General features: G+C 43.2%; 53 protein-coding genes, 1 tRNA gene and 2 pseudogenes (1 of these 56 only partly in view). 16 read left to right on the forward strand and 40 right to left on the reverse strand.

The annotated features are described in order from the left end of the window. Nucleotides 1-216 (reverse strand): recombinase family protein (locus OCV70_RS03850; RefSeq protein ID WP_262579250.1); only part of this gene is annotated, 216 nt, incomplete at its 3' end. Nucleotides 217-503: 287 nt separating this feature from the next. On the opposite strand from OCV70_RS03850, the gene cptIN reads away from it, so the two are divergent. Next, nucleotides 504-992, forward strand: a complete 489-nt coding sequence (cptIN, locus tag OCV70_RS03855; RefSeq protein ID WP_117852658.1) for a type III toxin-antitoxin system CptIN family toxin — start codon at nucleotides 504-506, stop codon at nucleotides 990-992. A 39-nt stretch (nucleotides 993-1,031) separates the two neighbouring features. Here cptIN and OCV70_RS03860 read toward each other — a convergent pair whose 3' ends face one another. Then, nucleotides 1,032-1,166: a hypothetical protein gene (locus OCV70_RS03860; protein ID WP_262579252.1), complete on the reverse strand. Its 135-nt coding sequence runs from the start codon at nucleotides 1,164-1,166 to the stop codon at nucleotides 1,032-1,034. 206 nt (nucleotides 1,167-1,372) lie between these two features. Between OCV70_RS03860 and OCV70_RS20070 the strand changes: the two genes are divergently transcribed. Both OCV70_RS20070 and OCV70_RS20075 read left to right on the forward strand, forming a co-directional pair. After that, the gene (locus OCV70_RS20070) at nucleotides 1,373-1,714 is read left to right on the forward strand and encodes a hypothetical protein (RefSeq protein ID WP_243000226.1); all 342 of its coding nucleotides are present in this window, start codon (nucleotides 1,373-1,375) and stop codon (nucleotides 1,712-1,714) included. Between the two features lie 164 nt (nucleotides 1,715-1,878). Beyond that, nucleotides 1,879-2,523 carry a hypothetical protein gene (locus OCV70_RS20075; protein WP_262579255.1) on the forward strand — a complete coding sequence of 215 codons (645 nt, stop codon included), beginning with the start codon at nucleotides 1,879-1,881 and terminating at the stop codon, nucleotides 2,521-2,523. On the opposite strand, the pseudogene OCV70_RS03875 reads toward OCV70_RS20075, so the two are convergent. The 6 genes and pseudogenes from OCV70_RS03875 to OCV70_RS03905 all read right to left on the reverse strand — a co-directional run. Then, nucleotides 2,485-2,721 (reverse strand): annotated as a pseudogene (locus tag OCV70_RS03875) (PfkB family carbohydrate kinase); the annotation flags it as partial. The gene OCV70_RS20075 and the pseudogene OCV70_RS03875 sit on opposite strands and share 39 nt — an antisense overlap. Then, nucleotides 2,705-4,069, reverse strand: a complete 1,365-nt coding sequence (locus OCV70_RS03880) for an MFS transporter (RefSeq protein WP_262579257.1) — start codon at nucleotides 4,067-4,069, stop codon at nucleotides 2,705-2,707. The pseudogene OCV70_RS03875 and the gene OCV70_RS03880, both read right to left, overlap by 17 nt. A 149-nt stretch (nucleotides 4,070-4,218) precedes the next feature. After that, complete coding sequence (locus OCV70_RS03890; protein WP_173766816.1) at nucleotides 4,219-5,247, reverse strand: zinc-dependent alcohol dehydrogenase; 1,029 nt, start codon at nucleotides 5,245-5,247, stop codon at nucleotides 4,219-4,221. Nucleotides 5,248-5,632: 385 nt separating this feature from the next. Beyond that, nucleotides 5,633-6,766 (reverse strand): ROK family transcriptional regulator, encoded by a 1,134-nt coding sequence (locus tag OCV70_RS03895; protein WP_330385679.1) that lies wholly within the window; start codon nucleotides 6,764-6,766, stop codon nucleotides 5,633-5,635. 513 nt (nucleotides 6,767-7,279) lie between these two features. Then, nucleotides 7,280-8,989, reverse strand: coding sequence for a recombinase family protein (locus tag OCV70_RS03900; protein ID WP_262579258.1), 1,710 nt, complete (start codon nucleotides 8,987-8,989; stop codon nucleotides 7,280-7,282). Then, nucleotides 8,982-11,954 (reverse strand): TOTE conflict system archaeo-eukaryotic primase domain-containing protein, encoded by a 2,973-nt coding sequence (locus OCV70_RS03905; protein ID WP_173766818.1) that lies wholly within the window; start codon nucleotides 11,952-11,954, stop codon nucleotides 8,982-8,984. The genes OCV70_RS03900 and OCV70_RS03905 overlap by 8 nt, the downstream gene beginning before the upstream one ends. A gap of 173 nt (nucleotides 11,955-12,127) precedes the next feature. Here OCV70_RS03905 and OCV70_RS03910 point away from each other — a divergent pair, with 173 nt between their 5' ends. Further along, entirely contained in the window at nucleotides 12,128-12,256 is a 129-nt protein-coding gene (locus tag OCV70_RS03910) for a hypothetical protein (RefSeq protein WP_262579260.1), read from the forward strand. Between the two features lie 126 nt (nucleotides 12,257-12,382). On the opposite strand, the gene OCV70_RS03915 is transcribed toward OCV70_RS03910, so the two are convergent. The 3 genes from OCV70_RS03915 to OCV70_RS03925 form a co-directional block, all read right to left on the reverse strand. After that, on the reverse strand, nucleotides 12,383-13,285 hold the full coding sequence (locus tag OCV70_RS03915; protein WP_244096238.1) for a nucleotidyl transferase AbiEii/AbiGii toxin family protein: 903 nt from the start codon (nucleotides 13,283-13,285) through the stop codon (nucleotides 12,383-12,385). Then, nucleotides 13,282-13,875, reverse strand: coding sequence for a type IV toxin-antitoxin system AbiEi family antitoxin domain-containing protein (locus OCV70_RS03920; RefSeq protein ID WP_117852288.1), 594 nt, complete (start codon nucleotides 13,873-13,875; stop codon nucleotides 13,282-13,284). The genes OCV70_RS03915 and OCV70_RS03920 overlap by 4 nt, the downstream gene beginning before the upstream one ends. A 156-nt stretch (nucleotides 13,876-14,031) precedes the next feature. After that, the gene (locus OCV70_RS03925; RefSeq protein WP_262579263.1) at nucleotides 14,032-14,166 is read right to left on the reverse strand and encodes a hypothetical protein; all 135 of its coding nucleotides are present in this window, start codon (nucleotides 14,164-14,166) and stop codon (nucleotides 14,032-14,034) included. Between the two features lie 249 nt (nucleotides 14,167-14,415). Here OCV70_RS03925 and OCV70_RS03930 point away from each other — a divergent pair, with 249 nt between their 5' ends. Beyond that, complete coding sequence (locus OCV70_RS03930; protein ID WP_173766820.1) at nucleotides 14,416-16,662, forward strand: tetratricopeptide repeat protein; 2,247 nt, start codon at nucleotides 14,416-14,418, stop codon at nucleotides 16,660-16,662. 37 nt (nucleotides 16,663-16,699) lie between these two features. On the opposite strand, the gene OCV70_RS03935 is transcribed toward OCV70_RS03930, so the two are convergent. The 12 genes and pseudogenes from OCV70_RS03935 to OCV70_RS03990 all read right to left on the reverse strand — a co-directional run bounded on the left by OCV70_RS03935 (nucleotide 16,700) and on the right by OCV70_RS03990 (nucleotide 28,525). Next, a complete protein-coding gene (locus tag OCV70_RS03935; RefSeq protein WP_009265788.1) occupies nucleotides 16,700-17,572 on the reverse strand; it encodes an ATP-binding cassette domain-containing protein in 873 nt (290 codons plus the stop codon). 3 nt (nucleotides 17,573-17,575) lie between these two features. Continuing rightward, complete coding sequence (locus tag OCV70_RS03940) at nucleotides 17,576-18,232, reverse strand: hypothetical protein (RefSeq protein ID WP_009265789.1); 657 nt, start codon at nucleotides 18,230-18,232, stop codon at nucleotides 17,576-17,578. Next, nucleotides 18,229-19,299, reverse strand: coding sequence for an ABC transporter permease subunit (locus OCV70_RS03945; RefSeq protein ID WP_173766822.1), 1,071 nt, complete (start codon nucleotides 19,297-19,299; stop codon nucleotides 18,229-18,231). Before OCV70_RS03945 ends, OCV70_RS03940 begins: the two co-directional genes overlap by 4 nt. A gap of 116 nt (nucleotides 19,300-19,415) precedes the next feature. Further along, nucleotides 19,416-20,594: a sensor histidine kinase gene (locus OCV70_RS03950; RefSeq protein WP_173766824.1), complete on the reverse strand. Its 1,179-nt coding sequence runs from the start codon at nucleotides 20,592-20,594 to the stop codon at nucleotides 19,416-19,418. Continuing rightward, nucleotides 20,582-21,256, reverse strand: a complete 675-nt coding sequence (locus OCV70_RS03955; RefSeq protein ID WP_009265792.1) for a response regulator transcription factor — start codon at nucleotides 21,254-21,256, stop codon at nucleotides 20,582-20,584. Before OCV70_RS03955 ends, OCV70_RS03950 begins: the two co-directional genes overlap by 13 nt. A gap of 145 nt (nucleotides 21,257-21,401) precedes the next feature. Further along, the gene (gene ltrA / locus OCV70_RS03960; protein WP_117854890.1) at nucleotides 21,402-22,667 is read right to left on the reverse strand and encodes a group II intron reverse transcriptase/maturase; all 1,266 of its coding nucleotides are present in this window, start codon (nucleotides 22,665-22,667) and stop codon (nucleotides 21,402-21,404) included. Nucleotides 22,668-23,193: 526 nt separating this feature from the next. Continuing rightward, nucleotides 23,194-24,375, reverse strand: a pseudogene (locus OCV70_RS03965) (recombinase family protein); the annotation flags it as partial. Continuing rightward, on the reverse strand, nucleotides 24,356-24,586 hold the full coding sequence (locus OCV70_RS03970; RefSeq protein WP_015540908.1) for a helix-turn-helix domain-containing protein: 231 nt from the start codon (nucleotides 24,584-24,586) through the stop codon (nucleotides 24,356-24,358). The pseudogene OCV70_RS03965 and the gene OCV70_RS03970, both read right to left, overlap by 20 nt. Before the next feature lie 89 nt (nucleotides 24,587-24,675). After that, on the reverse strand, nucleotides 24,676-24,861 hold the full coding sequence (locus OCV70_RS03975; RefSeq protein WP_117526568.1) for a hypothetical protein: 186 nt from the start codon (nucleotides 24,859-24,861) through the stop codon (nucleotides 24,676-24,678). A 15-nt stretch (nucleotides 24,862-24,876) separates the two neighbouring features. Then, complete coding sequence (locus OCV70_RS03980; protein WP_173765327.1) at nucleotides 24,877-26,166, reverse strand: plasmid recombination protein; 1,290 nt, start codon at nucleotides 26,164-26,166, stop codon at nucleotides 24,877-24,879. A 372-nt stretch (nucleotides 26,167-26,538) separates the two neighbouring features. Further along, nucleotides 26,539-27,930, reverse strand: a complete 1,392-nt coding sequence (locus OCV70_RS03985; RefSeq protein WP_173765325.1) for a DNA primase family protein — start codon at nucleotides 27,928-27,930, stop codon at nucleotides 26,539-26,541. After that, entirely contained in the window at nucleotides 27,905-28,525 is a 621-nt protein-coding gene (locus tag OCV70_RS03990) for a CHC2 zinc finger domain-containing protein (RefSeq protein WP_039996408.1), read from the reverse strand. Before OCV70_RS03990 ends, OCV70_RS03985 begins: the two co-directional genes overlap by 26 nt. 222 nt (nucleotides 28,526-28,747) lie before the next feature. On the opposite strand from OCV70_RS03990, the gene OCV70_RS03995 reads away from it, so the two are divergent. The 7 genes from OCV70_RS03995 (at nucleotide 28,748) to OCV70_RS04025 (ending at nucleotide 36,750) form a co-directional block, all read left to right on the forward strand. Continuing rightward, a complete protein-coding gene (locus OCV70_RS03995; protein WP_117489485.1) occupies nucleotides 28,748-29,851 on the forward strand; it encodes a DUF6076 domain-containing protein in 1,104 nt (367 codons plus the stop codon). A 12-nt stretch (nucleotides 29,852-29,863) separates the two neighbouring features. After that, nucleotides 29,864-30,490, forward strand: a complete 627-nt coding sequence (locus tag OCV70_RS04000; protein WP_055058962.1) for an alpha/beta fold hydrolase — start codon at nucleotides 29,864-29,866, stop codon at nucleotides 30,488-30,490. Between the two features lie 34 nt (nucleotides 30,491-30,524). Next, nucleotides 30,525-31,604 carry a sigma-70 family RNA polymerase sigma factor gene (locus OCV70_RS04005; protein ID WP_330385669.1) on the forward strand — a complete coding sequence of 360 codons (1,080 nt, stop codon included), beginning with the start codon at nucleotides 30,525-30,527 and terminating at the stop codon, nucleotides 31,602-31,604. Nucleotides 31,605-31,712: 108 nt separating this feature from the next. Continuing rightward, a complete protein-coding gene (locus OCV70_RS04010; RefSeq protein WP_117526584.1) occupies nucleotides 31,713-32,390 on the forward strand; it encodes a response regulator transcription factor in 678 nt (225 codons plus the stop codon). A gap of 82 nt (nucleotides 32,391-32,472) precedes the next feature. Further along, nucleotides 32,473-33,282, forward strand: a complete 810-nt coding sequence (locus OCV70_RS04015; RefSeq protein ID WP_330382787.1) for a sensor histidine kinase — start codon at nucleotides 32,473-32,475, stop codon at nucleotides 33,280-33,282. A gap of 135 nt (nucleotides 33,283-33,417) precedes the next feature. Beyond that, nucleotides 33,418-34,089 (forward strand): ABC transporter ATP-binding protein, encoded by a 672-nt coding sequence (locus OCV70_RS04020; protein WP_117760539.1) that lies wholly within the window; start codon nucleotides 33,418-33,420, stop codon nucleotides 34,087-34,089. A 15-nt stretch (nucleotides 34,090-34,104) separates the two neighbouring features. After that, nucleotides 34,105-36,750 carry an ABC transporter permease gene (locus OCV70_RS04025; protein ID WP_173765323.1) on the forward strand — a complete coding sequence of 882 codons (2,646 nt, stop codon included), beginning with the start codon at nucleotides 34,105-34,107 and terminating at the stop codon, nucleotides 36,748-36,750. 51 nt (nucleotides 36,751-36,801) lie between these two features. On the opposite strand, the gene OCV70_RS04030 is transcribed toward OCV70_RS04025, so the two are convergent. The 3 genes from OCV70_RS04030 to OCV70_RS04040 are packed head-to-tail and all read right to left on the reverse strand — an operon-like array spanning nucleotide 36,802 to nucleotide 39,665. After that, a complete protein-coding gene (locus tag OCV70_RS04030; RefSeq protein WP_173765321.1) occupies nucleotides 36,802-37,047 on the reverse strand; it encodes a DUF6061 family protein in 246 nt (81 codons plus the stop codon). 24 nt (nucleotides 37,048-37,071) lie between these two features. Continuing rightward, entirely contained in the window at nucleotides 37,072-38,712 is a 1,641-nt protein-coding gene (gene rlmD, locus OCV70_RS04035; protein WP_173765319.1) for a 23S rRNA (uracil(1939)-C(5))-methyltransferase RlmD, read from the reverse strand. A gap of 5 nt (nucleotides 38,713-38,717) precedes the next feature. Beyond that, nucleotides 38,718-39,665: a 3'-5' exoribonuclease YhaM family protein gene (locus tag OCV70_RS04040; protein ID WP_021925191.1), complete on the reverse strand. Its 948-nt coding sequence runs from the start codon at nucleotides 39,663-39,665 to the stop codon at nucleotides 38,718-38,720. Nucleotides 39,666-39,959: 294 nt separating this feature from the next. Here OCV70_RS04040 and OCV70_RS04045 point away from each other — a divergent pair, with 294 nt between their 5' ends. Genes OCV70_RS04045 through OCV70_RS04055 form a run of 3 tightly spaced genes read left to right on the forward strand, consistent with a single transcriptional unit; the run spans nucleotide 39,960 to nucleotide 44,523 of the window. Then, nucleotides 39,960-42,341 (forward strand): endonuclease MutS2, encoded by a 2,382-nt coding sequence (locus tag OCV70_RS04045; protein ID WP_021925192.1) that lies wholly within the window; start codon nucleotides 39,960-39,962, stop codon nucleotides 42,339-42,341. Nucleotides 42,342-42,352: 11 nt separating this feature from the next. Next, a complete protein-coding gene (locus tag OCV70_RS04050; RefSeq protein WP_021925193.1) occupies nucleotides 42,353-43,054 on the forward strand; it encodes a response regulator transcription factor in 702 nt (233 codons plus the stop codon). Continuing rightward, nucleotides 43,051-44,523, forward strand: coding sequence for a sensor histidine kinase (locus OCV70_RS04055; protein ID WP_173765317.1), 1,473 nt, complete (start codon nucleotides 43,051-43,053; stop codon nucleotides 44,521-44,523). The genes OCV70_RS04050 and OCV70_RS04055 overlap by 4 nt, the downstream gene beginning before the upstream one ends. Nucleotides 44,524-44,599: 76 nt before the next feature. Here OCV70_RS04055 and OCV70_RS04060 read toward each other — a convergent pair whose 3' ends face one another. From OCV70_RS04060 to OCV70_RS04080, 5 genes are all read right to left on the reverse strand, one after another. After that, the gene (locus OCV70_RS04060; RefSeq protein WP_021925195.1) at nucleotides 44,600-45,100 is read right to left on the reverse strand and encodes a tRNA (cytidine(34)-2'-O)-methyltransferase; all 501 of its coding nucleotides are present in this window, start codon (nucleotides 45,098-45,100) and stop codon (nucleotides 44,600-44,602) included. Nucleotide 45,101: 1 nt separating this feature from the next. Then, nucleotides 45,102-45,731 carry an AIR synthase-related protein gene (locus OCV70_RS04065; protein WP_021925196.1) on the reverse strand — a complete coding sequence of 210 codons (630 nt, stop codon included), beginning with the start codon at nucleotides 45,729-45,731 and terminating at the stop codon, nucleotides 45,102-45,104. 132 nt (nucleotides 45,732-45,863) lie between these two features. Continuing rightward, nucleotides 45,864-47,528 (reverse strand): B12-binding domain-containing radical SAM protein, encoded by a 1,665-nt coding sequence (locus OCV70_RS04070; protein WP_173765315.1) that lies wholly within the window; start codon nucleotides 47,526-47,528, stop codon nucleotides 45,864-45,866. 6 nt (nucleotides 47,529-47,534) lie between these two features. Beyond that, the gene (gene trxA, locus OCV70_RS04075; protein WP_330608623.1) at nucleotides 47,535-47,864 is read right to left on the reverse strand and encodes a thioredoxin; all 330 of its coding nucleotides are present in this window, start codon (nucleotides 47,862-47,864) and stop codon (nucleotides 47,535-47,537) included. Next, complete coding sequence (locus OCV70_RS04080; protein ID WP_021925200.1) at nucleotides 47,864-48,796, reverse strand: NAD(P)/FAD-dependent oxidoreductase; 933 nt, start codon at nucleotides 48,794-48,796, stop codon at nucleotides 47,864-47,866. The genes trxA and OCV70_RS04080 overlap by 1 nt, the downstream gene beginning before the upstream one ends. A 264-nt stretch (nucleotides 48,797-49,060) precedes the next feature. On the opposite strand from OCV70_RS04080, the gene OCV70_RS04085 reads away from it, so the two are divergent. After that, a tRNA-Phe gene (locus OCV70_RS04085) sits at nucleotides 49,061-49,133 on the forward strand. A gap of 194 nt (nucleotides 49,134-49,327) precedes the next feature. On the opposite strand, the gene OCV70_RS04090 is transcribed toward OCV70_RS04085, so the two are convergent. The 9 genes from OCV70_RS04090 to OCV70_RS04130 form a co-directional block, all read right to left on the reverse strand. Beyond that, nucleotides 49,328-49,954 carry an HAD family hydrolase gene (locus OCV70_RS04090; RefSeq protein WP_243176772.1) on the reverse strand — a complete coding sequence of 209 codons (627 nt, stop codon included), beginning with the start codon at nucleotides 49,952-49,954 and terminating at the stop codon, nucleotides 49,328-49,330. Continuing rightward, a complete protein-coding gene (galE, locus tag OCV70_RS04095; RefSeq protein ID WP_021925202.1) occupies nucleotides 49,938-50,954 on the reverse strand; it encodes a UDP-glucose 4-epimerase GalE in 1,017 nt (338 codons plus the stop codon). The genes OCV70_RS04090 and galE overlap by 17 nt, the downstream gene beginning before the upstream one ends. Before the next feature lie 86 nt (nucleotides 50,955-51,040). Then, nucleotides 51,041-52,159, reverse strand: a complete 1,119-nt coding sequence (locus OCV70_RS04100; RefSeq protein ID WP_021925203.1) for a phosphotransferase enzyme family protein — start codon at nucleotides 52,157-52,159, stop codon at nucleotides 51,041-51,043. A gap of 3 nt (nucleotides 52,160-52,162) precedes the next feature. Next, entirely contained in the window at nucleotides 52,163-53,089 is a 927-nt protein-coding gene (locus OCV70_RS04105) for a nucleotidyltransferase family protein (RefSeq protein ID WP_021925204.1), read from the reverse strand. 93 nt (nucleotides 53,090-53,182) lie between these two features. Further along, on the reverse strand, nucleotides 53,183-54,001 hold the full coding sequence (locus OCV70_RS04110; RefSeq protein WP_021925205.1) for an acyltransferase domain-containing protein: 819 nt from the start codon (nucleotides 53,999-54,001) through the stop codon (nucleotides 53,183-53,185). Further along, entirely contained in the window at nucleotides 53,992-55,248 is a 1,257-nt protein-coding gene (locus OCV70_RS04115; RefSeq protein WP_021925206.1) for a Gfo/Idh/MocA family protein, read from the reverse strand. The genes OCV70_RS04110 and OCV70_RS04115 overlap by 10 nt, the downstream gene beginning before the upstream one ends. Before the next feature lie 7 nt (nucleotides 55,249-55,255). Then, nucleotides 55,256-56,566, reverse strand: coding sequence for an alpha-L-fucosidase (locus OCV70_RS04120; protein ID WP_021925207.1), 1,311 nt, complete (start codon nucleotides 56,564-56,566; stop codon nucleotides 55,256-55,258). Between the two features lie 47 nt (nucleotides 56,567-56,613). Beyond that, nucleotides 56,614-57,468 carry a carbohydrate ABC transporter permease gene (locus tag OCV70_RS04125; RefSeq protein ID WP_021925208.1) on the reverse strand — a complete coding sequence of 285 codons (855 nt, stop codon included), beginning with the start codon at nucleotides 57,466-57,468 and terminating at the stop codon, nucleotides 56,614-56,616. A gap of 15 nt (nucleotides 57,469-57,483) precedes the next feature. Beyond that, a protein-coding gene (locus OCV70_RS04130) for a carbohydrate ABC transporter permease (protein WP_173765353.1) crosses the window boundary here: on the reverse strand, nucleotides 57,484-57,671 show its 3' portion. Its footprint extends 703 nt past the window's final position; the window shows 188 of its 891 coding nt (coding positions 704-891); its start codon lies off the right edge, out of view; its stop codon occupies nucleotides 57,484-57,486.

Below are 57,671 nucleotides of genomic sequence, written 5' to 3' on the forward strand. Positions count from 1 at the left end.
ATTCTCAATATTATCCAACATTCTCTGAAATTCCGGTCTGCCCTCTACACTTTTTCCAGATTTGCCTTCGTCTGAATACTCATTTACGATTTCCATGTTCTGAAACTCCGCATATCTCTTGAGTTTTTCTTTCTGAGCGTCCAAACTGTATCCATCTACCTGCATGGTTGTAGATACTCTGGTATATATATCGCATTTAATCTTCTTATTCTTCATAATCTTCCTCGCAATATAGCTCCGTTTTTTGTCCCAACTTTATTTTAGTACTTGTTCCAACTATTTTCAATACTTCTTTTTATTTTTTATTGACATATTTTCGTTACAACCATATAATAATGATAGAGACAGGATTTCTGTCATCGAAAATATTGTTCGCCCACCGTTGGCGGCTTATAAGTGATCGGCTCGAAAATATTGTTCGCTCACCGGAAGCGTCTAATAAATGTCCGGCTCGAAAATTTCGGTCCTGCCGCATGGCAGGGCTTATTTTATAGGTGATGAACATGATATACCAAGAAGGATACGTTTACCATATTAAAGATGAATACTTTGAAAAAGTACGTGATTCCAACTTAATGCAGAACAAAGAAGGTGGTACATACCGTCCTACTTTTTACTGTCTGCGTGACAATAAAACTTCTCTGTTATGGATGGTTCCACTCAGTTCTCGTGTAGAAAAGTTTAAAGCAATACACGATAAACAGGTGACTAAATACGGAAAGTGCCTAACGATTGTTTTAGGTGAATTTGATGGAAAAGAAGCTGCTTTTCTTCTCCAGAATATGTTTCCAATCAGAGATTATTATCTTGACCATATACATACTCGAAATAATAATCCGGTTCCTGTTAAGCATTCCATTCACAAGGAAGTAACAACACGTATGAAAAAAATTCGTCAACTTCATTCCAGAGGAAAAAAAGTGGTATTTCCAGATATTGACCGACTTGAGCAGATTATGCTTGCAGAAGTAAAAGATAACGCAGCCGAATAATTTCACAAAAAAGCGACAGTCTGATTTACATTTTGTATTTCAGGAAACTGCCGCTTCTTTTTCTTCTTTATCCTGTTTTTCTTCCTCCAACTCACGGAGGACTTCATCGCCGTACTTATCGATCATCCGTACCAGAAAATCAATGCACCGCTCAAATTTAATATTCTGTTGCATAAGCTCCTCCCGTCATTGTTTTGACCTGAGCTTATTTTACAGAACATACCCTCAAACAGCATTGAATCGAAATTGACTCCAAATTGAGAAAAACACTAATAAAACATATTTCATTTTCTTGAATCGAATGTATGTTCATGGTATGATATCTTTATTCAAGAAAACTTATTCACCAGTTATATTTTACGGAAAGGAGGAAATGCCCATTGGATCGATGTGATTTTAGTTCTATTATGACAATTTTACGAAGCTACGTGCGGGAAAACAATCAGTTGAATCAGTCTGAATTTTTATATGAAGTATTTGATGACTTTCTTTCCAGTCCGGAAGGTGCAGATTTTTCTTTTGATAATGGACTTGTATGCCGTTGGATGAGCGGACAGGCAAAAGTCAGTCCCAAACTTATCAACTACTATTCTGCCAAAAGTTCTCAGCTAAAACTTTCAGATACTCTGGAACATATGATTCTACCTATGATGTTTGACCCGGATAAGGCTTTATCTGATGTATATCTGCTTTGGAATGGAACGTACCTTTATCAAGCGTGATACAAAGAATCAAAAGCTTCTTGCCGGAGACTCCTTGTCTCCTGTTGTTCTTGGCTATATTGCTGACAGTGAAGTCCCAAAACCCTGCCGGCATTTTGTTGGCAGAAAATCCGAAATAGAAAATCTTCATGAATGTCTGGAAAACAATTCCAAAGTATTTCTTTATGGCATACCAGGCATTGGAAAAAGTGAATTGGCTAAAGCATATGCCAGAAAGCATAAAAAATATTATACCAACATCCTTTATATTGAATACACCGGAGATCTGCACCAGTCTATCACCAGCTCAATTATTAAGAAAATTACAGGAAGAAAAAACAGCGTTAGAAAATGAAGACGACATTCGGATTATTAAAGACGGTCAAAGTAGTAAAGCAAGAATTTTTGCAAAATGGATGCATCTATCAAATTTGAATGAAATCAATAATCTGATAGAAACTGGCTTTATCCAGACTAATACTCGCCACACTATTTCCCTGCATCCGATGATTCAGGAAATTGCCCTTTCAGAGACAAAGCCATCTGTAAGTAGCTGCCACACATTACTGGATTCTTTACAGCAAATATGTTTAATGCATGGAATTGAGGTTGATTATTACAAGAAGCAGTTTCAGATAATAGGAAATATCATAGAATTGATTCAAAAGGATGACATGCCAAAATATCTGCTTTTTCTGGAAAATTCTTTTCCATATATGCAAAAATATGATTATCAGAAAGGCATGAAAGCACTACTTCAGGAATTGAAATGTCTTTTAAAATCAAAAGATATTGGCACTGATTCCTTCCTTTTGCAATGTCTTCTTTAAAAATTTACCATGCATATCGTTTCCAACTTTTTCAATAAAAGATGTATGATACCCAAAGTGGCTTGCAACGGTTAGAAGATTTGCCGGAGCACCGCCGGGATTCTGTTCGAACAATTTTCTTCCATCCTGACTGTGTCCTGCTTCCGTAAAATCGATCAGCAATTCTCCCAATGCCGCGATATCAACTTTTTCTTCCATTTTTCAGTTCCTCCACAATCTCGTTGTAACGTTTTTTATTTAACCGGTAGAAAAACAATACAACCGCAGTCACAATCCAAAGTGCACCTGGAATCGTCGTAAACGCATGTTTCATAATTGAAAGTACAGTTGTATTTTGTGTCTGATTTGCAATATAACCATATTTTCCAAGTAATCCTGCTAAAAGTGCTGTTCCAACTGCCATTCCGATTTTATTTCCAAGTGAAATAAATGCATACTGAAAACCGTCATTTCTAAGTCCGGTTTTCCACTCCCCATATTCCACGCAGTCTGGAATAATTGCATAGATTGCTGTATTAAATCCAGAGAAGAAAAACTGTGTCAGACCAGATAAAGCATAAAAAATGGCTGGTGATTCTTTGGCATTAAAGAAAAACATAGTCAGCATGGAAATTCCTGTAAATAAAGCAAAGAGAGAGGCTGTTCTTCCTTTGTTATTCAGCTTGCGGAATACTGGTTGAAAACAGGCTGCCCCTATGATAGAAGGAATAATGATGCACATCGAATAAGTTGTGTAGTAGGAGGCATTCCCTTCCACATATGTAAAATAATACAGAATATCTGCGTTTCTACCATATAATGTAAATCCAAATAATATCTGTCCTACCAATGCAAGAAGATATGGTCTGTTCTGCATGACTGCTTTCAACTGAACCTTTACAGAAATTTTTTCTTTTTCCGGAGTAATCACTGCCTCTTTCGTCTTCGCAAAGCAGAAGAAATGACAGGCTGTAAAAATACATCCATATATGACCGCAACCGTCAAATATCCTGTCTTTGCACTGTGACTGCCGAATTTGCTGATCAGCGGAACTGTGATAATATTTAACACACCAATTGCAATCATCGCTGCAACCGAACGGGATGTATTTATTTTTGCACGTTCATCAATATCCTGTGTCATAGCACCACACAAGGTTCCATATGGAATATTCACACAGGTATACCCCAAAACCAGCAGACAGTATGTAATTACCATATAAATAATCTTTCCATTCTGCGGCCAGTCAGGTCTTGCCCAGAATGTCATGACAAGAAGAATCGCTGTAATTGGTGCCGATACTAACAGCCATGGACGGTACCGTCCCCATCTCGATTTTGTTTTATCCGTAAGTCCCCCGACGATTGGATCATTGATTGCATCCCAGAATCTTGAAAAAAGCATAAGTGCTGACACCGCCGCCATACTGATTCCGAACACGTCTGTATAAAATATCATCAGAAAATTACTGACGAACATCCAGCTGAAATTACATCCAACATCACCAAACCCATATGCGATCTTACTGATCAGCGGTACTTTTCCATTTTTGTTTTCGCTTCCCATATGTCTCTCCTGTTTTTATCAGAGTTTCTGACAGAACTCTATTTTTTCCTCATTTGGTCCCTTAATCATAAAAAACTTCACACCATTTTCCCCAAATGGCAATTCTTCGATTCCGTCTGTAATAACTGTATATTTTTCATGTGAACTCCTTACTTTTCACTGACATTGATAATTACTTTCATCGTTGTCTCACGGTTATCATCAATATACTGGTATGCCTTCAGATAATCTTTAAAAGCAAATGTCTTTGAGATAAGCGGTTTCAAATGAACTTTGCCCTCATTTACCAGTCTGATTCCATCTATATAATCATCATGGCGATACATCATCGTGCTCTTAATGTCAAGTTCGTGGTCATTTGCCACCGCAAGATCTATCTCTGCCATTCCAGCAAAAACAGCCACCAATACGATTGTACTTCCTTTTCTTGCATACTTGATTGCCTGCCCCATTGTGATATTGTTTCCAGCACAGTCGTATATTACATCCGCCTTATCCGGTCCAAATGCTTCGATCATTGCCTCACCGAAGTCTTTATTTTTGGTATTCACACACACATCAATTCCACATTCTTTTGCCTTTGCCAGTCTAAGATCACTGATATCTGTGATCATCACTTTCGCTGCCCCCATTCCTTTTGCTGCCTGTGCTACGAGATTTCCGATCGGTCCTGCGCCAAGGACTGCAATATTCATGCCAGCCACATCGCCCATCTGTTTTACACCATGAACTGCCACAGCAAGAGGTTCGATCATAGCTCCTTCTTCATAGGACATATCTTCTGGAATAGGTGTTACTTTAGATGCATCCACTGCAAAATACTCAGATGCTGTTCCTGTCGTCTGAAATCCCATTACTTTTAATTCCTCACAGAGATTATACTTTCCATGACGGCATGGATAGCAATGTCCACAATATACCTGCGGCTCTATCGTCACCTTCTGTCCAACATGAAACTCTGTGACATTTTTTCCAAGTTCTGTAATCTCACCGGAAACCTCATGTCCCTGTGTTACCGGATATTTTGTAAACGGATGTTTTCCATGATAAACATGAATATCTGATCCACAAACACCAATATTCATAATCTTTACCAACACCTGATTTTCTTTTACCTCCGGAACCGGAACCTCTCTAAAAATAATTTCTCCTGGATTTGTCATTACCTGCTGTAACATAATTGTTTCCTCCTTTTTTATATTGTTTTATTTTATGTTTTATAAAATGTTTTATTAAAGTAATTACATTATTACCCTGTAAACACGATTTGTCAATATGTTTTTCATAATTTTATATATTTCATAATTTCAAAATACATTTTTTGTGTGTTTTTCACAATCAACACGCAAAAACGGAAAGGAAACCGTAGTTACTGTTTTCTTTCCGTTTTTTACTATAATATCTTTTTCTAATTTTAGACAACTTCTCGTTTTTCACGCATATAAAGCGGACATCTGCATTCGCTTTGCAACCTGTCAGTGGGAGTTTTTAACTCCAACAGACTAAACATCCCCTTGCCCTACGCATCAGATGCGGTGGACTGCTTATCTGCGTTCAAAAAATTTACAATTCTACCATATGTTTTGTAAAAAAGTATTTCGCGGCTCCAACAGCCGACGCTTCTTTCTTATACGAACAATTTTTCAAGTATGAAACATCATGCTCAAAGCCATTATATGCCATCACTTTTTCTCCCAGTGGTATCATATAATCTGACAATACCCCTCCCACATCACCTCCTAGTATGATATCCATATCATATGCCATCCGCAGATTTGATATCAAAACAGCAAGATGATCCAGATACTCATTCCATGTCTGAAAAGTTTTTTCATCACCACTTTCAATTTTTTCCATAAATGCATCCAGTGACTGCCTGTTATCTTGTGTCAGTACACTTGCAGCACAATATGCATCCGCACATCCTGATTTACCACAATAACACTTTCTTCCACCGGGAACGAGTATCATGTGACCAAACTCCCCTGCTTTCTGGTTCTGCCCTCGAAACAGCTTTCCATCTATGCAGAATGCGCCTCCTAAGGTATGGTTCAAAGACAGATATATCGCATTTGGATACTTTTGCTTTTTTTCTGCAAGCATTGCAGCATTAGCATCATTTTCAAAATATACTGGAATTTCCAGAGCCTGCTCTAAAAAGCGCAGACTATAATTCTCTATGCCTAAAGCATGAGATTTTAAAACGATCCGTTCTTTCTGATCAATGATTCCTGGAATCGCCACTCCAATCCCAAGTAGCGTATCCTTCGCTAATTCGCCTTCAAGAAAAGTTTTGACCTTTTGTGCCACCTCTGTACAATAGGATAATTCTGCCGTAAATTTTAAACGGATGCGATCTTTTTTTATAATCTCATCTCCAAGATTTACTAATACCATTTCTATATGATTCGCTGTAATCAAAATTCCCATTGCATGACAGTATGACTTATTAATTCCTATACTTTTTGCCTTCCGGCCACCAGTCGAAGCATATTCCCCAGTTTCTTCCAACACCATTTTTTCTAACAAGTCATTCACATTTGCTAACACAGTCGGCATACTCAAGTTTAACTCTTTTGCAATTTCCGCCTTGGATGTAACATGATTGTTCAGCACATAATTAATTATTTTTTTTCTTGTTATATTTCTTTTATCTTTATTTTCCGTTTTCTCATCCTCTTTTATTAAATATTTTATTAAAGAATTATATACTTTTTTATTCTTCTTGTAAAGTAATGTTTTATAATAAAAATTTGCTGCATTTAGAAATGCTACTTTTAAGAATCAAATTTGCCGGATACCCAATCACTATATTTTTCATTCACGTTATCTCATCACAATTACTGTGGTAATTCTTTGCCAAAATGGAAATTCAATTTTACAACTTTCCAAACATTCACTCAATTCCAGCTCAATTTCCCCTCAATGCCTTTTTCCTCCGATTTTCGTATGCTTACCCCACAGCAAAGCAGTACCACACCGGTACGACCTGCTGAATCAATCAATACGAAAACGGAGGTATTTTTTATGTAATCGCCGGAACTGTCTCATATTTATAACCGCTCTGTCCACAAACCTTCATGTTTCTTACATTTTTCTTTGCCATAGAATTGACTCCTTTCAGACTTGACTAATAGATTTTTAGATAAAAAGAAAAAGCCGCTGACACGTTATCTTCTAACGCATCAACAGCTTCTGTCTTGCTTTGTTTCAGTGTATTATGAGTTTTACCGTGGTATCTGGTTTTCGGTTGCTCAAGAGGCACACAGTTTCAACGGTACTTTCTTTGTCCCAACAAAGTTCCTGTGTCTCCCCGCCTCCAAAATACACAGGGAAACGGAACTTTATGTGCTTCAGGAATCTGCCATCCGGCTGCTCCTGCTCGTAAATGTCCACCTGTTCTACAAAACTGTTAAGAAATTCTTTCTTCTCCAGGTCGGTGAACTTATCATATAGTTTATCAAAATATAAAAGAAATTGATAGACGTTTTCTTCTGATATTTTCTGTTGCCGGATATTCAGCAGGCGATTCTTGACTTCTTCTATACTGTTCTCCACGCCTTCAATTTCATCATACAGACGGTATAACCTTGTCTCCATATCCTGATATTTCTTCTCATAAAATTTATCCATGATGTCCAGGCTATCCATCTGCTGTCCAAGTCTTCCTTTTGCTCCGGTCAGCTGCCTGTGCTGTTTTTCCAGTCCTTCAATCTCTTTTTCTATTTCTTCTGTATCTATTCTTGAACCGATTTTATTCAGAATTGCTTCTTCGAATTTAGGATTCTTCACCAGCTTCCGAATAACCTCTTCCACTGCATTGTTAATCTTCTCCTCGCTCCATTGTTTACGATATCCACATTTATGACCATCTACCAGGCGACGATGTTTGCAGGCATAATAGAAATAATCCTTATATAAGGTTCCGTCTTTCTTTTTCTTTCGATTCACGTTTCCATACATACCGCTTCCACATAACGGGCATCTCAATATTCCGGATAAGATATGCTCATGATCGAGACTATGTGTCTTTTCATATTTCACACCTGTTTTTTCCCGTTTTTGATGAGCCAGCTCCCAGTCTGTTTCCGAAATAATCCCTTCATGGATACCATCGTGCAGCATATAATTTTCCTGCTTTACAATGCGATATTCATTTCTTGTACCAGAAACTTTCTCGTTTTTCCTTCGTCCATAAGCCAGCTTTCCACAGTATACCGGATTATCCAGAACGCCTTTTATAAATGATGCGGCAAATGCGTCCAGTGTATTATTCTGTCGTTTTTTCTTTTTATATCCATGCTGGTTCAGCCATGCAGCAATCGCAGAGATTCCCATATTGGTATGAATAAATTTATCATAGATCAGACGAATAATCTCTGCTTCGTCCTCTGCGATCTGCAATTCTCCATTTACCAATTCATAGCCATATGGAGCAAATCCACCGTTCCATTTTCCTTCCCTGGCTTTCTGCTTACGTCCCTCCATTGTCTGAACAAGGATATTCTCTCGTTCAATCTCTGCCACCGCAGACAGAACAGAAATCATCAGCTTTCCACTATCTTTTGAGCTGTCAATTCCATCTTCAACACAGATCAGATTCACTCCAAAATCCTGCATCCGCTGCAAAGAATTTAAAACATCTGCCGCATTACGACCAAATCTGGAAAGCTTGAACACCAGTACAAACTGCACCTCATCTGTGCCATTCTCAATATTATCCAACATTCTCTGAAATTCCGGTCTGCCCTCTACGCTCTTTCCAGATTTACCTTCATCGGAATACTCATTTACGATTTCCATGTTCTGAAATTCCGCATATCTCTTGAGTTTTTCTTTCTGAGCATCCAGACTGTAGCCATCTACCTGCATGGTTGTGGATACTCTGGTATAGGTATCACATTTTATCTTTTTATTCACTTTTCCTCCTCTCCTCAGAATATCCCAAAGCAATTTCCAACAATTCCGTTGCAACTTGTGAATTTCTGATACGCATTAAGTTATCCCAGACATCAGCTTTTCCAAGTAGATTCATCCCGCCATGCCATACTATTTCATCATCAATAACGGCAAAACATTCTTCTACTTCTGTTCTTGTTATCACATTTATTCCTACCAATTGCATTGCTCTGATTAATTCATAACATACATCTGACTTTCCGTAAGTAATATCTTCCGGATCTGTTGTAATAACAGTGACCTTTACCCCTACTTCCTGTCTCTTCTTGATTAGTAATAAAAATCTGTCAATTTTATCCTGTCTGATATCTGGACTGGAAATTACCACCATTTTTTCTGACTCTACAATATCTTGCTCGAATTTTTCGGTATAATTTACAGAATCAAATATTGCATTTATTATTTGTTTAGGTTGCAACTCTTGTGTCCAGATTGAAAATCCTGTCTTCCTGTACGTTCTCAATCTTTTTGCATACATTTTATCAAAATAACGCACATGCGAATCAATATAATCATACACATAAACAGCTTCTTTTCCGACATAATCTCTGTTTAATCTACCTACATACTGTTCCAGGCGTCCTTCAAAAGATACAGGTGCTGCAAGCATTAATACATCCAGTCTTGGGAAATCAAACCCTTCTCCTATTTTCTGACCAGTTGCCACCAAAATAAGCGATTCATTTTCAGGTATCTGCTTTAATTTTACTCTTATTTCAGCATTTTCCTTATCCGAATTATCCCCATATAAAAGGAATACATGATCTGCTTTTTCCTTTAAGGCATCATGTAAAAATTTTGCATGTTCCTTAAATCTTGTTAAAATTACAGGAGTTTGTTTTCTTGCAACACAAGTTATAACATCATCTATAATCATTTCATTGCGCACCTTACTGGTACTAATCAAATTATATGCTTTATTAATATTTTCCTTGCTTTCTGCAGTATCAACTACTCTTGTGTATCTTGGGACAAAATAATTTCCAATCCCTTGCTCCTTAGCCCTCTCCAACGCAGTAAATCTATGTCTCAAAGGTCCCAGCAGCATATAGATAATCCGATCAAGACTGTCACCACGTTTAGGTGTAGCAGAAACACCATATACATATTTTGCATTTATTTTCTGCAATAATTCCATAGATGTGTTAGAAGCTGCGTGATGACATTCATCCATAATTACCATTCCGTAAGAATTAATCCGTTCATTAAATTTTCCTCTGCTGTACATTGAACCAACCATTGCAACATCTATAATCCCTGTCAATGTATTTTTATTTCCGTGCAAAACGCCTATCACACTATTTCTTTTTTTCTTTCTTCCTGTTTTTGTTTCATATTCCGGTGGTTCTTCTCTTATCTCTAAGAAATGATTCAATTCATCAACCCACTGATTAAGCAAATCTTTACTTTGCAGCAAAATGAGCGTATTTACTTTTCGCTCTGCAATAAGGTAACTACATACTACAGTCTTTCCAAATGCAGTTGCCGCACTCAGAACCCCATCTGAATGTGATAATAATTTTTCTGCCGCTAATTCCTGTTGCATTCGCAAATCACCTTTAAAAGATACTCTGATAGGTTGTCCTGTTTCTCTTTGATCTGAAACATCAACTGAAATGCCTGCTTTTTCACATTCCTGTATAATATTTTCCCGCAGTCCTCTCGGAATCTGTATATATCCATCTATATCCTTACCTAAATATACAGCACTGAAATTATAATAATTAGAATATCCCAGCCTTTTATTTTTGTAAAATTCCGGATTATCAAATGCCGCCAAACTACGAATCTGATTTTGTATTCTTGGCATAAGATTCAGAGTATCAACATAAACTCCATTGCCCAATACCATGTGAAGCTTGCCCACAACATCTAACTTACAAAACTCACATTTCTTCTTCCATGGTTTCGGTCTGACATTCTTCTCAATATTAGTAAGCGTTCCTCGGACTTCTGCTAATTCTCCCTGCCATTTTGCCATGCATTGTTCAACATCTTCTATTCCCAGCTTTCTTGTTTTATTGAAAAGAGCATCCCATTGATCAGGATAAGCATTCCAATTTTCATCTACAAAAGCACTATTTCCATTTTTAAGAGCCTGCCCCTGTAATGGCAATGCAATCAAATTACCTATGCTGCTTGCCACATCCTGCGAAGGATACATTCTATCATAATAATGAAACGATTTCAGATTGATGGAAGTTGAACCCTTGTCTAATAGGAGAAATCCAAAATTCCTTGCTGTTGCCGCAGGTATTGCCTTTTTAAAGAAAATCCATACATGGGCACCTTTTCCAGATCGAGACCTCTCAACTAAAGGTCTGATACCATTAAGCTCACACATTTTTCTAAGCGCATCCACTTCTTTATGCCACTCATTATCCGTATTTGCAAAGTCCGTAACCTCTGCTCCTTTTTCGTGATTATCAAAATCAAATACTATAAATCTGCATGTACCATTTGGCAGTAAAGGATATACACCTATTACATCTGATCCATCTTCTTTTGTGCCTAACAAATGAGCAATTATTTTTTTAACATCCAAACTAATCCATTGGGTATTTTCACATTCATCACAAAATATCTTCTCTTTACGTTGTTTAGGACAAAGCCGGTCATTCCAACGATTTGCACATTGTGGAAAATACCCCCCGTTCTTTCCCCGTCTAGCATATACATCTTCTCTTCCCCAAAACATCGAAAAGAAACGTATTGCCATTTTCTCTGTAATATATGGCGGATTTACAATACGACTCCCTTGATCCAGGTCATATTCTTCTGCACTTTCTATTTTTTCTTCAAAAGGATTCACCTCTTCATATGAAATGCCTGCTTTCTTCAATTTATCTTTTAATATCTTGTTCTCATATTCAAGCAACCTAACCATTTTTCTCAATGAATCAGCATCATATGCTTCTATGTTCAAACCTTCCACCTACAATTCTTATTATCTCGTAACATAACTTCCATTCAATGTCCCAACTTAATTTTAGTACTTGTTCCAACTATTTTCAATACTTATTTTTCATATTGACGCATTTCTCTGCCAATCGTATAATTAATACACAAAAAAAGCCACAAAAACTGGGAGGTGTCCGTATGGCTACTTCAAGTATTACTCATAATTTTCTCATATCCAATCCAAATAGCGTAAAACGTTTTGTCACAGCAATTGACGAAGCCGACCGTGACCGCACACCAAAGCAGACACTTCCCGGACGTCAGTAAACGAACCCACAGGAAATCTTAGCTTTAATGTCAAAAAGAAAAAAACAAACTCTTAAATATTAAAATTCTTCAATAAAAAATCCTCTAAGACAATAGGTATTTCACTATCTCTTAGAGGATTTTTCTTCAAAACTTGTTCCTGTCTTTTATTCCCTTTTCATCACTGATCCAGGAAACCTGATCGCTAAAAAAAGAAATTTTTTCAATATTATCTACTATTGTTTCCGATATTTCTCCCCACGGAAGATCATCAACAAAATAGTTTACACGCTTAAAACGATTCCACATTTCTTCGAGTCCAGAATCATCTTTAATCTTGTCTAAGGTTTCTCTCACTTCCTCCTCACCAAAAGAAGTTTCACGCTTCATGCAAGTAGCCGCAAATGCCTTTTTCAAAACATCAAAGCTTATCTGATCAGCCTTTGAATTCATAATCTCATATACATCATAAAAATCCCTCATTCTGGTATTCGCAAGTCCTCTTGCCAAAATCGTCTGCATCTTTTCCGCAAGAAGAGTTTCAAGATTATACGACAAAACTGAAATTGATCTGTCTTCAAACATAAGCTTGTATTTATACTCTACTGCACCTGGCGTGATTGCATCATCCGTAGAAATATCGATCTTAAAAGGTTGCCTCATTCGTTCCAGATTAGCTTCTATCACCATCCTAACGCCAGGATAATCAAATTCTTCCATGATTTCTTTTACTGACGTAATCTTAAAGGTTACCCCATCTTCAAGCTGAAGCTCACCGATTCTCTCAATGATTGCTCTAGCATCCTTCTCATTAAGAGGTAATGCTTTCACAGTTGTATCGATATCCATTGTAGCTCTCATGTCTACACCAACAATAGAAGCAACAAGCATTCCGCCTTTCAAAATAAAATTATTCCTGTATTCAGAAACAGAAACTCTTTCTAAGAACCTTTCCATAAAATATGTTCTAATTAATGCTTGCGCAACTTCACCATTCCCGCCTGACATGTTTTTTACTTTGTCTTTAAGTTGTTTCGCTGTATGAATCATACCATTACCTCCACATACATCATCACTTCATCCCTTACTCCAAGTTTAACCGCATACTCAATCAATCTTGAAAGATTCTTTTCCTTCGAAGACATATATTCCTTAATTGCTGTCTGATATAACTGAATTTCATATTTCTTTCGATCTTTAATCAAATCACAAATACATCTTTCCTTGTCATATACTTTAACCAAGTTACCGCTACTTGACGGGATCTCACAAGTCCCCATATCAAGAATCTCTGGGTTTGCATAACGAACTTCTTTGTTTTTCTTTTTGATATGTGTTGCATTATACCCGATAGGAACAGTGAAACAAATATGACTGTATTCTCTGTCGGTAAGACCATGCAAATAAAGGGCGGTCTCGCCCGAATAAATAATATTCTTATTTCGTTGCTGGAGGACAAACAACTCATCTGGCCACACATTATCTAAGATATAAATGCCATGTGCCACTTTTTCCATATCATGCTCTCTGACGTATTTTGAGACAGATGGCTTTGATACACCTGATTCAACGGCCTTCGATGTAATCAAATATCCATTATCTTTTTCAATTAGCGATTCCAAAATATCTGATGTTGACATAGTTGTCCTCCTTATCCTTGATATTTGCTTTTGTGCTTAAATTATATTATATTTAAGCGTAAAAGTAAATATAATTCTTATATGCTTGCAGAAGTAAAAGATAACGCAACCGAATAATTTCACAAAAAAGCGACAGTCTGATTTACATTTTGTATTTCAGGAAACTGCCGCTTTTTTTTCTTCCTTATTCTGTTTTTCTTCCTCCAACTCCCGGAGGACTTCAGCGCCGTACTTATCAATCATCCGTACCAGAAAATCAATGCACCGCTCAAATTCAATATTCTGTTGCATAAGCTCCTCCCGTTATTGTTTGATCTGAGCTTATTTTACAGAACCTGCCGGAAAACCACATTGAATAGAAATTGATTGTAAATTGACACAATCAATTTAAAAATATCCGCATTTTCTTGAATCGAATATATGTTCGTGTTATGATAGATATACTTAATCTTAACTACGAAAGGGGAATTTCTATTGAATCGATGCGATTTTTCTTCTATTAGCACTTGCTTAAAAAATCATATCAGCGAAAGTAATCAAATGAGTCAGCCTGATTTTTTATACGAATTATTTGAAGATTTTATGGATGATCCGGCAAATCAGGATTTTTCTATGGATAATGGTCTGGTTTGTCGTTGGCTGACCGGTCAAGCAAAGATCAGTCCCAAAATATCTGCCTACTATTCCAAACCCAGTAATCAGAAAAAGCTGGCAGAAACCATTCACCAGAATCTGCTTCCATTGATGTCTGACTGCAATATGGCTATGCAGGATATATACACATTATTTATACAAGATGACACCATCTCCGATGCCAAAAAGAAAGATCTGGCTTCTCTGTACAAACCAGCCAGCTCACGTCTGCTTTTTCTTGCAAAGCTGATTTCTTTTGGCATGGAGCGACAATTTATCAAACGTGATACTAAAAATCAAAAATTAATTGCCGGAGGTGCCCTGTCACCCATTGTGCTGGATTATATTATGGACAGTGAGGTTCCGAAACCATGCCGTCATTTTATCGGAAGAGATAAAGAACTGGAAGAATTATATACCATGCTTGAGGAAAACCGGCATGTTTTTCTTTGCGGAATCGCCGGTATTGGTAAAAGCGAACTTGCCAAAGCCTACGCAAAACATTACAAAAAGCATTACACTAACATTCTATATGTAGAATATACAGGTGATCTTCATCAGGATATTACTGACATGGATTTTATTGACGATCTTCCGGAAAGCACTGAACAGGAACGGTTTCAAAGACATAACCGTTTTCTGCGTTCCCTGAAATCCGATACTCTGCTTATCATAGATAATTTTAATGTCACTGCCACACAGGACAGCTTTCTGTCAGTAGTATTAAAATATCGCTGCCAGATTTTGTTTACAACCAGAAGCAAACTGGATGAATACTGTACTCTACCATTAAAAGAAATAGAGGATATGAACGCTCTCTTCCAGCTGACATCGGTATTCTATTCAGAGGCAGACACGTACCGGGCAACAGTTGAAAAGATCATCGAAACTGTTCACTCTCATACTTTTGCCGTGGAACTGGCAGCAAAACTTCTGGAAAATGGAATCTCGACTCCAGACCAGTTATTAACAAGACTTCAGGTGGAAAAAGCATCTTTCCATAACGAAGATAAAATTAAAATAATCAAAGATGGACAAAGCAGCAAAGCCACCTATTATAGTCATATCCATACGCTGTTTTCTTTATACACTTTATCTCTTAAACAGCAGGATATCATGTGTAATATGTGCTTTCTTCCTTCCACCGGTATTTCTGCCCGTATATTTGCCAAATGGCTGGAACTGTCCACACTAAATGAAATCAACGATTTAATTGAGACTGGTTTCGTTCAGACAACAACACGTCGCACTATCTCTCTGCATCCGATGATTCAGGAAATCACCCTTTCAGAGACAAAACCATCTGTAAGTAGTTGTCACACGTTGCTGGATTCTTTACAGCACATATGTTTAATGCATGGAATGGAAGTAGATTATTATAAAAAGCTATTTCAAACAATCGGAAATATCATAGAATTGATTGAAAAAGATGATATGCCAAAGTATCTGCTTTTTCTGGAAAATGCATTTCCATACATGGATAACTATAACTATCACAAAGGTATGAAGGGAATCATTCAGGAACTGAAGGTGCTGTTAAAGACAAAAAGCATTGGCACCAACTCTGACCGGGCGTTATTACTGGATTTTCAAGCAACCCTTGAAACCAAACCTGAAAAAGCAATAAAACTGGAAAAGGATGCACTTGCCCAGATAGAAAATATCACTGCTGACAATGCTCGCCTTGTTTCCAACCTTCATGCCAATCTCGGTGGACTTTACCGCATGAACGGTCATCCCGATCTTGCAAGAGAACACATGGAAAAAAGTATCTCACTGCTTGACCAATTTAACCTGCTTCATATAAATGACAGCATACCTCAGATTGCCAATTATGCAATGTTCCTGACAGAACAGCAGGAACCCGAAAGAGGAATCTCTGAATTGCAAAAATTATCCGGCATCATCAAGGAATACCATTCCGATGACTGTCTGGATTATGCCAAAGTTCAGGAAACCCTTGGAACCATTTATCTGATGACTGCCAATCTTCCGCAAGCCAAAACACATTTTAAAAGAGCTTTCAAAATATATGAAAAGATCTGGGCTGATGAACCAGAAATGATTGAAGCAAAATATCAGGAAATTCAGGAGTTATATCCACAGATTGGATTTTTCATTGGAAAAAATCCATCCGGTCTTTTAACAAAATAAGTACAATTTACGGCGGGCAACTTGCCCGCCGTTATATTCAACTATTCGTCAAATAAATATATGCATCTTCCAAAGTGATATCATTATCCAGGACACAATTCTCATTTGGCTTTCCTTTGCTTAATACTTTCATATGAATTCCATTTTCTACATACTGCTTAGATGATATAGAATAATTGGCTTCTAACAAACGGGCTTCTTCTGCATTTTGTACCGTACAATTCCAAACACAGCCCTTTGCATTTTCCAGCAACCCACTCACGCTTCCAGAATATAAAAAACTTCCCTTTTTCATAATGGCAAGCTGTGTACAGGTTGCTGCTAAATCTTCTACTACATGAGTGGAAAACAGCACAGTTCTATCCTTTGAAAAATCAACCAAAAGATTGCGGATCCTGATTCTTTCTTCCGGATCTAACCCGGTGGTAGGTTCATCAATAATCAAAAAATCCGGATTATTAAGAAGTGCCTGTATGAGTCCGACACGTCTCTTCATACCACCAGATAATTGCCGCATTTTTTTATTCTGATGCTCTGTAAGAGAAGTCTTTTCCAAATAATAGGTAATTCTTTGTTTGAGGTCATTTGTGGATACTCCTGATAGTCCACCCATATATACAAGGCATTCTTTCACCGTAAGATTCGGATATAAGTCGATTTCCTGTGGAAGATAACCAATCTTTTTCTGTATTTTTTCATAATTTCCCTCGTTATACAGAATTCCATCAAGGGAAACCATTCCTTCCGTTTGTTTTAAAACAGTTGTAAGAACCCTCATCAAAGTGGTTTTTCCAGCACCATTCTCTCCCAAAAGTCCGTAAATTCCCTTAGGTATTTCAAGAGATGCCTTATTTACTGCAACTACACCATTTTTAAATCTAACTGTTAAATCATTTATTCTAATACTCATAATCTATCCCCTTTTCTTTAAAGCCATTGGTAATACTGCAAATAAAAGCAGACCCACTATAAAAGACACAAGCGTTCCATAAATCCAACTCTCGGACATTAATTGAGTAGGTTCACAAAAGCTGAAAGAAAACAATCCCAGATTTCCGAAAAATGAACTTCCCGCTTTTGATATAAGTCCAATGACAATTCCAAATAAACATCCTATACCTGCCCACATATTTCCAAGCAATGTACACAAAATCACAGAGCATATACTCCAAAGCCAGATGGTTCCGAACATTGCAATGGAAAATAAAAGGAATATCTGAGTGCCCGAAACGCCTTCGTTTACACTGCCCGGTTTTTGCCAGAAAAACAAAACATATCCAACACAGGAAAGTATTAATAAATATAATATTTGAACGCACACTCTCTGTGATATTACTTTTAACTGCTTTTTTTGATCATACAAATGAAATACATCGGCACGCTTACTTTTTACTTCCATCAAATATGTGTCACTACAAAAAATAATTGTTAAAAATGCTATTGGAGACTGAATCGCTGAACCGATTTCTTCATAGTATATAATCGGATGAATAGCACACAATATCAGTATAAATGCACATGAATAAAAAATCTTATATAACGACAGGCAGTTTTTTAGTTCCGTTTTCAATGAACCCTCCTCCTTTTCCAGATTGTAACAGAAATACATACTAATATAACTGATGAAATTACAAGAATAATCTGATTTATGTTTGACATTTTGGCTACATGTGTTTCAAAAAATCTGCCAGGGAATCGCACCATAATAGAGAACGGTCTCATATAATAAATATCATTCTTCATGGTCAGCATATTTGAATATATAATGTGTAAAAACAAGATTGGTGCTGCCGGAAGCGGATTTTTAAATATTAATGCTGTAATTGTATAGACACAACATATCATCAAAAGATTCGGAACAATATAGATCAGAGAATTCACGCAAAAATCAATTGGTGTTACTGGAAAGCCCGATTCTAAAGACGTTTTCAAACACAGCATAAAGAATATAACATTCAAAATCACTAATACTCCCAGCATACTAATGAATCCGCTTATTACTTTCCCACATATATATTGGACTGCCGTAACAGGCTTTGTATGTAATAATTCATAGGTACTTTTTCGTGTATCCTGAATAAATAAAAATGATAGCAAGACTGTTGCAAAAAAGGCCATATGCAATCCTGCAAAATCCGTAAATTTTTTGGCAAAGTACCAGGAAAAAGAATGTTCGGATAATTTCCGCTCGATATAATGATTGATTTCTTCTGCTGTCCCCTTATGAATTTCAAGGTCCTCATAAGCATATATTGCATTATAATAGCCATATTGGGATTCCAAAAACTCAGAAGCAGTCTTTACATCCATATTCTGAATTTCTTTCATTACATGATCTGCTTCCTGCCTGCTAAATCCAAAACCATTTTGGGAGGTGTCCATTAACGTCTCTTTGATCGTATCTTCCCACTCCCTTCTTCTTTCTTTATCATCAGATGTGGGAATGTACCCATCCATGACATCAGCATCTTCCAATGCTACGTCATTTTGTGTGATCTGTTCATTCTGTTTGATATAATGAATTTGCAAATACGATGACAGACATTGATACATACTGGCAACTATAATAATCAAGCCAATCCACAAAACAGGGTTCTTTAAATAATCAAGTATACTTCTTTTTATGATTGTTTTCATTGTATCTCTTCCTTTCTTTATTTCTTTAACAACATCATACAAATCAATTCTCAATAAATTCACAATAAAAAAGACTAAAACCACTTTATTTGTGATTTCAGCCTTATAAAGTATTTTTATTCAGCTTTGAAAAGAGCTTCTACATGAGCACCGCCTTGTCTGGCATTATATATTTTCAAATTTCCTCCATGCTTTTCACAGAAAATACGAGAAATATACATACCAAGGCCAAAATGCTTTAAATCATCTTGTGGATTCTTATGATAAAATGGTTCTGTTACTTTTTCCTCAGTATCCACAAATCCTATTCCATCATCTTCAACAGAAATTATAAGAAAACCATCCTTTTTCTTTATCTGCAAAACAATACTTTTTTGTGCATATCGAACCGCATTTTCCAGTAAGTTGTCTGCCACTTCCATGACAAGTTCCTCATCCACTTTCACAATGTTTTGTTCCTGCACTCTTTCTACCTTACATAATTTACTTTCCTTCTTGGACAGCATGGCAGCTTCTGCCTCAATCTTTTTTGCCAGTTCCGATAATTCTATCTCTGAGCATTGCAGTTCCCTCTGTTCTAAAAGGGACATTTTTCTCATGTTTTCCGTGAAATGCTCTATACGGTCAATCTGATACATGCCTGTTTGTAAGATATCAATAACATCCTCTGTTTTTATACTCTCAGCAGAAACAAACTCTAAGAGCATTTCCTGATACCCTCGCAATATGGAAAGTGGAGAACGTATGTCATGTGCAATTGCATTCCGCAAGACCTTCTCGTCATCAATCATTCGCCACATCTTTCTGTTGTTATCTGCTAAAGCACTTCGCATCATTTCAAATTCTTTACACAACGTTCCCATCTCATCTTTATTTTCATAGGACACATGAAAATCCAGTTCATTATCTGCAATCATTTGTGAGGCATCTTTTAATTCCTGTAGAGGCGTCTTTAACTTATTTTTATAAAAAAAGAATACCGCAGCAACACTCCCAACAATCGAAAAAATCAGTACCGAATATGTTTCCATAAAGTCACACATTTCCGAAAGATGATGGTCCAAACGATTCATCTGCGATTGATTAGGTCTTGATATCTCAATCTCGTATTTCTTTCCATATTGCTGAAACACGTCCGTATAATCTGCATAATCAATATATTTTTCCCATATTTTATTCTGCATATTTCTTGCAAAATGAACTGTAAATCCAGATAACAGAAATGCTGCCGTTAAGCTGATCACAAAATAAAGCAGAATTGTTTTTTTCAGTGACAAGTTTCTTATTTTTTCCATCGGTATCCAATCCCCCATACAGTTTCTATGTATTCTTTTTCTGAATAATCCGCTATTTTTTTCCTTATACGCCGTACTAATTCCGTTATCGTTCTACTGTCCCCTTCCGCATCATATCCACAGACTTGTGCATATATACGTTCTTTATCAAACACCTGCCCTGGATGCATGGATAAGAATTCAATAATCTGATATTCAATTTTTGTGAACTCCATCCTGTGTCCAGCTATAGCTACTATTTTTTCAGAATAATCAATCAGCATTTCATCCATGAAGCGGTATTCTGTTTTTTGTTGATGCCTTTCTTCTCTCTTTATGTTTGTGACAATCCTTGCTTCCAACTCCCGAAGACTAAATGGTTTCGTAATATAATCATCCCCACCCGAAAGCAACCCATTAATTTTATCATCTTCGTCAACTCTTGCTGTTAGAAATAAAATTGGACATAACACTTTACTGCGTATCAGACGACATACTTCAATCCCATCCATGCGTGGCATATTGATATCCAACAAAATAATATCCGGTTTCATTTCTATTTTATTTAATGCTTCCATTCCATCTGTAGCCGTAATGGTTTCATATTGTTTCATATTAAAATAACTACAAAGCATTTTCACCAATTCTTTATCATCATCGACAACTAAAATCTTGTATTTCATCCAAACCGTCGAGTAGACTTTGTCTCGACTTTTTCACATCCTTTCATCATATATTGTTTTGCGATGAGAGGTTCAAGTCTCAAAAGCCCCTCACAGAACCGCACGTGCCCTATTAAGGCATACGGCTCTTCAATAAGCCATTTACCTAATACGCACTTTTCAGATATATCCTTGGATACTCCAGTGGATGTATCTTTAGAATATTCATATATTTCTTCCACGTCAGCCAATACGTTTGGTCTCTGCGTCTCTTGCTTTTCCATAACTCCTGTCTCACATATTTGTAATATTTTTGCAAACCTATGTAGTTCCCATAGATTCCATAGTATCTGTAATGCCCCGTCAGTTTCACATTCAACGCTTCTATGGTATCGGCTATGCTTTCGTGCATATGCTCCCATAACCATTTCTTGACTGCTTCTCTTTTCATTTTCAGCTTCTTCCTGCTTGTTCTATGCAGTACACAGTACTTGCCCCAGTGACTTGTCACATTGTAGTGTGTAAAGCCGAGAAAGTCAAAGGATTCCTTTGTTCCCTTGTATCTGCCAAAGGGTAGAATTCTGCTTTTATCCTCTGCAATTTCAAGACCGAATTTACGCAGTCTTTCTATCAGAAGCTGATAAAACCTTTGTGCTTCATTCTCGTATTGGAACAGACATACAAAATCATCTGCATAGCGTACCATGTACATTTCTCCCTTAAACTCATGCTTTTTCACATAATCAAACCATGTATCTAAGGTATAGTGCAGATACACATTTGCCAGCACTGGCGAAATCAGCCCGCCCTGTACTGTTCCAGCTTCTGTATCCAGTCGCTTACCATCCTCCATAACTCCCCCTATCAGAAATCTCTTGATATATCTGATGAAGTTCTTATCTGCTATGTCATGCTCAAGAAATTTTATCATCCACTCATGGTCTAGGTTATCAAAGAATCCCTTGATGTCTGCATCTAAAATGTAATTGACCTTGTCTGCCATGATGTGTTTGTTTACTCTTTGAATTGCATCGTGACAACTTCTGTTTGGACGAAACCCAAATGAAAACTCCTTGAACTTAGGCTCATAAATCGCTTCCAGTATCTCTTTAAAGACACCTTGAACGACTTTATCCTCAAATGACGGAATGCCGAGTCCTCGCATCTTGCCATTACCTTTTGGGATATAGGCTCTGCGCACGGGATATGGTTTATAGGAAAACTTCTTCATTCTGACAAGCAGACTCTCTATGTTTTCTTCTAAGTTCTCTCCGTATTGCTCCTTGGTTATTCCATCCACTCCTACTGCTTTCCCTTTGGGTTGTTTGTTGTAGGACTCTTTGAGTGTGTCACTGTTGACATATTTCATTAGCGACTGAACTCTGCCATATCTTTCTACGAGACTGGCTATTTCTGCTTTCTCTTTTTCCATAGATTTTATGCCTCCTGTGCTCTCTATGTTTTGATTGCAAAAGCAACTTATTGTCCGTCCCTTCCCTCCAGCGTCATTACTGCTTTCATCAGTACTATGGACGAATCCGACTCCTCGATGGTCTTCGTTCATACTCACCATTGCATTGGTCGATATTCCCTACTGTCTCATGTACAGAACCATCCAGGCCTCCCAGGTATGTCAAATATAACAATATCAGGTATGCCGTGCTCTAGGACTCCGGTGTGTTTTCATAGTCTCGCTTTAACGACTAATCCTTATTGGTGACCCAAGGAGGTAGCAGACCACCCCACACAATCGATATTTTAACGAAGCTCAATCACTTCACGCTTACGCATTACGGCGTTCCTGTTCCCTGTCCTACGCTTAAACACCATTGTTAGCCTTTGGCGCTCCAAGGACTCGGTACTGGCGACTTGCTAAGTCTTACCAGACTGGATTCCCACCAGTTATATATTTGGCACCGAACTGGCGCACACCTCCTGCACACATATTATAATGAGAGCGTATCAACTGCTGTTCCGATTTTCGCCTGAATCGCTTCTACAAACCGTGGATTATTGACCATAGCGGAGATAACCTTCGCCACAAATTTGTTGATTTCCGTCTGCTCAATATTCAGACGGAAGCTGCACTCATGCCCGGTAGGTGTAACCGTATTTTTGCAGTAGTAATAATACCGGGTTTTCTTATCCTTACTGTGCGCCTTGGCGATATTGCCGTACATACTCTTGCCGCAGCATGGGCATTTCAAGATACCGGACAGGATGTGGGCGTGGTCTGGATTATTGACCTTTTCCCGCTTAAAGGAATTGACCTTGCGCTTTTCCTGTGCCAGATACCAATCTTCTTCGGAAATGATAGCTTCGTGCTGTCCTTCATAAACCGGGAACTCCGACTGCTCAACCACGTGCATCTCGTTTCTTGTACCCTGTTTCTTTTCTGTTCTTCGTCTGCCGTAAGCAATCTTTCCCATATAAACAGGATTGTACAATACATTTTTCACAAAATCTCTTGAAAATCCCGGAATGGTATTATTCTGTCTTAGTTTCTTAGTATAACCATTGCGGTTCAGATATTTTGCAACTCCTGCAACACCCTCGTTTGTATGAATATAACGATCATAGATTACTCGGATAACTTCTGCTTCATCTTCGGCAATAACAAGTTCACCATTATCCAGTTTATATCCATAAGGTGCAAATCCGCCGTTCCATTTGCCCTCACGAGCCTTTTGTTCCCATCCTGCCATTGTTTGTGTGCGGATATTCTCTCGCTCGATTTCTGCCACCGCAGACAGCACAGAGATCATCAGCTTTCCTGCATCCTTGGAGCTGTCAATGCCATCCTCCACGCAGATCAGATTGACACCGAAATCCTGCATGAGTTGCAAAGAGTTCAGAACGTCCGCTGCATTTCTGCCAAATCGGGACAGCTTAAAGACCAACACATAAGAAACATCATCTTTGCCGTCCTGGATGTCATTCAGCATCCGTTGAAACTCCTGCCGCCCTTGAATGTTCTTTCCAGAAAAGCTCTCGTCAGAATACTCCCCGGCAACGATCATATCCTCGTATGCCGCATACTTCCGCAGCTTGTCACGCTGGGCATCCAAGCTGTATCCGTCAACCTGCATCGAGGTGGACACTCTTGTATAAAGATAGCATTTAAGTTGTTTCTTTTTCAGAATCTCCACCTCCCTCATTCCTTCCTTTTACCATAAGTCCCTCGTTGCGGATATAATACTCCAAAAGCCACAGCACATAATCCGGTGCATGGCGGTTGTCCAATTCCCATTCAGTCATAGTCCGGTAAGGAATATGGACGAGCTTGCAAAAATCTTTCCGATTCAGTCCTGTGCTTTCCCGCAACTTTATAATTCTGTTTTTACAATCCATCCGTCTTTTCTCCACAAAAGCAAAAAATACACGTTGCGTAATCATTATAGCATAGCCATAGTGAATACGCAACGTGTAAATTGCAAATTTTACGCAGCCTTATCCGTCAGAAGCTGCGCTTGATTACTTTCCTCGGAATACTCCACTTCCTGCGGAGCGTCCTGTTCCAATTTATCCAAAACCTGATGTCCATATTTCTGGAGCATCTGGCTCATAACATCCACACAGCGGTCAAATGCCGCATTATATTTCGCTTCTTCATAATATTTCTTCAATAGGCGATTCCTCCATCAAAGTTCCATATCCTGTCCACGCTTCCGGGCAGGGTGTTCGTGTTCCTGTGTTTCCTTTCCTCTGATGAGGATAGAATTGATAAAAGCCCGAACCTTTTCGGATGCGATTTCCAGTGCATCCAGAAAGGGTTGGGCTTTCTGTTTGAGTTTCATATATTTTTCGCTTACCGCTTCATACCGCTGCTTCCAGATGGAAACCGTCTTTTCTGCGGAAGCCAATTTTTCTTTCAGTCGCTTGTTGTCAGCATTGGCAATAATACCATTGACCGCATAGTGTTTGAGCGTGTCGCATTCATCCGGAGTCAGCACAACATTGTTTCCGAATGTGGCTTTTTTGCCCATTGTTTCAATCTCCTGCACCGTCAGAGCAACGGTCTTTGCTGTTTTGGTTTCCTTTTGCAGAGCTTCCAGTTTCTGTTTCTGCTTCTCCGTGGCAGCTTTGGCATTCTCCAAACCCCGCTCCACCTGTGCCACCTGTCCGGCCACAGTTTCCAGCCGCTGCTGTTCTGCCTGCACCTTGAACTGGGTCACAGTCAGATGTTCCTCGGTACTGCCACGCTCTCCACGCTCCAGATCGGTATATCCGGCAACTCGCATGAAATGAAAAAAGTCATCCTGCAACACACTGTAGGATGACCTCAAAATCTTTTTTCCTCTTGCGTTCAACATTGGATTACCGTCCTCGTCAAGCACCGGCTTAGACTCCCATTTCTTACTGCGGCTGACCTGTGTGATGACCTCCTTAACGGTTCCCCGGAGGGCTTCATCCTTGCATCGCTTCGACCAAAGGATCTGCTTTTCCACCACCGGGATATAAACCACATGAAGATGATAGTGGTACACATCCTCGCCCAGAGCTTCGGACATTGCCCGGTTGCGCTCATCGGCGTGCATCACAGCGGAGAGGATATACTGCTCACCGCCTACAATCTCCACGGCGGCTTTGTAAGCATCAGCATAAAACTGTTTTGCAAATTCATAGCCGCCATGATTGTAGAAATAAGCAGAGTTCACATCAGATACTAACTCGCCGTATTTGACGGCATCCGGTTTCAGACCTCTGGTGGAAATTACGCCGTCCTGTTCCATCTGCTCAAACGTTTTTACATAATCGTCCGTGGGTGCTTTGAAATGAACGTTCAGAGAAGTGCGTTCCGGCACGATGTCCTGATTGCTGTAGCTGTCCTTTTCACGCTCATTGTGTTCCTGTACCTTAGCCACATCTGCCGGGGTTTCCAAGTCCTGATTTCTGGCTACGGTACGGTCTATTCCATCATTTCTTGCCATAGAATTTTTGTCCTTTCTTTGAGATTTGCAGACAGCGGAGAACTACGGAGAGGCACTTTTTCAAAGTGTAATAACCCACTATGACACTTTCATCCATACTGGCTGCAAAGTGCCGTGGGCTCTCCGAGGGCTCTCCCGAGGGGGAATGCGGTCACTGCGGTGACCTCTGCTGAACTGCCCGAAAACTGTCTGCATCGTTTTCTGTTGTTCAGCCCGGATAGCTGCTGTTTTGCGAAACACCACCCATCCCGGCGGCAGTGAAAATCAAATCTTTCACTGCAATAGAAACAGCCCAAATAAAGGAAATGAGCTGTTTCTATCACAAGCGTTTCACGCTCTTTTGCTGCGTACATACGTACCAGCCAATGGGATTTACTCGACCTGCCGCCATTCCTCCGGAATGTCCTCCGGTACGTACGTACACGGCGAATCTCCGTAAAACCCATTTATATGAGGTCGTGCAATGGCTTCCACTCCCATGAATCCCCAAACCCGCCGTCCGGCAGAGTTGGTGATATTGTTGCAATGTTCCAGATTAAATTTCTTGGCATTGGCAATCATGGCGTCGCTGAAGCTGCGGGCTTTCAGCGGTGCAAGGGAATTTTCTTCGCACCACATCCGGTAGATTTCATAGAAATCCTTGGAACTGATGGACGCATCCGCTTTACGCTGGATGTATCCCTCGGAATCCATGAAATCAAAGATATTGTTGTTGTCACGCTTGACCGCTTCCCGGTTTTCCCGGATACGCTCACTCTCCGTAAACTTAAAGTTGTTGGCAACAAGCCGCTGTAAGCCTTCAAATGCCCACAGGAAGATACCCTCGGCTTCAGCTTTCATCTTCTCCGCAAGGTCGGGATCGTCAGCTCTGTCCACTGGCTTTTCCTTGGTGGTCAGCACAAGCTGTCTGCGATAAAATCCGTCACTGTGGTCATACAAGGCTTGCAGATCACCGTTGCTGAATGCCAGCAATCGGGCGAACATCCAACCCTGATAACTCTGCTTGCCTTTGCGTTCCAAATCCATCTTGCCCTGTGCGGTGACAATGGATTTTACATAGTTGGTCTGGCGCAGAGCTTCCATCCGCATATCATCATCCACGCACAGGAGAATGTGTTCCAAATCGGCACGGGCGAAGCGGTTTTCAGAAATCTTGCCGATGCTGCCGTCTTTCATATTCGTGCCGAAGATGGTAGACAGTACCGCACCGATTTGAGATTTACCCTCGCCGCCGTTGCCTTTAATCACCATCATGCGCTGCCCCTTGTTGGAGGGAATCAGGCAATAGCCGATAAACTCCTGCAAAGTTGGAATGTCCTCGGCGTAAAGCAACCCATCCAGAAAGTTCAGCCAGATCACCGGCGCAGTAGCATCGGGATTGTAAGCAACCGGCAAACGGCTCCGCACGATAGCCGGTCTGCCCTCGGTAAATGTGCCGTTCAATAGCAGCGTACCGTTGGACAAATGAATCCGATCCTGCTCCGGTGGAAAGTCCGGCACTTGCGCTTCCAGTTTCAGCACTTCCAGAATGTTGGTGATCTTCCGGGGGATATTGTTTACGGCACAGAATTTCAGCTTGTCGTAAATCTCCCCACGCAGAGGAAGATCGTCCGTCACTCGACCATCGGGCGTGAAAAAAGCTCCGTTTGCGAAGATGATCCTGCGCTCTTGCAGAAATTCTTCACAAAACAGAGCTTCGTTGATGTTCTGCCCGTCAAACCACATGGGCAAGTTCATATCAGGCGTTTTCCGGTTCTTCGCCATGGTGCGCCACCTCCTTTTTCTTTCGTGCGGTATACTCTTGCAGAAAAGCAATTTTGCCGTCCTGCATCAGCTTGTCCACCAATGCCACCCGTTCTTCCAGATCACCCACCGTCAGCACATCTGCCATATATTCGATATGGCAGTGCATCTGGCAGGCTTCCACAAAACGGTCATCCAGAGCATCTTCCGGTGTCTTGGGAGCATAGCGCACTTTCCAATCTTCCAACAGATGCAAATAATCCGTCAGCACCCGGAAGCACAGCATTTCATCCTCCCGGAACTGACGGATATAGGGACGCTTTGGCTTGACCATAGCTGCGGCAGTGGGCGGTTTCGGGTCAAGCCCGAAGTCCAAAGCCAGCTTTTGCGCTGCTTCATAACTGCTCAGATTGAACAGCCTTGCCACAAGGTCGATCACATCCCCTTTGGCTCCGCAGCCGAAGCAGAAAAAATAGTCCTCATTCAGCTTCAAGCTCGGATGCCTGTCGTTGTGGAACGGGCAGCAAGCCATGCCGTTGTGGCTCACTTTCAGCCCGTAGTGTTCGGCGGCTTGCTTGACGCTGATTGCCGCCTTGATGGTTTCATAGATTGTCATAGAAAACCCTCCGTTCATAATATTCTGGAAAGCACGAAGCACCCGCCGTGATTGGCAGGTGCTTCGCTCCTTCTATTATGGTTATGACGGATTTTTCAAAAAACAGGCTAATGACAGGACAATCCTGTTTCAAAAAACAGGACAACTTATCTGAGGACGTAGATTTCTTCACATTTACATGATATAATTAGAAAAATGAAAAAACAGGACAGGAGGGCAAGCATGAATCAAGAATTGATGACATTGGATTTCTGGCAGGATACGGTCATATATGAGAGCAAAACATTTCCTGTCGGTACGCTTGCCTGTGATGCACTGAATGTTCCTGTGAATACCATTGCAAAAATAAACGAGCAATGCGAGAAAATCAATCTGCTGCTTGGAATATTAAACGCCGGACAGGATGCTTCTGCACTCTGTCCTATTGCAAAGGAAGCTGCTCTGACGATGCTCGATATTCTCAGCCAAACACCGCCGTTCTCCTATATGAATATCTCAAAGCACAGAGAACGGATTGAAAAAGTCTTTACTGTGGACAATGCGCTGAAATATGTGGAGTTTGCCATAAAAGCCGCAACCAATTCTTTGCAATTTGAAGAAATCCAGAACTTTACCGATGCGATGATGCTCCAACGCTATACCGCAGTTTTCGGGCATCTGGCATACTCCCTTGGGGAATACCAAACGGCCATGCTTGATTTTGCAGAAAAAACAGACGGCAACGAAGCAGACCGCACCGCAGAGGGTTTTGCAAAAATGTTCGGCAGCTATTTCCCGCCGGAGTTTTCCATCACGGAAGGCAATGCCTGGATGTCTACCCTGAACAATTCCGTTCAGTATGTATCCGTCATCCGTCCCGGCGAAAAAGTTGCGAAGCTGGTCAAGCGGATGCACTATGTATCCTTTGTAGGGATGTTCCGGTCTGATCTTTTTGAGGGCTTATGTGTTGGTCATGCCCCGAAAAAATGCAAAATCTGCGGCAAGTGGTTCCTCACCACCAACGCAAGGCACACCAAATACTGCGGCGGCTATGCACCGGGGGACAAGCTGCACCGTACTTGCCGGCAGATCGGCAATCTAAAAGGCAGAGAACAGCGAGAGCTTGCAGACGATCATCCGATTATCCAGATATATGAAAAGAGGCTGAACACCATAAATCGCTATGTAAAGCGTGGTACTCTGGACGCTGACCTTGCGGAGGTCATGAAGAAACTGGCAAAAGATAAAGAACTCCGGGCAAAAAGTGATGTTGCTTATGCCAAAGGAGCTTATGAAAAAGAAATGGAACAGGCTGCTTTGCTTGCAGAAGCTAAGATACATATTTAGTGGGGGAACAATATGAAACAAATATATGTGCATGGATTAGGACAAACATCTGACAGTTGGACAAAAACAATAGATATTTTGCAAACTACTGATTACAGCTTGTGTCCGAATCTTCCTGATTTAGTTCATAGCAAAGAAGTGACCTATGATAATCTATATGCTGCATTTTCAGATTACTGCAATCAATATGATGAGCCTATTGATTTGTGCGGTTTATCGCTTGGGGGCGTATTAGCTCTGAACTATGCTATACAATATCCGAAAAAAGTTCGCTCCTTGGTGCTTATCGCCACACAATATAAAATGCCCAAGAAGCTTCTGAAATTTCAAAATCTTCTCTTTAGATTTATGCCTAAATCCATGTTTCAACAAATGGGATTTAGAAAAGCTGATTTCTTACTTCTATGCGAAACCATGATGGAGTTGGACTTTAACAACTCTCTGCACAAAATATCATGCCCTACACTATTGTTATATGGCGAGAAAGATACTGCGAATAAAAATGCTTCTATTGAATTGGCAGAATTGCTTAAGAACGTGGAATTAAAAACGATTATTGGTGCCGGACATGAAGTTAATATTGAATCACCGCAGGAATTGGCAGAAATACTTCATGCTTTTTATGAAAGAATGTCTTAAGGGATTCTTATAGAAATGAGAAGGGAGGTGCGCTATGCTGAGTGATTTTTCATGGGACATGACCGGATACATACCAAAACACGCTGTCAATCCGCACGGTGACGGCATCATTCCTTATGCGGCAGAGCGCATCTTTCAACTGGAACCGGAGCCTCCAGCGGTGGGCAATCTGAACGAATATATCCTGTCTGCCTTGCATGAAAAGAATTTGATATATTTCTCATTCTTCCTACACCACTACGAGCCGCAGCTTAACAAGCGCATCAAAGACTTTCTCGGTGTGGATGGCGGCGATCTGTATGACACAGACCGATTTATAGATATAAAGCTCTCCTGCCGGGAGCAAATGCTCCAAAAGCTGATGGACTATGACCTTGCCAAGGGTGCAGAGTATGCTACATACATTTTCCCGTTCATCCGGGATGCTATGCTCCGTTTCCGCATGGGCGAAGAAAAATGGTCGGTGTCCTCTCTGACCAATTACAAAATGGTGCGGTCAATGGCTTGGCTGTACCACAATACCAAGGATGCGGTCAACGAATTTTCCAAGAAATACAACTGCGATCTTGCCCTTGCGGAAGAATATCTGAAAGTTGTCCGTGGAATCCGCAATCAGCAGCCTTTCTATGTCACAGACGAGGACGGCGAAGAAACAGGCGAGGATGTAGCCCTTGACGATAGCTGGAACTATACCGATATCCTCTGGAACGGCATACAGGCAGAAAAGGTGCAGCGGGCATTTGAGAAACTGAATTACCGGGAACAGACCTTGCTCGAAAAACGGTTAGCAATTTGCATGACCTGTGGGCGAGTTGGCTCATGGAAGAACCGCCCCACCTTTGAAGAACTGGCGGTTATGTTTGAGGGCAGTACAGCCAGCGGTGCAGAACGAGCCTACCGAAAAGCAGTGGACAAGTTGACGGAATTGTTGGTTGCCGAGGGCGCAATCCATGCAGTCCGGCTAAAACAGAAATCCAAGATCAAGCGAAAAAAGAAAATCGCCGCCGCAATCTACGAATATCAGGCAGACGCGACGGCGAATGGGGCGAGATTTCATTTGATTTTGAGAATGGTACGGCAGAGATCATTCGCCTTGCCGATTGGGATACGATAAAAACCAACCGCTTTGCGAACAAGGCCGTAGCCTATCTTCTGAACTGTGAGAACGAAAAATTGCCCAAGGAAACGATGGTGGCATTTGAATAACGAAGGAGTGAGATACATGGAACAATTATTGATTATTGAAGATGATATCGGTTTGAATCAAGGCTTATGCAAAGCGCTGAAAGCAGATGACCGTCAGATTATATCCTGCCATGATCTAAAAGCGGCAAGAGAACAATTGCTTTGCGGGAGTGTATCCCTGATCCTGCTGGATATCAATCTGCCGGATGGCAGCGGGCTCGAGCTGCTCCGGGAGGTCAAGGAAAACACACCCTATATTCCTGTTATTCTGCTGACTGCCAATGACACCGATCTGGACATCGTAGACGGACTGGAGAGGGGCGCTGATGATTACATTACCAAGCCCTTTTCTCTTTCGGTTTTGCGGGCAAGGGTGAATACCCAACTGCGAAAGCAAGCGTCAAACCATAAAAATGCGCCGTTCCATATGGATCTATTTCACTTTGACTTTGAGGCTATGACCTTTTATGTGGGAGATTCAAAAGTGGAATTGAGCAAAACAGAACAAAAATTACTGCGTCTGCTTGTTGAAAATCGTGGTCGAACCATGACCCGTGGAGACCTTGTCGACCGGATCTGGACAGATGGCGCAGAATATGTGGATGAAAATGCTTTGTCTGTTACGATCAAGCGTCTGAGGGATAAGCTTGGTGCACAGAAATACATTAAAACCGTCTATGGAATCGGTTATAGCTGGGTGACAAAAGATGAATAAAACCGGTATTGTGATCATACTGCTGTGTTTTCTGGCGGCGGCAGCTGTTGTGTTATGGGAGCGGAGAAAGACCAGAAAAACGATGGAAGAAATCGAAAGGATGCTGGACGCTGCCATGACCGGCTCCTTTTCTGAAACCAATTTTGATGAAAGCCGGCTGTCTGCTTTGGAAACAAAGTTTGCACACTATCTTTCCGCAGCAGAAGCATCTTCTCGAAATGTAGCGCAGGAAAAAGACAAAATCAAAACCTTGATTGCGGACATCTCGCACCAGACAAAAACGCCGATTGCAAACCTGCTGTTATACAGCGAGCTTCTGAAGGAGGAAACTCTGCCTGCATCGGCGAAGGCAAATGTGGAGGCGCTGTACAAACAATCGGAAAAGCTGCGATTTTTGATCGATTCTCTCGTAAAGCTTTCCAGACTGGAAAATGGGATCATTTCACTCACCCCTCAGCAAGCAGCGCTACAGCCGCTGCTTGAAAGCGTAGTAGAACAATATGCCGCCAAGGCTTCTGAAAAAGGATTGTCTTTGCGACTGCAGGATACCGATGCTTTTGCTGTATTCGACTTCAAATGGACAGCGGAAGCGCTGGCGAATATCGTAGACAATGCCATCAAATATACAGAGCATGGCACAATCAGGATTTCTGCCGTAAGTTACGAAATGTTTGCAAGGATCGATATATCGGATACCGGTTCAGGCATACCGGAAACTGAGCAAGCGAAGATATTTGCTCGCTTTTACCGCTCAAAGGCGGTTCAGGAGCAGGAAGGGGTCGGCATCGGCTTATACCTTGCCCGACAGATCATATCCGGCGAGGGAGGTTATATCAAGATTGCTTCCGTTCCGGGAAAAGGAAGTACGTTTTCCATATTTCTGCCGAAATAACAACAATTCTATCAAAACTGTTATATTTCATTTTCCGCCGGAAAGAATGTGGAAAGATTCCTATGCGATAATCTGTATGTATCAAAGGATGATTTCCTTTCATACATACAGATTTTTTCATGGAGGTACTCATTTATGGATGTTTTACAGGCAAAAGACCTGAAAAAGATTTATGGCTCCGGCAATAACGCAGTTCATGCGTTGGATGGAGTTGATTTAAGTGTAAAGAAGGGCGAATTTGTTGCAATTGTCGGCACATCCGGCTCCGGCAAATCCACGCTGCTGCACATGCTGGGCGGGCTGGATCGCCCTACAAGCGGCACGGTCATGGTGGACGGACAGGATATTTTCTCCCTGAAGGAGGAAGCGCTGACCATCTTCCGCCGCAGGAAAATCGGCTTTGTGTTCCAAGCATATAATCTTGTTCCGGTGCTGAATGTGTATGAAAATATCGTTCTACCCATTGAGCTGGACGGTGGCAAGGTCAACAAGGATTTCGTACAGCAGATCGTGCAGACCCTTGGGCTGGATGAGCGTCTGGATGCCCTGCCCAATCAGCTCTCCGGCGGTCAGCAGCAGCGTGTGGCAATCGCCCGTGCGCTGGCGGCAGCACCCGCTATCATTCTGGCAGATGAACCGACAGGTAATCTGGATTCCAAAACCAGTCAGGATGTATTGAGCCTTTTGAAAGTCACCAGTCAAAAGTTCGCCCAGACAATCGTAATGATCACTCACAACGAAGAAATTGCACAGATGGCAGACCGCATTATCCGTATCGAAGATGGTCGGATCGTCTCCCAAAACTAACGGGAGGTGGTTACGATGAATGTCAAAAACAGAAAATGTATTCGGAAACTCAGCTTAAAATCTCTTTATGCGAACCGTCGTCGCAATCTGATCGCCATTTTTGCCATTGCGCTGACAACGCTGCTATTTACGTCCATGTTCACCATTGTCTTGTCGTTGAACGCCAGCTATGAAACCTACCAGTTTCGGCAGGTAGGCGGCTATGCGCATGGCACCTTTAAGGATGTTTCCCCCGAGCAGGCGGAACGCATCGCTGCCCACCCAAAGGTGAAGGCTGCGGGGGCACGGAAGGTAATCGGTATCACTGCGGAGGGGGTCTTTGCCAAAATACCGGCAGAGATCAGCTACATGGATGCCAACTGCACTAAATGGAGCTATGCAACCCCTACTACCGGACGGATGCCCGAAAGCGGCAAAGAGGTAGCCATGGATACGGCAGCGTTGCAGCTGCTTGGCGTAACGCCGGAGCTGGGCGCCGAGGTCACGGTTTCCTATTCCATTACGGACAAGGACCAAACCGCCTTTACTGTAACAGATACCTTTACGCTGGTGGGCTATTGGGACTATGATGAACTAATGCCTGTTCATTACATCAACATCAGCCGTGATTACGCAGATGACATCGAAGCGCAGGCAGTGAAAACAGGTTTACAGCCTTTCCGCACCGATTTGAATATCATGCTGGCCTCCGGCACAAACATTCAAGGGCAGATGGAGCAGGTGGATACCGATCTTGGTTACACATGGGACAGCTATACCGATCCCAACAGCGTCCGAATCGGCGTCAATTGGGGATATACCTCATCCCAGCTGGAGTCACAGCTCGATCCAGAGCTGATGGTCGCCATAGCAGCTTTTTTGCTGCTGGTGATTTTCACGGGGTATCTTATCATCTATAACATTTTTCAGATCTCTGTTGTAGGGGATATCCGGTTTTACGGACTTCTGAAAACCATTGGCACAACGCCCCGGCAGCTCAAACGCATCATTCGCCTGCAGGCACTTCTGCTTTGTCTGATCGGTATTCCGGCGGGGCTGCTGCTGGGCTACGGCATTGGCGCTGTTTTGGTTCCTGTTGTCTTGCGCTCCACCCGATTGGATGCAGGCATCACCACCATCAGCACATCGCCTGTGATCTTCCTTGGTTCTATGCTGTTCGCCTTGTTGACGGTGCTCTTGTCCTGTTCCAAGCCCGGAAAAATGGCAGCTAAGGTCTCTCCGGTGGAGGCTACCAAATATACGGATGCAATGCAGACCAAGAAAAAACGGCGCAGCACCCGGGGAGCAAAGCTCCATCAGATGGCCTTTGCCAATCTGGGACGAAACAAGAAAAAGACGGTACTGGTGGTGTTGTCTCTGGCACTGTCGGTGACACTGTTCAATGCGCTGTGTGCCTTTGTGGGCGGCTTCAGCATGGAGAAGTATGTATCCTTCATGACCTGCGCCGATTTTATCGTCAGCACGCCCGACTATTTCCGTTACAACCCGGCAGATGAATTCATCACGCCGGAACAGATCGAAGAGATCGCAGCAAACACAAAGGCCAGTCTTTCCGGCACGGGATATGCTGTGCGAAAACCCGCATATCTGTGGATGACGGAGGATGCTCTGCGGCAGGACTATGCAAGGTACGAAAGCGCCGAGCAGTTGGACAGCCATATGAGCCGTCTGGAGCACCGGGGCAATATGGTGATGGGAGATACCAGAATTGAGGCTCTGGATAACAGTCTGTTTGACAAGCTGCAAGTGCTCGACGGAGATATTTCTCCTATGCTGGAGCCGGACAATAACGCCATTGCCATTGCGGTTTCCTTAGATGACTACGGTAATCTGCCCAATCCTGAATACTATCCCAAGGTGGGAGACACGATCACCGCTACCTATGCGGATGATGTGAAATATATCGACAGCCGCACCGGGGAACTCCGCACCGAAGATACACCGGAGGAGTACTTTCAGGCAAAATTGTATGGAGCCAGAGATGTAGAGTACACGGTCTGCGCCTTGGTAGAACTTCCGAATTCCATGAGTTATCGTTATGGTGGTATTGGATATGACGTAGTTTTGTCTGTGGACACCGCACAGAGGGACAGCGGTGGTGCAGCCATTCCGATGCTCTACCTGTTCGACACAGCGGACGAAGTTGACGAGGCCGAAGCAGAGCAATATCTATCGAAGCTCACTGCCGGTGAGTTTTCGCCCTTGATGTATGAAAGCAAGGCCACGGCTCGCTCTGAATTTGCTCAGTTCCGGCAGATGTTCCTTCTGATAGGTGGTATCCTCTGTGCTATCATTGGGCTGGTGGGACTCTTAAATTTCTTCAACGCCATGATGACCGGTATTCTTTCCCGCCGCCGTGAATTTGCTGTGCTTCAGGCTGTAGGAATGACAAACCGGCAGCTCAAAACCATGCTGATCTATGAGGGGTTGTTTTACGCAATGTCCTCCGTAGCGGCGGCCTTTATTCTGTCGCTGGCGGTGGGACCTCTTGCAGGAAAAATGCTGGGCAGTATGTTCTGGTTCTTTGAGTATCGATTCACCATTCTGCCTGTCCTGCTGACAATTCCGGTATTTCTTCTGCTGGGGTGGCTGATTCCTTGCATGATGTATGACAACGCAGCGAAATGCAGTGTTGTAGAGCAATTAAGGGATGCTCAATAACTGTTAAGCAAAAAACGGCCCTCTGCCAATGAAAAGGCAGAGGGCTGAGTTTTAATCTAAGGGTTTACATTCAGTTACAGTTTTTAGATAAATTTCGGGATCACCGTTCAATATCAAGTCTGCATATCCAATCGGATCATTGTAGATCAGATAATCCAGCTCTGACCGCTGATACATATTGTCGGCAACCTCATTCTCCACGGCTATTGTATCAATAGCAATCATACTGCCATCTAAGAATTTCAGTTCCACACAGGCATTATCCATGTTGAACTCACAAGAAATCAACCTATCCATAAGAAACCTCCACTTTGCTGGATGTTAGATCATCCCAAAATATTTGAATGCTTCTCGGATTGCTTTCTCTTTTTCCGGTGGACACTGGGGCTGTCTGGAATCCTCGGACTTCGGCAGATTATAGTTCTTACCAACCCCAATCCCACATTTTCGTTTAATCTGTGAGATATAGAGGTTGGACACCTTTAACCCGGTATGCTCCAACACATACTCCTTGATCTGCGGATAGGTTGCCCCATCCTGAAATTCGGACATATCCATATCTTCCAAAGAGAACTCAACCCGAATCTTTTTCGAGTCGACCTTACCCTTGGAAAGCAAGACAACCGTCTCTACCGACACCGTGTTCGGGAACATGTCTACGGGGCAGACTTTCTTTAACTGGTAGCCGTGGGCGCAGAGGTACTTCAGGTCGCGGGCCAGGGTGGCGCTGTCGCAGCTTACGTAGACCACTCGGTCGGGCTGCATTTCGATGATGGTGGCAAGGAGGGTCTCGTCACAACCTTTGCGGGGCGGATCCACTACGATCACATCGGCGCGCTCGCCTGTGCGAGCGTACTGCTCCGGCAAAACCTCTTCGGCTTTTCCTACAAAGAATTCTGTATTGGTAAAGCCGTTCCGCTTGGCGTTTTCTTTGGCATTCTCAATAGCTGCAGGAATAATCTCCACGCCTCTTACCATCTTCGCCTTCTGTGCCAGGAACAGGGAAATGGTTCCGATTCCGCAGTAAAGATCCCATACGGTTTCATTACTGGTAAGGTCTGCGTATTCCAGTGCCTTTCCATAAAGCCGTCCCGTCTGGTAAGGATTTACCTGGAAAAAGGACAGCGGCGAAATCTGATAGGAAATCTCCCCAATCTTATCTGTAATGTAAGGCTTGCCCCAAAGCAGCCGCACTGTTTCCCCAAGGATCACGTTATTTCGCTTCTTATTCACATTCACCATCACACTTACAGTCTCCGGAATTTCCCGAAGGGATTTCACAAGAGCGTCCTCCCCCGGAAGCTCCTCCCCGTTGATGATCAGACAGACCATCATCTCATCTGTGAAAAAGCCGTAGCGGATCAGCACATGGCGCACCAGCCCTTTGCCTGTGTTCTCGTCATAGGGCTGAATATGGTACTTTTCCATGTGGGAGATCACACGGTCCAGCACCTCTTTATTCTGGGAAACTCCAAGAGCGCAGTCCCGGTTCTCAATAATGCTGTGAGTCCTTCCTGCATAAAATCCGGTAATAATTCTGCCGTCCTTTGATTTTCCCACAGGAAACTGGGCTTTATTTCGATAGTGGAAAGGCTGCTCCATTCCAAGGATCTCTTCCATGGGAATATCCGTAAAGCCGCCGATCCGTTCCAGGTGTCCCTTTACCTTGCCAGCCTTGAATTCCAGCTGCTTCTCATAAGAAAGAGCCTGCAGCTGACAGCCTCCGCACTGTCTTGCAAAAGCACATTCTGGCTCCACACGGTTTGGTGAGGGTGTAAGGATCTCCTCCAGCCTGCCATATCCGTAATTTTTCTTCGCTTTCATGATCTTTGCGCGAACTGTGTCTCCGATTACCGCATCCTTGACAAAAACGGTGAAGCCATCAGCCTTTCCGATACCTTCACCGTCAATTCCGCAATCTTCAATCTTTAACGTAACAATATCATTCTTACGATACTCCATAAAGATTACCATTCTCCTGTCTTTCTTAAGTTAGATTCAAACAATCTGTTATATCCAAGCCATTCCTTCTTGCTCTTGTCTGCCGCAAAAATCTCGGTAAGGGTCTCCATGCGGGCGTCTGTATTATCTGCAAGGTTTAAGGCAACCGCCTCTACCATAGCAGGCTTCTTCGGGGAACCGTATTCCAGTTCGCCGTGATGGGCCAGAATGCAGTGTACCAGCTGGTTCTCAAGATCTTGCGGAAAATCCGGGATCTCCTTAGCCAGATCATGGATCATCTGTGCTCCGATAATAATATGTCCAAGAAGCTGTCCTTCATCTGTGTAGTCATTCATCGGAAAAGAAGAAAGCTCCCTTGTCTTGCCCACATCATGCAGAAGAGCGGCTGTGATCAGCAAATCACGCTTGATCACCGGATAAGCACCTGCCATATAATCACAAAGTCTGGCAACGCTTAAGGTATGCTCCATCAGACCGCCCATAAAACCGTGGTGCACAGTCTTGGCTGCAGAATGCTCCTCAAAGGATTTCAAAAATTCCTGATCCTCCACAAACAGCTTCTTCAGAAGGGTATTCAGATACCCATTCTTCACGGTACCAATCATAGCCGTCAGCTGTGCGTACATATCATCCGTGCTGTTCTCACTTACCGGAAGGTAATCTGCCGGATTGTATTCGCCCTCGCCTGCCTTGCGCACGCGCTTGATATTCAGCTGCATGGCACCTGCAAAGCTAGTCACATCTCCCATGACCTCAATATAATCCAGTGCATCAAAATCGTCGATTCCAAGGGAATTGGGATCCCAGATCTTGCCGTCCATCACTCCGGTTTTATCCTGAAGAATAATATTTTCATAGGGCTTTCCGTTCTTGGTCACAGCCGGCTGCTTCTGCTTGCACAGGTAAATGCCGCTGATCCGGTCACCCTCATGTAACTCGTTCAAAAAACGCATATAATCTCTTTCCTAACCTTTCTAAACACATATACCTCTAAATCATGCTCTGCGCACAGGCGCTCACAATAAAGAATCCGAATCTTTTATAGCATACCAAATATTTATGAACATTTTATGAATTTCTTCCCACTTTTTCCTTTTCAAGCGGGGATAAATCATGTACAATAGGTGTTGCAGCAAAGCTGCCCGCAGAGAGCACATTTCTGATGCTGCCTCTGTGAACAGCGTAAAGAGCAGTATATTTGCGTTACTGTTCACTCTGTGCCCAGTAACATATTTACAGGAGAAATTATGAATCAAAAAGCTTTAAAATCACTTGAATATTACAAGATCATCGACCAGCTGGCCGAGAAGGCTTCTTCCCCTATGGGAAAAGACCTGTGCAAACACCTTCTCCCATCTGAAGATGTTTATGAGATCCGTCATATGCAGACCCAGACAAGAGATGCCCTCACCCGCCTTTTCCAGAAGGGAAACATTTCCTTTGGAAGCGTGAAGGATGTGCGGGGCTCCCTGAAGCGCCTGGAGATCGGAAGCTCTCTGGGAATTTCCGAGCTGCTTGCCATTGCCGGACTTCTTGAAAATACCAACCGTGTCAAAGCATATTCCCGCAACGAGCGCGGAGATGCCAGAGAGGATTCCCTTGACGGCATGTTCGAGAGCCTGGAGCCGCTGACTCCTCTCTCCTCTGAGATCCGCCGCTGCATCCTTTCCCAGGATGAGATCAGCGATGACGCCAGCAGCGGACTGATGCATGTGCGCCGCAGCATGAAAATTGCCAACGACCGCATTCACACACAGCTTGCCTCCCTGGTAAACGGCAGCGCCCGCAATTACCTGCAGGATTCTGTGATCACCATGCGAAACGGCCGCTACTGTATTCCAGTCAAGGCAGAATACAAAGGACAGGTTCCCGGCATGATCCACGACCAGTCCTCCACAGGCTCCACCTTATTTATTGAGCCTCTTGCCATCGTCAAGCTGAACAACGACATCCGCGAACTGGAGCTGGAAGAACAGAAAGAAATCGAAGCAGTCCTTGCCGCCTTAAGTGAGCAAACCGCACAGAACGTGGATGCCATCCGTGCAGACCTGGAGATCATGATCCAGCTGGACTTTATTTTTGCCAGAGCCGGACTTGCCATGGATATGAATGCCACTGAACCTATTTTTAATACAGAAAAAAGAATCCGCCTGAAACAGGCACGCCACCCTCTGATTCCGAAGAAACAGGCAGTTCCCATTGACATTCGTCTGGGCGAGGATTTCGATCTGCTTGTGGTAACCGGACCGAACACCGGCGGTAAAACCGTTTCCCTGAAAACCGTGGGACTTCTCACACTGATGGGACAGGCTGGCCTTCACATTCCGGCCCTTGACCGCTCCGAACTTTCTGTTTTCCGTGAAGTTTACGCGGACATCGGGGATGAACAGAGCATTGAGCAGTCCTTAAGTACCTTCTCCTCCCACATGACCAATGTGGTGTCTTTCCTCGAGAAAGCAGATCAGGACTCTCTGGTACTTTTCGACGAGCTTGGTTCCGGTACGGATCCCACAGAGGGGGCCGCACTTGCCATTTCCATTCTCTCCTTCCTTCATGAGCAGGGAATCCGGGCCATGGCAACCACCCACTACAGCGAGCTGAAGGTTTACGCCCTTTCCACCAAAGGCGTGGAAAATGCCTGCTGTGAATTTGATGTAGAGACCTTGCGTCCCACTTACCGTCTGCTCATCGGAGTTCCTGGAAAGAGCAACGCATTTGCAATTTCCTCCAAGCTTGGTCTTCCTGATTTCATCATCGACCGTGCCAGAAAGCGCATCAGCAAAAAGGACGAATCCTTTGAGGATGTACTTGCTTCCCTGGAAAACAGCCGTGTGATCATTGAAAACGAACGTCAGGAGGTGGAGCGCTACAAGACAGAGATTGCAGCCCTAAAGCAGGAGCTGGAGTCCAAGCAGGAGAAGCTGGATGAGCGCAAGGAGCGTATTCTCCGGGAGGCCAACGAGGAGGCCCGCAAGATTCTTGCAGACACCAAGGAATACGCAGACCAGACTATGAAGATGTTCCACAAATTCCAGAAGGATCATGTGGACACCGCTGCCATAGAGAAAGAGCGCCAGAACCTGCGCGCCCGCATGAACAAAGCCGAAAAAGGCATGTCCATGAACACTGCAGTAAAGAAACCAAAGAAAGAGCTCAAGCCCAAGGATCTTTCCCTTGGAGATACGGTTCACGTACTGAGCATGAATCTGAAGGGAACCGTCAGCAGCCATCCGGATTCCAAAGGCTTCCTTTTTGTACAGATGGGAATCATCCGCTCCAAGGTACATATTTCCGACCTGGAGCTGGTAGACGAGCCGGTGATCAATACTCCCGGACTTTCCCGCACAGGCGCAGGCAAGATCCGCATGTCCAAATCCACCAGTGTCTCCACAGAAATCAATCTTCTTGGAAAAACTGTGGACGAGGCCGTGGCAGAGTTGGACAAATATCTGGATGACGCTTACCTTGCACACTTAAAAAGCGTCCGCATCGTACACGGAAAAGGAACCGGAGCCCTCAGAAAAGGCGTACACAATTATCTCCGCCGCCAGAAGCATGTGGCTGATTTCCACCTGGCTGAGTTCGGCGAAGGAGACGCAGGCGTTACTATTGTAGAGTTTAAGAAATAAAAGGAGAAGTTATGGTTGCTAAACAGAAAATCCTCATCGTAGATGATGACAATAACATTGCAGAGCTGATTTCTCTGTATCTTACCAAGGAATGCTTTGAAACCAAAATCGTAAATGACGGCGAGCTTGCACTGAAGGAATTCCAGACCTTCCGCCCGAACCTGATCCTTCTGGATCTGATGCTTCCGGGCATTGACGGCTATCAGGTATGCCGGGAAATCCGCCACACCTCTGATGTGCCCATTATCATGCTCTCCGCAAAAGGAGAAACCTTTGACAAGGTGCTTGGCCTGGAGCTTGGAGCTGATGATTACATTATCAAGCCTTTTGACTCCAAGGAACTGGTAGCCCGCGTCCGCGCCGTGCTCCGCCGCTTCCAGCCAAAGCCGACAGCCGTTGTCAGCGACGAAAAATGTGCATCCTACCCAGATCTTACCGTGAACCTTACCAACTACTCTGTTACCTACATGGGAAAACAGGTGGACATGCCGCCTAAGGAACTGGAGCTTCTTTATTTCCTGGCAGCCTCACCCAATCAGGTATTTACAAGAGAGCAGCTTCTGGACCATATCTGGGGCTATGAATATATTGGAGATACCAGAACCGTAGACGTGCACATCAAGCGTCTCCGTGAAAAGATCAAAGATCATCCAAGCTGGTCCATCTCCACAGTCTGGGGAATCGGATATAAATTCGAGGTGAAAAGCGAATGAGAAAAACAGTGCACAGCAAACTGATCGCCTGTTATATTCTCATCGGAATCATTGGTTTTCTTTTTGCCACAGCAGGAGGATCACATTTTGTGGAATCCTATCTGGAAGGTGAGGTAGGACACCGCTTATATGACGGTGCCACCCGCTTTGCTTCGGATGAGATTGCAAAGACGCAGATCACAGAAGCGGACAAAGAAGGCCTTCAGAAACTGGTGGATATTCTGGCTTCTGGTGAAGAAGCAGGCGTGCTGCTTTTTGATGAGAATGCTCATGTGCTGGTTCATTCCTCCAATATTGCTTCCCGAATGGCAGTTTCCGATGCAAAGTCCACTGAAACGGACTTTGCAGATGCAGATAAAGCAGCTATCAATGATAATATCTCCCCATTTGAGCTGGATTCTGAGCTTTGGGAATCAGCGGAATACCGAATCAGCAATTTTTACGGTTATTTCGACAGCCCGCAGTTAAACGTGGTAGCTCCCATAAAGGATTCTGAGAAAATCCTGGGATATGTGACCTATCATTATGACATGCAGCAGCTTTATCAGAAACGCAGTGGTCTTCTTGGAATCCTTCAGATGATTTTCTTTGGAGTATACGCACTTTGCGGACTTTTGCTTCTGTTCTACCAGAAATGGGTGCACATTCCCATGAAGCAGATCATTAAGGGGGCTTCGGAGTATGCAAACGGAGATCTGACCTACCGCATTCCGGTAAAGTCAGAGGACGAGCTGGGTTACCTTTCCAATACCCTGAATTACATGGCTGACAAGATCAACCAGAACGGGGAGTACCAGCGAACCTTTATCGCCAATGTTTCCCATGATTTCCGCTCTCCCCTTACTTCCATCAAGGGCTATGTGGAAGCGATTCTGGATGGTACCATTCCGCCGGAGATGCAGGACAAATACCTGAATATTATTTCCCATGAGGCAGACCGTCTGGAAAAACTGACCCGCAGTCTTCTGGTGTTGAACGATCTGGATCAGCGCAAACGGATGATGAACATCCGCCGTTTTGATATCAACGATGTGATCAAGAATACAGCCAATACCTTCGAGGGAACCTGCTCCCGGAAAAATATTGATCTGGAGCTTTTGCTGTCCGGCAAGGAACTGTTTGTGGAAGCGGATATGGAACAAATCCAGCAGGTACTGTACAACTTACTGGACAATGCCATTAAGTTCAGCAATGACAATTCTTCCATCAACATTGAGACAACTGTGAAGAATGGAAAGGTGTTCGTGTCTGTGAAGGATCACGGAGTGGGAATTCCAAAAGAAAGTCTTTCCAAAGTGTGGGATCGTTTTTATAAGACAGATACTTCCCGTGGAAAGGATAGAAAAGGAACCGGACTTGGACTTTCCATTGTAAAGGAAATCATCCGGGCACATAATCAGAATATTAATGTAATCAGTACAGAAGGGGTTGGAACAGAGTTTATCTTTACCCTGGAAAAAGCGAAGTGAGAAATTTGGGGATGGCAGAATCTGCCATCCCCTGTTTATTATTTCCAATTTTCTCTGCCATACAACTGCTTATTTTTTACTTCCAGTCGTATTTCCGTAAATGTCCTTCCAGCTTCAGATGGGCGAAATCATGCTGGCGGAAGGCTTCGTAGAGAATGATGGCTACGGAGTTGCTTAAATTCAGGGACCTGGTCTCGCCGAACATGGGGATTCTGACACAGGTTTCCTGATTGTCTCTTAAAATCTCTTCCGGAATTCCGGCGCTCTCTTTGCCAAACATGATGAAGCAATCGTCCTCATACTGTACATCCGCGTAGGTCTGAGGAGCTTTGGTAGTGGCATAGTAAATCTTCGCTCCTGGATTCTTTGCCAGAAAGTCCTCGTAATCCACATATCTGGTTACGTCCAGATCCTTCCAGTAATCCATTCCGGCACGCTTCAGTGCTTTCTCACTTAGAGAAAAGCCCAGGGGCTCGATCAGATGAAGACGTGTTCCTGTTGCCACACAGGTACGTCCGATATTTCCTGTATTTGCCGGAATCTCCGGCTCATGAAGTACAATGTTTAAGGTTCCCATTTTATTCTATTATTATCTCCTGTTTCTGCAGTACTTTATAAATCTCATCTTTCGCAGGTCTTTCCAGATATCTGCCGTTTCCGTTATAATACAGCATTCTGTCATTCCCACTGTTGGTCTGGCCAATTACGGCAGCCATAAGGCCCATGCGGCGAAGCTCCAAAACCAGCGCCTCTCCTGCCGGAACGCCAATCAAAATAGTTCCCTCTGACTGCAGTTTATATGGATTTACATCAAAAATCTCACAAATCTCAATGGTTTCCTGCCGGATGGGCACTTTGGTAAAATCCATTTCCAATCCCACCTGGGAAGCTTCCGCCATTTTCCAGAGGGCACTTAGAAATCCGCCCTCTCCCATAGCATATAAAGCAGTGGCCCCAGCTTTCTTAGCTGTTTCCCAGGCTGCGCTTTCCTCTGGATTTTCTCCTACACCGTAACTCTCCTGCATGTTCTCAGAATCATACAGAAATCCCTGGGAAAAATGTTCCCTGAGAATCTCATGCTTTTCTTTTGCAATCAGGGCAGTTCCCTTAAGGGCTACGGCTCCTGCCACAACCAGCTCATTTCCCGGCGAAAGCTGCCCGCAGATTTCTGCCTGCAGCGCCTCCATAGCTGCTTTTCCAAGTCTCATCTTCCCACATCCTTACAGAAGAAGAGAAATGACCGTAGGCACTACCATTGCCAGAACAAGAATCACTGCAATGATGGCTGTCACAAGCTTTCTTTTTTTCGGATCAAACATTCCCATATTTCTAACCTCTCTTTATAGCTGGATCTCACGCACTGCGGCATTGTTCAGCAGCGGATCCCGGTTTTCATAATCAAATAATAATACTCTGCCGTCACGGAATACCTCAATCTGGGCAGTCTTCGGAATCTCCTCCCTGCGCCTGTATTCCCAGATGGCTTTCTCGTAAGGCTTCTGGTCCTTTTCAAAGGACGGATGGCTTTTGAGTTTTTCCCGAAGATACAGATCGTAAATCATGGAATCTGCCACCTTTTCCCAGGTAATGGCGTCCTTAGAACCGCCAGTCTCTTCCCTGACAAACTCCAGCAAAATCTCATAGCGTCTCATTCTGGAATGGGAAATTTCAGAATAGCCTTTTTTCTCATAGTACTGTCCCAGTTTCTCGTACAGGGTAAACGCATCCTCAAAAAGCGGCTCTATACAGGCAATAGTATTCTGAAACTGTCCGCTGTTATAGTACACTTCTACCATACTTTCCACCATTTTCAGGCGCAGGATGTCCTCGTAAGGCAGCCATTTGGTTCCCAGTACCTCATAAGGCTCCTGTTCTTTGTACACGATCTGGTACTCTTCCACCATCTCTTTCATATGAGAGCCTTTCAGCACCTTCAAAAATCCAAGCTGAAGCTGCTGGGGCTTCAGTGCGTACACGTCGTTGAAGGATCTGTGAAAGCTTTCATAGTCCTCGTAGGGAAGACCTGCGATCAGATCCAGGTGCTGGTGAATATTCTGAAAACTATGAATGCGGTTTACGATTTCTGCCAGCCTTGGGAAATCCATGGTACGGTGAATGGCACGGATAGTGTCCGGATTTGTGGACTGTACTCCAATCTCCAGCTGGATCAGTCCCGGGCGCATAGTGCTCATCAGCTCCAGTTCATTCTCCCTGATCAGGTCTGCGGAAATCTCAAAATGGAAGTTGGTGATTCCATTGTCGTGATCCTTTATGTACTGCCAGATGGCCATCGCATGGTCATGCTTGCAGTTAAAGGTTCTGTCCACAAATTTTACCTGAGGCACCTTGTGATCCAGGAAAAACTGCAGTTCCTTTTTGACCAGGTTAATATCTCGGAATCTTAATTTCTTGTCGATGGAAGACAGACAGTAGCTGCAGGAAAAAGGACAGCCCCTACTGCTTTCATAATAGATGATGCGGTTCTCAAAATCCTCCAGGTTCTCATATGCAAAGGGAACCTTGCTCAGATCCATAAGCTGACGCCATCCGTTGTTCTGAAGAGCTCCGTCCGCTTTTCGATATACAAGTCCTCTGGTTTCTTCCAGGGTGACACTTCCGTCCACATAATGCTTCACAAGCTCCAGGAAGGTTTCCTCCCCTTCTCCTACCATAACGCCATTAAAGGCAGGATTTTTCCCAAGAAAGGTTTCTGCATCGTAGGAAACCTCCGGGCCGCCTGCCCAGAACGGAACATCCGGCAGGATCTTGCGAAGATCCTGCATCAGTTCCCGCACAAAGGTAATGTTCCAGATGTAGCAGGAGACACATACCACATCCGGATGACAGCGGTAGATGTCTTTCAAGATGTCATCTTTTAGCTGGTTAATGGTGTATTCCCGAAGCACAACCTGGCTGTCATATTCCTTTGCATAGGCTTTCAGATTAAAGACAGCCAGATTGGAGTGTATATATTTTGCGTTGCATGCTGCAAGTAATATCTTCATTTTAGATTACTCGTCAAGCAGCTTTTTCAGGTCTTCTTTTTCTGTAAGGCCAACCAGACGGTGTGCTTCCTCGCCGTTCTTGAATACGATCAGAGTGGGAATGCTCATAACACGGAACTGCTGTGCAAGCTCCATGTTCTGGTCTACGTCAACCTTGCCTACTGCATAGCCTTCTTCTCCCAGTTCTTCCACGATTGGGCCCTGACGCATGCATGGTCCGCACCAGGTTGCCCAGAAGTCCAGAAGGAACGGTTTCTCAGATTTCAGTACTTCTTCTTCAAAATTCTGTGTTGTGATTACTTTTGCCATAATTGATTCATCCTTTCTATCTGATATTATTTTGTAACTGTTGATTTGCTGCGCACATACTGATTGGCGCTGATGCCTGCCTGGGCGCCGTCATAGACGGCTTTCGCCACCTGGAGAAGTCCTCCGGTACAGTCGCCTGCCGCGAAAAGACCGGGGATGGAGCTCTCCATCTTATCGTTTACTTTTATGTTTCCTTTCTCGGTAAGGGATGCGCCCATCTGCCTTGCCATCTCCGCGCTTCCTGCAGTTCCCATAGCCACGAAAATGCCGTCAGCGGGGGCGAAGGTTTCCTGCTTCGTGGAATCTTTGCACTCCTGTGTGCTGACTTCTGCCTCTTCTTTCTTTCCAGAAATCACACGCAGCCCGGATACCTTGTCATCACCTTCCACGCACTGAATCTTCATGGTATTCACTGCAAAAGACGGCTCTCTGGAAAATTCCGGTTCTTTGCCATCGGTATAGATGGTAACAGAACCTGCCATTGGGGCCAGTTCTTCTGCCTCATGAAGCGCAAAGTCACTGTTTCCAACCACGGCAACGTCTTTGCCTCTGTAAAAGAATGCGTCGCACACCGCACAGTAGCTGACTCCTCTTCCCTCGAACTCCTTAATTCCAGGAATGGAAGGAGCTTTTCGTTTGCTTCCTGTGGCAAGGATCACGCTGATAGTCTCGAAATCTCCGGCAGTAGTCTTTACCTGGAAGGTATCAAATCCGCCAATGCCAAGAACCTGGGCATCCAGAATCCGCACGCCAAGAGCCTTCGCCTGGGCTAATCCAATCTCAAAAAGCTCTTTGCCGGACACAGGATGATCCATGCCGTAGTAATTCTCTATTTTCTCCGCTTTTTCCAAAGCGCCGATTCCATTGTTGATCACAAGGGGATCCATGTTGGCCCGCGCAGCATACAAGGCTGCTGAAATTCCAGCCGGTCCGGCGCCGATGATCACTATTTTTTCCACATTCTCACCTGCTTTTTATCAGATTGCCTGTAGGGATTTCTCTGTTGCTGCTCACTGTGAGTCAGCAATACTGCTTCTACAGGTTACTGCCATTCTAACATTACTATATATGAAAAGCAAGGCATGGATTTTACAATGGCTATCTCTTTTGGACGCTTTGCATTCTTGAAATTGACAGATTTTACAGATTTTTGCAAAAATTCTGTTGCATGCGAAACATTTCTGTGGTATGATAACGTCTGTAAGTTCAAAGAACTTGCAAATGCCCAGATAGCTCAGTTGGTAGAGCAGAGGACTGAAAATCCTCGTGTCGCTGGTTCGATTCCGGCTCTGGGCATTTTTCTATACCTTTTTTTTGCTCACGGCTGGTTAGAAAAAGCCTGGGCATTTTTCTATACCTTTTTTTGCTCACGGCTGGTTAGAAAAAGCCTGGGCATTTTTCTATACCTTTTTTTTGCTCACGGCTGGTTAGAAAAAGCCTGGGCATTTTTTTGTTAGAAAAAGCTGCCCCCGGAGGGACAGCCTTTTTATTTACTCGGATAGCATTTTGTCGAGGATTTCGTTCAGCATCTCTCTTGATGTGACCTGGATTGCCTCAATTCCCATATTCCTTGCCGCTTCCACATTGTCTGCGCGGTCATCGAAGAACAGGCACTCCTCTGCTTTCAGATCATATTTCTCCAGAAGCAGCTCGTAGATTCTTCTGCCAGGTTTGATCTCCTTCACCTGGTAGGAAACGATTCCACCGTCAAGAACCTTCAAAAAAGAAGCATCCTTCGTATGCATCTCGAATAATTCTTTTGAATAATTGGACAATATGTAGATGTTATAGCCTTTTTTCTTTAGTCCGATAACCTTTTCCCAGATTTCAGGACGCTTCACAGCCATCCTTTCTCCATTTCTGAGAAACCATTCCATTACCCGGATATCCTGCGGATACAATTTACCATATTCCAGAATTGCCTCATCCAGAGTAATCCGGCCACCATCCAGACCAAGTCCCCACAGATCATTCTCAAACATTTCGTTTCCGATTCTGTTTGCCTCCTCCGAAGACAGCCCAAAATCTTCTGTGAGCATCTCAAACCAACGATACCCGATCAGAACATTTCCAACATCAAAAATCAAATTGCGAACCATATTAGTCATCATAACCATTCGGGTTATTGCTCTGCCATCTCCAGGAATCCTCGCACATTTCACGGATGCCGTTCTCTGCAGTCCAGCCAAGCTCTCTGGCTGCCTTGGAAGCATCGCAGTAGCAGGTTGCAATATCACCGGCACGACGTGGTTTGATCACATATGGAATCTTCACGCCTGTTGCTGCTTCAAAGTTCTTCACAATGTCAAGAACGCTGTAGCCCTTTCCTGTACCAAGGTTGTAAATTGCAAGTCCCGGATTCTCCTCGATTTTCTTCAATGCTTTTACATGACCCTTTGCAAGGTCTACAACATGGATATAATCTCTCACACCAGTTCCGTCCGGAGTGTCGTAGTCGTTTCCGAATACGCCAAGCTCTTTCAGCTTGCCAACAGCAACCTGTGTGATGTATGGCATAAGGTTGTTCGGGATACCATTTGGGTTCTCTCCGATGGTTCCGCTCTTGTGTGCTCCAATTGGATTGAAGTAACGAAGAAGCATTACATTCCACTCAGGATCAGCCTTCTGAATGTCAGTCAGCACCTGCTCCAGCATGGATTTGGTCCAGCCGTATGGGTTGGTGCACTGTCCCTTCGGGCACTCTTCTGTGATCGGGATCTGAGCCGGATCACCATATACAGTTGCAGAGGAAGAGAAAATAATATTCTTAACGCCGTGTTTTCTCATTACATCTACAAGAGTCAGGGTTCCTGCAATATTATTCTCATAATATTCCCATGGTTTCACTACAGACTCTCCAACTGCCTTCAGTCCGGCGAAATGAATACAGGAGTCAATGTCTTCTTTGTCAAAAATCTGGTCGAGTGCTTCTCTGTCCAGGATATCAGCTTTATAGAATTTCACTGGCTTGCCTGTAATTTTGGAAACTCTGTCAAGTGCCTTCTCGCTGGAATTGGACAGATTGTCCAGAACTACTACATCGTAACCGGAGTTCTGAAGTTCTACAACTGTGTGGCTTCCAATATATCCTGCACCGCCTGTTACTAAAATTGCCATGATAATTTCCTCCTTATGCAACCAACTTTTGGTTTCCTTATGGTATCCGCAAAGACAACTTATTCTCTGCAAGTTTTAGGATACCACTATTTATATTTTTGTACAATAGCTTTCATCTCAGATAATTTCTGTTCCATATCCCAAACAAGCTTAAACTGGGTTCTGGCACGATCCAGATTGTGATTTTCCCTGTGGATACGGAAATAATGGTCTCCCTCAAGGTGATCTGCAAGGAAGCGCATTCCACATTCAAAGGTCATAAGAATGGCGCCCATAGGAAGCATTTCCACTTCCAGATCTGTAAGTGCACCGCCGCAGCCTTCCAGGAATCCCTTTACATACACTTCAAACAGGTGAAGGTCACAGGATACTTTGGAAATGTCCTGTTCGTCCTCTGCTGCCGTGCTGGCTCCGAAGCGGATGGAATCTCCGAAATCATTCAGGGAAAGTCCCGGCATTACCGTATCAAGGTCAATGACGCAGATTCCCTTGTGGGTGACATCATCGATCATAATATTGTTCAGCTTGGTGTCATTGTGAGTTACGCGAAGCGGCAGCTTTCCTGCTTTCTGAAGGTCCACAAGGGTATGTGCCAGCTGCTCTCTTTCCAGGACAAACTGAATCTCCTTCTGGACATCAGCTGCGCGGCCGCACGCATCCTCTGCCACAGCCTTTTTGAAATCGCCGAAACGCTTCACTGTATTGTGAAAATCCGGAATGGTCTCATGAAGAGTTTCTGCCGGATAATCAGAAAGAAGTCTCTGGAAATTACCAAATGCAAGGGCACTCTGGTAGAAATCCTCATCATTTTCCACCTGGTCAAAGCAGGTCGCTCCTTCAATAAACAGGTAGGCTCTCCAGTATTCTCCTTCTTTATCTACCAGATAAGGGGAACCCTCGCGGTCATTGACAATATTCAAAGTCTCACGCTCCACATCCCCGCCGTTCTCCTGGATTTTCTTCTTCAGCCAGGAGGTGACTCCGCTGATATTTTCCATAAGGCCAACGGGATCCTTGAAAATCTGGTGATTCATTTTCTGCAGAATAAATTTTTTCTTTCCGGTATCTGTGGAAAATACCGCACAGTAAGTCTCGTTAATATGACCGTTTCCAAAAATACCAACCTCTTCCAGTTCTCCGCCAAAATCAAAGCCTGAAATTACTTCCAGCAGTTCCTGACGGCTTGCCTCTTTTGCTCTTTCCACGGATCAGTCCTCCCACAGCTTCTGAGGATAAACGCCTTCATCCTTCATCTTCTGGACAGCAGCCATTACAACCGGCTTGTCCTCTTTATAGGTAACGCCATACCATTTGTCCATGGATTTCAGCACCTTAACAGTGGCTTTCTTCTCACCAAGAAGCTCATCTACTACAAATGGAAGGAAATACTCGCACTTCAGCGGGTTCTTCTCTATGTTCTTCTCAAGGAATAACGGGAATCTGTCCTTCAGCTCCTTCAGAATGCTTGCGGAAAATCCCCACATGTTCATGGATACGGTAGCATCCATAGGAAGTGCGGTCCAGGTAGCACCGTCATCCTCTGTGTAGGCTGCGCCGCCGTCCTTTTTCTCAATGTGGGTACGCTCATTGATATCCTTCAGGTATCCGTCCTCGTCTGTCACACATACGCCTCGTGCCACATGGCCGTTGTCGGTAAGGGTGTTCTCCAGCTTGTAGCCAACCATCATATACTGGTAAACACCATCCTGATCCTGGTTCTTGGTAAGGAAATCATAAGCCATCTGAAATGCATGACGTCCATAATAATCGTCTGCATTGATAACTGCAAATGGTCCGTCGATCACATCGATACAGCTCATGATCGCATGACCTGTGCCCCATGGTTTCACACGTCCTTCCGGAACCTGATAGCCTTCCGGAAGATTGTGCAGATCCTGGAATACAAAGACTACCTCTGCATGCTTGCTCATGCGGTCGCCGATGGCTGCACGGAAATCTGCCTCGTTTTCTTTCTTTATGATAAATACAATTTTTTCAAATCCTGCCTGGAGCGCATCATAGATAGAAAAATCGATAATAATATCTCCCTCTTTATCTACCGGGTCGATCTGTTTGAGACCGCCGTATCTGCTTCCCATACCTGCTGCCATTACTACTAATGCTGGCTTTTTCATATTACTGCTACCTCCCTGCTTTCGCGCAATAAAATTTCAATTTTGTTACTCTGATTATCGTAACAGACTATCCCATTCTTGTCAATTTTAACCTCAAAGTTCCTGCAGAACTCCCAGCCCGTTTCCAAGTTTTTTCCCGGACAGAAGATACTGTTTTGCCCTTTTTTGCAGGGTGGTGTTTTCTGGATATTTTTCCGGATTTTCTTCCACCTTTCCGAAAATTCGCCACTCTGCTTCTTTCTCTGCAAAATCAATGTCCACAATCTGAAAATAATTCTGAAACTGCAGGATATTGCTTGTCTGTGAAAGTACTTCTTTCAGCCCCGGATATAAAAGCCAGGAATGACACAGATAAGGCAGCTCATCTCCCCAGAAGCTTTTTCCTTTTTCCAGGGAATGGGCTGCTGCCTGGGGTGTCAGCTTTTCCCCCTGCGGAATGTGGACACTGATCACCGGGTGGCCTTTTCTTATTTCCCAGCCCGCAGCGTGGATCTCCCATGGAGATTCCATTTTTTCAAATTCCAGCCTTCCCAGCCGGAAAATCTGCAGGTCAAAATGACGGAAAAACCAGTCGTATTCGTTGATGCCATACTCCCCATATTCCCGGAAGCAGTTTTCACACCATAGGGTAAGATCATAAAAGGTAGCGTCAAATATTTCATCCCCGATTCCCTGTGACTGATAATCCTCATAGGCTTCTACTCCCATGCGGCAGAAATCATACAAAAACCGCAGCCGATAGTCCTTATGCTGCTTTACCTTCTCATAAAACTGCTGCCTGTTTCTTTTATAAAGCATTTTATCCTGCAAATACTGTTCTTCTTTTATTCTTTTGGAAGCAGCCAGCTGTTTCAACATTTCCACAGCTGGCTGTACCATATGAATTCTATTCAAAAATTCAATTAATTCCACTTACAAAACTCCCCGAAATCGATAACCTGTCCTTTTACTCTTGCTTCCTCTGCTGCCAGGGCCATCAGATGGCTTTCCACAGAAACGGAGGCATCTGTCTTTCCTTTTTTGCCTTCTCCGATCATTCTTACGAAATCACGCATCATGCTCATGTCGCTTCCGTTGTGTCCCTTGGCCGGAGTGTGCAGCTGTATGGTTTCATGGTTCTGGCTTACGAAATCAATGATCTCGATCACGCCCGTGTCCATATCTCCCTTGATTTCCCCCTTTGTTCCCATAAGGCGGATCCGTCTTGCACACTGGTTGGTAAATGCGGTCATAAGGAAGGTAGCGGTCACCTGATTTTCAAAATGGATATCCACACTCTGATGATCCACAACGGTGTTATCACAGTGGAACACACATCTGCCGTAAGGCCCTTTTTTCAGCGCTTCCAGAACATGCTCCGGGTCTGCCGGATCTGTTACGGCATACACAAGCCCGTCATCCACTGCTTTGGGATGCTCCAGATAAAACCTTGGTGCATAAAAGGCACATTCATCCCTGTGGCTGCAGCCATCCAGACAATAGGCAGGCGCACCTTCGGGACTGTTTTCCTCTTTGAAATAAGATAATTCCCCGAAGGAGCTGATGCTTTCGCATTTGCTGTCCGCCAGCCACAGCATAATATCCATATCATGGCAGCATTTCTGCAGGATCATAGGGCTGGACTCCTCTGCATTTCGCCAGTTTCCGCGGACAAAGCTGTGAGCGTGGTGCCAGTAGCCCACTTCCTCCATGTGCTGAATGGTCATCAGCCTTCCGATTCTGCCCTCTTCCAGAAGTTCCTTTAATTTGGAAAAGAAGGGTGAATACCGAAGTACGTGGCACACAGACAAAATCCGGTTGTATTTTTTCGCCATCTCCCCCATCTTTATGATTTCTTTTTTGTCCGGTGACATGGGCTTTTCACAAAGTACGTGATAGCCTTTTTCCATTGCCATTACAACTGGCTCATAATGCATTTTATCCTGGGTGCAGACCATTGCGCAGTCCGCCATTTTTTCTTTTGCCAGAAGCTCCTCATAGCTTTTGAAGCATAATTCTTCCGGAATGTGATGCTTCGCAGCAAAAATCTCCCTGCGTTCTTTATCCGGCTCTGCAACTGCCACAACCTGAAATTCGTCCGGATGATCCAAAGCGTACTGGGAATACACATAGCCGCCCCTAAGACCCGCTCCGATCAAAATTGCTGTAACTTTTTTCATATTCTGCTCACCCCTGTCTCAAACGGATTTTTAAAACTGTGTCTTTCTCATCGGGCAGTGGATATGTAAATACCGGATTCTCCCCAAAGGATAAAAATGCCACATCCGGATACAATACGGTATTCCAAGCCTCTCCTCTGTTTACCTCACTTCCATCTGCAAGATAGGTAACGGATTCCAGCTTATCCGGCCCGATTCCATATAAAGGCAATGCACCAAGAGGAGTTTCATAAACATGGGCATAAATTACATCGCCATTCTGGGTATACCTTCCCCAATCCGGTTTTTCCAGCTGTGAAATACCGCAGCCGTAAATGCTCTCTTTATTTTTGTCCATCCATTTTCCCATCTCCGTGAGAATTTCCTCACTCTTAGTCGGAATGTTTCCCCGACCATCCGGACCCACGTTCAGGATCATGTTGCCGCCCTTGCTGACGCACTCCACCAGTTTTCGCACAAGCATCTGAGGTGTTTTGTACTGATAGTCGAAATTGCAATATCCCCAGTGGTTGTTCATAGTGGCACACAGTTCCCATGGAATGGGATTTCCATGTTCATCACACACACCCTTTGGCGGAATGATCTGCTCCGGGCTTGCGAAATCGCCGCTGTAGATCAGAGGTTCATCTGTGGTGATGCTGCCGTGATTGTCTCCTGCCCCTTCCAGGCGGTTGTCTATAATTACGTCCGGCTGGTAGGTGCGCACCATTTTAATCAGCTCAGTTGCCTTCCATTTTTCCCCAGTCATATCATCATAAGAAAAGTCAAACCACAGAAGATCCAGTTTGCCGTAATTGGTCACAAGCTCTTTTACCTGTCCATGCATGTATTCCAAATACCGGTCAAAATCAATTTTTTCATCCTTGTATGCCAGATTGTTCCGCATTGGATGCTGCCTGTCCCCATATTTGGGAAAGTCCGGATGATGCCAGTCAATAATGGAAAAATATAGTCCGGTCTTCAGCCCTTCCTCATGGCAGGCATCTACAAATTCTCTTACCAGATCGCGTCCGGCTTTTGTATTTGTTGCTTTGTAATCGGTCAGCTTGGAATCAAACAGGCAGAAGCCATCGTGATGCTTTGCAGTAAGAACTGCATATTTCATTCCCGCTTTTTTCGCCAGGCGAACCCACTTTTTCGGGTCATAATCTACAGGATCAAACTGTTCAAAATACTTGTGATATTCTTCTGTTGTCATTTCTTTTTCTGACATCATCCACTCGCCGCAAGCAGGAATGGAGTAAAGTCCCCAGTGAATAAACATGCCGAATCTGGCATCCATAAACCATTTTGTACGCTGTCTTATTTCTTCGTTCATATTATTTTCTCCTATTGTTTTCTAAGTCTTCAAGCGTGTTTGGAAAATCATCCCTTTACTGCTCCGCCGGACAGTGCCTCAATAAAGAATCTGCTGAAAATACAGTACAGAAGCACAGGAGGCAAAATGATAATTACCATAGCAGAAAAAAGTCCGTTGTAATTAGTATTAAAGGCAGTTGTAAAGGTGGACAAAAGTGCAGGCACGGTCAGCTTTTCCCTGGTGATCAGTACAAGAGAAGCCCAGTAATATTCGTTCCAGTTGTTCAAAAACGCAAGCACTGCAGCTGTCATAATACCAGGACGTGCAATTGGGAAAATTACTTTTACCCAGGTCTGTACATAGCCGCATCCGTCGATTCTGGCAGCCTCCTCAAGCTCTCTTGGAATGTTGTCATAATAGTTCTTGATTACAAAAAAGCTGACTGCAATTCCGCTGCAGGAGTAGATTAAAATCAGGGCGGATCTTGTATCATACAGATGCAGGCGGTTTACCAGGTTGTAAACCGGATAGGTAAGAGCTGTAGCAGGAATAAACATGGTAGAATATAATAAAATATTTACCAAAGCTTTTCCCTTGAATTCCATTCTTGCAACTACATAGGCAGACATGGAGATCATCACAACACTGATCATAACAGATACACCTGCTACGAATAAACTGTTTCCGAAGTACCTCAGCACATGCAGATCCCTAAAGGTAGAAATATATCCATCCAGGCAGATGGTCTCCGGAAGCTGAAATCCTGGCCGCGCCATAGGGTCCTTTTTCAAACTGGAGAGTACCAGCCATCCAAGTGGAACCAGTGACACGACAAGTGCCCACACAAGACAAATATAAGTGACAATTCTGGTTCCTGCCGGCATACTGTTTATGCCCCTTCCAGATTTCGTTTTTTTCATATTCTTCCTCTTTTCTTACTTTTTCTCTTTTTTGAAAGAAACACTGTATACAAAATTAATTACCAGAATGATCACCATTCCAGCCAAAATCTGAATCATGGCAACTGCATTTGCACGACCAAACTGGGTTCTTGGACTGGTGATTGCCAGTTCACGGATAATGTAGCTGATACTGTAGGTTCCGGCAGCACCTTTTGTCAGGA

Origin of the sequence: Blautia acetigignens (assembly GCF_025566865.1) — a bacterium.
Classification (GTDB): Bacteria; Bacillota; Clostridia; order Lachnospirales; family Lachnospiraceae; genus Blautia_A; species Blautia_A acetigignens.

Excerpts from the sequence above, each read along its gene's own strand:
- cptIN (WP_117852658.1), top strand. The coding sequence starts at position 504 with ATGATATACCAAGAAGGATACGTTTACCATATTAAAGATGAATACTTT.
- OCV70_RS03860 (WP_262579252.1), bottom strand. The coding sequence starts at position 1,166 with ATGCAACAGAATATTAAATTTGAGCGGTGCATTGATTTTCTGGTACGG.
- OCV70_RS20075 (WP_262579255.1), top strand. The coding sequence starts at position 1,879 with ATGGCATACCAGGCATTGGAAAAAGTGAATTGGCTAAAGCATATGCCA.
- OCV70_RS03880 (WP_262579257.1), bottom strand. The coding sequence starts at position 4,069 with ATGGGAAGCGAAAACAAAAATGGAAAAGTACCGCTGATCAGTAAGATC.
- OCV70_RS03890 (WP_173766816.1), bottom strand. The coding sequence starts at position 5,247 with ATGTTACAGCAGGTAATGACAAATCCAGGAGAAATTATTTTTAGAGAG.
- OCV70_RS03910 (WP_262579260.1), top strand. The coding sequence starts at position 12,128 with ATGGCTACTTCAAGTATTACTCATAATTTTCTCATATCCAATCCAAAT.
- OCV70_RS03915 (WP_244096238.1), bottom strand. The coding sequence starts at position 13,285 with ATGATTCATACAGCGAAACAACTTAAAGACAAAGTAAAAAACATGTCA.
- OCV70_RS03920 (WP_117852288.1), bottom strand. The coding sequence starts at position 13,875 with ATGTCAACATCAGATATTTTGGAATCGCTAATTGAAAAAGATAATGGA.
- OCV70_RS03925 (WP_262579263.1), bottom strand. The coding sequence starts at position 14,166 with ATGCAACAGAATATTGAATTTGAGCGGTGCATTGATTTTCTGGTACGG.
- OCV70_RS03930 (WP_173766820.1), top strand. The coding sequence starts at position 14,416 with ATGAGTCAGCCTGATTTTTTATACGAATTATTTGAAGATTTTATGGAT.
- OCV70_RS03935 (WP_009265788.1), bottom strand. The coding sequence starts at position 17,572 with ATGAGTATTAGAATAAATGATTTAACAGTTAGATTTAAAAATGGTGTA.
- OCV70_RS03945 (WP_173766822.1), bottom strand. The coding sequence starts at position 19,299 with ATGAAAACAATCATAAAAAGAAGTATACTTGATTATTTAAAGAACCCT.
- OCV70_RS03950 (WP_173766824.1), bottom strand. The coding sequence starts at position 20,594 with ATGGAAAAAATAAGAAACTTGTCACTGAAAAAAACAATTCTGCTTTAT.
- OCV70_RS03955 (WP_009265792.1), bottom strand. The coding sequence starts at position 21,256 with ATGAAATACAAGATTTTAGTTGTCGATGATGATAAAGAATTGGTGAAA.
- ltrA (WP_117854890.1), bottom strand. The coding sequence starts at position 22,667 with ATGGAAAAAGAGAAAGCAGAAATAGCCAGTCTCGTAGAAAGATATGGC.
- OCV70_RS03970 (WP_015540908.1), bottom strand. The coding sequence starts at position 24,586 with ATGGATTGTAAAAACAGAATTATAAAGTTGCGGGAAAGCACAGGACTG.
- OCV70_RS03980 (WP_173765327.1), bottom strand. The coding sequence starts at position 26,166 with ATGGCAAGAAATGATGGAATAGACCGTACCGTAGCCAGAAATCAGGAC.
- OCV70_RS03985 (WP_173765325.1), bottom strand. The coding sequence starts at position 27,930 with ATGGCGAAGAACCGGAAAACGCCTGATATGAACTTGCCCATGTGGTTT.
- OCV70_RS03990 (WP_039996408.1), bottom strand. The coding sequence starts at position 28,525 with ATGACAATCTATGAAACCATCAAGGCGGCAATCAGCGTCAAGCAAGCC.
- OCV70_RS03995 (WP_117489485.1), top strand. The coding sequence starts at position 28,748 with ATGAATCAAGAATTGATGACATTGGATTTCTGGCAGGATACGGTCATA.
- OCV70_RS04000 (WP_055058962.1), top strand. The coding sequence starts at position 29,864 with ATGAAACAAATATATGTGCATGGATTAGGACAAACATCTGACAGTTGG.
- OCV70_RS04005 (WP_330385669.1), top strand. The coding sequence starts at position 30,525 with ATGCTGAGTGATTTTTCATGGGACATGACCGGATACATACCAAAACAC.
- OCV70_RS04010 (WP_117526584.1), top strand. The coding sequence starts at position 31,713 with ATGGAACAATTATTGATTATTGAAGATGATATCGGTTTGAATCAAGGC.
- OCV70_RS04015 (WP_330382787.1), top strand. The coding sequence starts at position 32,473 with ATGGAAGAAATCGAAAGGATGCTGGACGCTGCCATGACCGGCTCCTTT.
- OCV70_RS04020 (WP_117760539.1), top strand. The coding sequence starts at position 33,418 with ATGGATGTTTTACAGGCAAAAGACCTGAAAAAGATTTATGGCTCCGGC.
- OCV70_RS04025 (WP_173765323.1), top strand. The coding sequence starts at position 34,105 with ATGAATGTCAAAAACAGAAAATGTATTCGGAAACTCAGCTTAAAATCT.
- OCV70_RS04030 (WP_173765321.1), bottom strand. The coding sequence starts at position 37,047 with ATGGATAGGTTGATTTCTTGTGAGTTCAACATGGATAATGCCTGTGTG.
- rlmD (WP_173765319.1), bottom strand. The coding sequence starts at position 38,712 with ATGGAGTATCGTAAGAATGATATTGTTACGTTAAAGATTGAAGATTGC.
- OCV70_RS04040 (WP_021925191.1), bottom strand. The coding sequence starts at position 39,665 with ATGCGTTTTTTGAACGAGTTACATGAGGGTGACCGGATCAGCGGCATT.
- OCV70_RS04045 (WP_021925192.1), top strand. The coding sequence starts at position 39,960 with ATGAATCAAAAAGCTTTAAAATCACTTGAATATTACAAGATCATCGAC.
- OCV70_RS04050 (WP_021925193.1), top strand. The coding sequence starts at position 42,353 with ATGGTTGCTAAACAGAAAATCCTCATCGTAGATGATGACAATAACATT.
- OCV70_RS04055 (WP_173765317.1), top strand. The coding sequence starts at position 43,051 with ATGAGAAAAACAGTGCACAGCAAACTGATCGCCTGTTATATTCTCATC.
- OCV70_RS04060 (WP_021925195.1), bottom strand. The coding sequence starts at position 45,100 with ATGGGAACCTTAAACATTGTACTTCATGAGCCGGAGATTCCGGCAAAT.
- OCV70_RS04065 (WP_021925196.1), bottom strand. The coding sequence starts at position 45,731 with ATGAGACTTGGAAAAGCAGCTATGGAGGCGCTGCAGGCAGAAATCTGC.
- OCV70_RS04070 (WP_173765315.1), bottom strand. The coding sequence starts at position 47,528 with ATGAAGATATTACTTGCAGCATGCAACGCAAAATATATACACTCCAAT.
- OCV70_RS04090 (WP_243176772.1), bottom strand. The coding sequence starts at position 49,954 with ATGGTTATGATGACTAATATGGTTCGCAATTTGATTTTTGATGTTGGA.
- galE (WP_021925202.1), bottom strand. The coding sequence starts at position 50,954 with ATGGCAATTTTAGTAACAGGCGGTGCAGGATATATTGGAAGCCACACA.
- OCV70_RS04105 (WP_021925204.1), bottom strand. The coding sequence starts at position 53,089 with ATGAAAAAGCCAGCATTAGTAGTAATGGCAGCAGGTATGGGAAGCAGA.
- OCV70_RS04115 (WP_021925206.1), bottom strand. The coding sequence starts at position 55,248 with ATGAAAAAAGTTACAGCAATTTTGATCGGAGCGGGTCTTAGGGGCGGC.
- OCV70_RS04120 (WP_021925207.1), bottom strand. The coding sequence starts at position 56,566 with ATGAACGAAGAAATAAGACAGCGTACAAAATGGTTTATGGATGCCAGA.
- OCV70_RS04125 (WP_021925208.1), bottom strand. The coding sequence starts at position 57,468 with ATGAAAAAAACGAAATCTGGAAGGGGCATAAACAGTATGCCGGCAGGA.